General features: G+C 65.1%; 54 protein-coding genes and 1 other annotated feature. Of the genes, 36 read left to right on the plus strand and 18 right to left on the minus strand.

Annotation, left to right across the window (positions count from 1 at the left end):
* Positions 1 to 419 precede the first annotated feature (419 nt).
* From ON00_RS19205 to ON00_RS19225, 5 genes are all read left to right on the plus strand, one after another.
* Positions 420 to 686, plus strand: a complete 267-nt coding sequence (locus ON00_RS19205; protein ID WP_010409116.1) for a type II toxin-antitoxin system Phd/YefM family antitoxin — start codon at positions 420 to 422, stop codon at positions 684 to 686.
* Positions 687 to 822: 136 nt separating this feature from the next.
* Positions 823 to 1,080, plus strand: a complete 258-nt coding sequence (locus ON00_RS19210) for a hypothetical protein (protein WP_010409119.1) — start codon at positions 823 to 825, stop codon at positions 1,078 to 1,080.
* Positions 1,081 to 1,770: 690 nt separating this feature from the next.
* Positions 1,771 to 2,109, plus strand: a complete 339-nt coding sequence (locus ON00_RS19215; protein ID WP_010409121.1) for a single-stranded DNA-binding protein — start codon at positions 1,771 to 1,773, stop codon at positions 2,107 to 2,109.
* A gap of 138 nt (positions 2,110 to 2,247) precedes the next feature.
* Positions 2,248 to 2,670 (plus strand): hypothetical protein, encoded by a 423-nt coding sequence (locus ON00_RS19220; protein WP_010409122.1) that lies wholly within the window; start codon positions 2,248 to 2,250, stop codon positions 2,668 to 2,670.
* A 590-nt stretch (positions 2,671 to 3,260) separates the two neighbouring features.
* Positions 3,261 to 4,253, plus strand: a complete 993-nt coding sequence (locus tag ON00_RS19225) for an SLOG family protein (RefSeq protein ID WP_037494485.1) — start codon at positions 3,261 to 3,263, stop codon at positions 4,251 to 4,253.
* 368 nt (positions 4,254 to 4,621) lie between these two features.
* Here the strand turns inward: ON00_RS19225 and ON00_RS19230 are convergent, their stop codons facing one another.
* Positions 4,622 to 4,999, minus strand: coding sequence for a hypothetical protein (locus ON00_RS19230; protein WP_010409127.1), 378 nt, complete (start codon positions 4,997 to 4,999; stop codon positions 4,622 to 4,624).
* A gap of 371 nt (positions 5,000 to 5,370) precedes the next feature.
* Between ON00_RS19230 and ON00_RS19235 the strand changes: the two genes are divergently transcribed.
* The gene (locus tag ON00_RS19235) at positions 5,371 to 5,925 is read left to right on the plus strand and encodes a hypothetical protein (protein WP_010409130.1); all 555 of its coding nucleotides are present in this window, start codon (positions 5,371 to 5,373) and stop codon (positions 5,923 to 5,925) included.
* Between the two features lie 180 nt (positions 5,926 to 6,105).
* Here the strand turns inward: ON00_RS19235 and ON00_RS19240 are convergent, their stop codons facing one another.
* A complete protein-coding gene (locus ON00_RS19240) occupies positions 6,106 to 6,324 on the minus strand; it encodes a hypothetical protein (RefSeq protein ID WP_010409132.1) in 219 nt (72 codons plus the stop codon).
* A 635-nt stretch (positions 6,325 to 6,959) separates the two neighbouring features.
* Here ON00_RS19240 and ON00_RS20805 point away from each other — a divergent pair.
* The 13 genes from ON00_RS20805 to ON00_RS19300 all read left to right on the plus strand — a co-directional run bounded on the left by ON00_RS20805 (position 6,960) and on the right by ON00_RS19300 (position 18,895).
* Positions 6,960 to 7,133, plus strand: a complete 174-nt coding sequence (locus ON00_RS20805; protein ID WP_154651477.1) for a hypothetical protein — start codon at positions 6,960 to 6,962, stop codon at positions 7,131 to 7,133.
* On the plus strand, positions 7,126 to 9,645 hold the full coding sequence (locus ON00_RS19245) for a type IV secretion system DNA-binding domain-containing protein (RefSeq protein ID WP_010409134.1): 2,520 nt from the start codon (positions 7,126 to 7,128) through the stop codon (positions 9,643 to 9,645). The genes ON00_RS20805 and ON00_RS19245 overlap by 8 nt, the downstream gene beginning before the upstream one ends.
* A 3-nt stretch (positions 9,646 to 9,648) precedes the next feature.
* Complete coding sequence (gene mobF / locus ON00_RS19250; protein ID WP_010409137.1) at positions 9,649 to 12,723, plus strand: MobF family relaxase; 3,075 nt, start codon at positions 9,649 to 9,651, stop codon at positions 12,721 to 12,723.
* A 2-nt stretch (positions 12,724 to 12,725) separates the two neighbouring features.
* A complete protein-coding gene (locus ON00_RS19255) occupies positions 12,726 to 12,962 on the plus strand; it encodes a hypothetical protein (RefSeq protein ID WP_033967468.1) in 237 nt (78 codons plus the stop codon).
* A 312-nt stretch (positions 12,963 to 13,274) separates the two neighbouring features.
* Positions 13,275 to 14,006, plus strand: a complete 732-nt coding sequence (locus ON00_RS19260; RefSeq protein WP_010409143.1) for a hypothetical protein — start codon at positions 13,275 to 13,277, stop codon at positions 14,004 to 14,006.
* On the plus strand, positions 13,993 to 14,754 hold the full coding sequence (locus ON00_RS19265) for a hypothetical protein (RefSeq protein WP_010409145.1): 762 nt from the start codon (positions 13,993 to 13,995) through the stop codon (positions 14,752 to 14,754). The genes ON00_RS19260 and ON00_RS19265 overlap by 14 nt, the downstream gene beginning before the upstream one ends.
* Before the next feature lie 91 nt (positions 14,755 to 14,845).
* Positions 14,846 to 15,055, plus strand: a complete 210-nt coding sequence (locus tag ON00_RS19270; RefSeq protein ID WP_010409146.1) for a hypothetical protein — start codon at positions 14,846 to 14,848, stop codon at positions 15,053 to 15,055.
* 26 nt (positions 15,056 to 15,081) lie between these two features.
* Positions 15,082 to 15,411 carry a hypothetical protein gene (locus ON00_RS19275; protein ID WP_010409148.1) on the plus strand — a complete coding sequence of 110 codons (330 nt, stop codon included), beginning with the start codon at positions 15,082 to 15,084 and terminating at the stop codon, positions 15,409 to 15,411.
* Positions 15,404 to 16,261, plus strand: coding sequence for a CsgG/HfaB family protein (locus ON00_RS19280; protein WP_010409149.1), 858 nt, complete (start codon positions 15,404 to 15,406; stop codon positions 16,259 to 16,261). Before ON00_RS19275 ends, ON00_RS19280 begins: the two co-directional genes overlap by 8 nt.
* Positions 16,258 to 17,412 (plus strand): nuclease-related domain-containing protein, encoded by a 1,155-nt coding sequence (locus tag ON00_RS19285; protein ID WP_010409151.1) that lies wholly within the window; start codon positions 16,258 to 16,260, stop codon positions 17,410 to 17,412. The genes ON00_RS19280 and ON00_RS19285 overlap by 4 nt, the downstream gene beginning before the upstream one ends.
* Positions 17,409 to 17,906, plus strand: coding sequence for a hypothetical protein (locus ON00_RS19290; RefSeq protein ID WP_010409153.1), 498 nt, complete (start codon positions 17,409 to 17,411; stop codon positions 17,904 to 17,906). Before ON00_RS19285 ends, ON00_RS19290 begins: the two co-directional genes overlap by 4 nt.
* Positions 17,903 to 18,394 carry an SGNH/GDSL hydrolase family protein gene (locus tag ON00_RS19295; RefSeq protein ID WP_010409155.1) on the plus strand — a complete coding sequence of 164 codons (492 nt, stop codon included), beginning with the start codon at positions 17,903 to 17,905 and terminating at the stop codon, positions 18,392 to 18,394. The genes ON00_RS19290 and ON00_RS19295 overlap by 4 nt, the downstream gene beginning before the upstream one ends.
* Positions 18,395 to 18,490: 96 nt before the next feature.
* On the plus strand, positions 18,491 to 18,895 hold the full coding sequence (locus tag ON00_RS19300; RefSeq protein WP_010409157.1) for a hypothetical protein: 405 nt from the start codon (positions 18,491 to 18,493) through the stop codon (positions 18,893 to 18,895).
* Here ON00_RS19300 and ON00_RS19305 read toward each other — a convergent pair.
* The gene (locus ON00_RS19305; RefSeq protein ID WP_010409159.1) at positions 18,880 to 19,311 is read right to left on the minus strand and encodes a response regulator; all 432 of its coding nucleotides are present in this window, start codon (positions 19,309 to 19,311) and stop codon (positions 18,880 to 18,882) included. The two genes, ON00_RS19300 and ON00_RS19305, sit on opposite strands and share 16 nt — an antisense overlap.
* 270 nt (positions 19,312 to 19,581) lie before the next feature.
* On the opposite strand from ON00_RS19305, the gene ON00_RS19310 reads away from it, so the two are divergent.
* The gene (locus tag ON00_RS19310) at positions 19,582 to 19,836 is read left to right on the plus strand and encodes a type II toxin-antitoxin system TacA family antitoxin (protein WP_245535650.1); all 255 of its coding nucleotides are present in this window, start codon (positions 19,582 to 19,584) and stop codon (positions 19,834 to 19,836) included.
* Complete coding sequence (locus ON00_RS19315) at positions 19,833 to 20,387, plus strand: GNAT family N-acetyltransferase (RefSeq protein ID WP_010409162.1); 555 nt, start codon at positions 19,833 to 19,835, stop codon at positions 20,385 to 20,387. Before ON00_RS19310 ends, ON00_RS19315 begins: the two co-directional genes overlap by 4 nt.
* Before the next feature lie 55 nt (positions 20,388 to 20,442).
* Here ON00_RS19315 and ON00_RS19320 read toward each other — a convergent pair whose 3' ends face one another.
* From ON00_RS19320 to ON00_RS19330, 3 genes are all read right to left on the minus strand, one after another.
* Positions 20,443 to 21,204: an ImmA/IrrE family metallo-endopeptidase gene (locus tag ON00_RS19320; RefSeq protein WP_010409164.1), complete on the minus strand. Its 762-nt coding sequence runs from the start codon at positions 21,202 to 21,204 to the stop codon at positions 20,443 to 20,445.
* Positions 21,201 to 21,782: a hypothetical protein gene (locus ON00_RS19325; protein WP_154651478.1), complete on the minus strand. Its 582-nt coding sequence runs from the start codon at positions 21,780 to 21,782 to the stop codon at positions 21,201 to 21,203. Before ON00_RS19325 ends, ON00_RS19320 begins: the two co-directional genes overlap by 4 nt.
* Positions 21,748 to 22,979 (minus strand): IS3 family transposase gene (locus tag ON00_RS19330; RefSeq protein ID WP_086010598.1). Its coding sequence is split into 2 segments (ribosomal slippage): positions 21,748 to 22,688 and positions 22,688 to 22,979, totalling 1,233 coding nucleotides; the frame shifts between segments, so codons are not numbered across the junction. The genes ON00_RS19325 and ON00_RS19330 overlap by 35 nt, the downstream gene beginning before the upstream one ends.
* Positions 22,579 to 22,695, minus strand: a sequence feature (AL1L pseudoknot). It overlaps the preceding gene by 117 nt.
* Positions 22,980 to 23,063: 84 nt before the next feature.
* On the opposite strand from ON00_RS19330, the gene ON00_RS19340 reads away from it, so the two are divergent.
* Entirely contained in the window at positions 23,064 to 24,230 is a 1,167-nt protein-coding gene (locus tag ON00_RS19340; RefSeq protein WP_010409169.1) for an IS110 family RNA-guided transposase, read from the plus strand.
* 226 nt (positions 24,231 to 24,456) lie between these two features.
* Here ON00_RS19340 and ON00_RS19995 read toward each other — a convergent pair whose 3' ends face one another.
* The 8 genes from ON00_RS19995 to cydD all read right to left on the minus strand — a co-directional run bounded on the left by ON00_RS19995 (position 24,457) and on the right by cydD (position 32,419).
* Complete coding sequence (locus ON00_RS19995) at positions 24,457 to 24,852, minus strand: NAD(P)H-dependent oxidoreductase (protein WP_010409171.1); 396 nt, start codon at positions 24,850 to 24,852, stop codon at positions 24,457 to 24,459.
* Positions 24,853 to 24,952: 100 nt separating this feature from the next.
* Positions 24,953 to 25,363 carry a low affinity iron permease family protein gene (locus tag ON00_RS19350; protein WP_050811009.1) on the minus strand — a complete coding sequence of 137 codons (411 nt, stop codon included), beginning with the start codon at positions 25,361 to 25,363 and terminating at the stop codon, positions 24,953 to 24,955.
* Positions 25,364 to 25,461: 98 nt separating this feature from the next.
* A complete protein-coding gene (locus tag ON00_RS21100) occupies positions 25,462 to 25,620 on the minus strand; it encodes a hypothetical protein (RefSeq protein ID WP_211207185.1) in 159 nt (52 codons plus the stop codon).
* Positions 25,621 to 25,638: 18 nt separating this feature from the next.
* Positions 25,639 to 26,466 (minus strand): universal stress protein, encoded by an 828-nt coding sequence (locus ON00_RS19355; RefSeq protein WP_010409174.1) that lies wholly within the window; start codon positions 26,464 to 26,466, stop codon positions 25,639 to 25,641.
* Between the two features lie 11 nt (positions 26,467 to 26,477).
* Complete coding sequence (adhP, locus tag ON00_RS19360; RefSeq protein ID WP_010409176.1) at positions 26,478 to 27,551, minus strand: alcohol dehydrogenase AdhP; 1,074 nt, start codon at positions 27,549 to 27,551, stop codon at positions 26,478 to 26,480.
* 15 nt (positions 27,552 to 27,566) lie between these two features.
* Positions 27,567 to 29,087, minus strand: coding sequence for an aldehyde dehydrogenase family protein (locus ON00_RS19365; RefSeq protein ID WP_010409178.1), 1,521 nt, complete (start codon positions 29,085 to 29,087; stop codon positions 27,567 to 27,569).
* A 69-nt stretch (positions 29,088 to 29,156) separates the two neighbouring features.
* Entirely contained in the window at positions 29,157 to 30,770 is a 1,614-nt protein-coding gene (locus tag ON00_RS19370; RefSeq protein ID WP_010409180.1) for an ATP-binding cassette domain-containing protein, read from the minus strand.
* Entirely contained in the window at positions 30,767 to 32,419 is a 1,653-nt protein-coding gene (cydD, locus tag ON00_RS19375) for a thiol reductant ABC exporter subunit CydD (protein ID WP_010409182.1), read from the minus strand. Before cydD ends, ON00_RS19370 begins: the two co-directional genes overlap by 4 nt.
* A 116-nt stretch (positions 32,420 to 32,535) precedes the next feature.
* Here cydD and ON00_RS19380 point away from each other — a divergent pair, with 116 nt between their 5' ends.
* The 5 genes from ON00_RS19380 (at position 32,536) to hemN (ending at position 37,306) form a co-directional block, all read left to right on the plus strand.
* On the plus strand, positions 32,536 to 34,110 hold the full coding sequence (locus tag ON00_RS19380) for a cytochrome ubiquinol oxidase subunit I (RefSeq protein WP_010409184.1): 1,575 nt from the start codon (positions 32,536 to 32,538) through the stop codon (positions 34,108 to 34,110).
* 13 nt (positions 34,111 to 34,123) lie between these two features.
* The gene (gene cydB, locus ON00_RS19385; RefSeq protein ID WP_010409186.1) at positions 34,124 to 35,260 is read left to right on the plus strand and encodes a cytochrome d ubiquinol oxidase subunit II; all 1,137 of its coding nucleotides are present in this window, start codon (positions 34,124 to 34,126) and stop codon (positions 35,258 to 35,260) included.
* Positions 35,261 to 35,272: 12 nt separating this feature from the next.
* Positions 35,273 to 35,374 (plus strand): cytochrome bd-I oxidase subunit CydX, encoded by a 102-nt coding sequence (gene cydX / locus ON00_RS20385; RefSeq protein ID WP_010409189.1) that lies wholly within the window; start codon positions 35,273 to 35,275, stop codon positions 35,372 to 35,374.
* A 43-nt stretch (positions 35,375 to 35,417) separates the two neighbouring features.
* A complete protein-coding gene (locus ON00_RS19395) occupies positions 35,418 to 35,804 on the plus strand; it encodes a SpoIIAA family protein (RefSeq protein ID WP_010409191.1) in 387 nt (128 codons plus the stop codon).
* Positions 35,805 to 35,959: 155 nt separating this feature from the next.
* Positions 35,960 to 37,306, plus strand: coding sequence for an oxygen-independent coproporphyrinogen III oxidase (gene hemN, locus ON00_RS19400; protein WP_010409192.1), 1,347 nt, complete (start codon positions 35,960 to 35,962; stop codon positions 37,304 to 37,306).
* Between the two features lie 172 nt (positions 37,307 to 37,478).
* Here the strand turns inward: hemN and ON00_RS19405 are convergent, their stop codons facing one another.
* On the minus strand, positions 37,479 to 37,625 hold the full coding sequence (locus ON00_RS19405; RefSeq protein ID WP_211207186.1) for a hypothetical protein: 147 nt from the start codon (positions 37,623 to 37,625) through the stop codon (positions 37,479 to 37,481).
* Positions 37,626 to 37,735: 110 nt separating this feature from the next.
* Between ON00_RS19405 and ON00_RS20810 the strand changes: the two genes are divergently transcribed.
* Positions 37,736 to 37,984, plus strand: coding sequence for a hypothetical protein (locus ON00_RS20810; protein WP_154651480.1), 249 nt, complete (start codon positions 37,736 to 37,738; stop codon positions 37,982 to 37,984).
* Here the strand turns inward: ON00_RS20810 and ON00_RS19410 are convergent.
* On the minus strand, positions 37,957 to 39,138 hold the full coding sequence (locus tag ON00_RS19410; RefSeq protein WP_010409194.1) for an acyltransferase family protein: 1,182 nt from the start codon (positions 39,136 to 39,138) through the stop codon (positions 37,957 to 37,959). The two genes, ON00_RS20810 and ON00_RS19410, sit on opposite strands and share 28 nt — an antisense overlap.
* A gap of 209 nt (positions 39,139 to 39,347) precedes the next feature.
* On the opposite strand from ON00_RS19410, the gene ON00_RS19415 reads away from it, so the two are divergent.
* Both ON00_RS19415 and ON00_RS19420 read left to right on the plus strand, forming a co-directional pair.
* Positions 39,348 to 39,998: a BON domain-containing protein gene (locus ON00_RS19415; protein WP_010409195.1), complete on the plus strand. Its 651-nt coding sequence runs from the start codon at positions 39,348 to 39,350 to the stop codon at positions 39,996 to 39,998.
* A gap of 103 nt (positions 39,999 to 40,101) precedes the next feature.
* Positions 40,102 to 40,788: an NAD(P)H-dependent oxidoreductase gene (locus tag ON00_RS19420; protein ID WP_010409197.1), complete on the plus strand. Its 687-nt coding sequence runs from the start codon at positions 40,102 to 40,104 to the stop codon at positions 40,786 to 40,788.
* 18 nt (positions 40,789 to 40,806) lie between these two features.
* Here ON00_RS19420 and ON00_RS19425 read toward each other — a convergent pair whose 3' ends face one another.
* Positions 40,807 to 41,463 carry an OmpW/AlkL family protein gene (locus ON00_RS19425; RefSeq protein ID WP_010409199.1) on the minus strand — a complete coding sequence of 219 codons (657 nt, stop codon included), beginning with the start codon at positions 41,461 to 41,463 and terminating at the stop codon, positions 40,807 to 40,809.
* 92 nt (positions 41,464 to 41,555) lie between these two features.
* Here ON00_RS19425 and ON00_RS19430 point away from each other — a divergent pair, with 92 nt between their 5' ends.
* From ON00_RS19430 to ON00_RS19455, 6 genes are all read left to right on the plus strand, one after another.
* Positions 41,556 to 42,293, plus strand: coding sequence for a Crp/Fnr family transcriptional regulator (locus tag ON00_RS19430; protein WP_245535647.1), 738 nt, complete (start codon positions 41,556 to 41,558; stop codon positions 42,291 to 42,293).
* 74 nt (positions 42,294 to 42,367) lie between these two features.
* Positions 42,368 to 43,174 carry a universal stress protein gene (locus tag ON00_RS19435; RefSeq protein WP_010409203.1) on the plus strand — a complete coding sequence of 269 codons (807 nt, stop codon included), beginning with the start codon at positions 42,368 to 42,370 and terminating at the stop codon, positions 43,172 to 43,174.
* 61 nt (positions 43,175 to 43,235) lie between these two features.
* On the plus strand, positions 43,236 to 43,682 hold the full coding sequence (locus tag ON00_RS19440) for a potassium channel family protein (protein WP_010409206.1): 447 nt from the start codon (positions 43,236 to 43,238) through the stop codon (positions 43,680 to 43,682).
* Positions 43,679 to 45,172: a PAS domain-containing sensor histidine kinase gene (locus ON00_RS19445; protein WP_010409208.1), complete on the plus strand. Its 1,494-nt coding sequence runs from the start codon at positions 43,679 to 43,681 to the stop codon at positions 45,170 to 45,172. Before ON00_RS19440 ends, ON00_RS19445 begins: the two co-directional genes overlap by 4 nt.
* A complete protein-coding gene (locus ON00_RS19450) occupies positions 45,169 to 45,801 on the plus strand; it encodes a response regulator transcription factor (RefSeq protein ID WP_010409210.1) in 633 nt (210 codons plus the stop codon). The genes ON00_RS19445 and ON00_RS19450 overlap by 4 nt, the downstream gene beginning before the upstream one ends.
* A 34-nt stretch (positions 45,802 to 45,835) precedes the next feature.
* Entirely contained in the window at positions 45,836 to 46,201 is a 366-nt protein-coding gene (locus ON00_RS19455) for a response regulator (protein WP_010409212.1), read from the plus strand.
* 44 nt (positions 46,202 to 46,245) lie between these two features.
* Here ON00_RS19455 and ON00_RS19460 read toward each other — a convergent pair.
* A partial coding sequence (locus ON00_RS19460; RefSeq protein ID WP_010409213.1) for an Hsp20/alpha crystallin family protein occupies positions 46,246 to 46,502 on the minus strand: 257 nt, incomplete at its 5' end.

Raw genomic sequence — 46,502 nt, forward strand, 5'->3', positions numbered from 1 at the left:
CGTCGGTGCCGCGCTCGGGGTCAAGGCGGACGATGGCGAACCCGCGCTGCCTTTCACCGCCGATGGCCGTGACGTGGCGACCTCGGGCGCAGGCGATGACACCGGAGACGGGCTGGGTGCCAGCACCGCGCCGGTCGACGAGAGGGTCTGACCGGCATCGGGCGGCGCTGACGCGTCGCCCGTATCGCCACCTCGACGGGGATCGCTTCATCGCCGAAGCGGTCCCTGTTGCCGTTAGTGCCTGTTGCAGCCGCGCGGTCCGTGGTGTACGGATTGTCTTCCGTTTTACGGAAGATACGGATTCCCATGTAACAGAAAGATGGCCGTTACAACATTGGCAGGACCAGATGAGGGTCCCATCCTGGAGGGACGCAGGGCTTAATCGATCCCCGGCCGCGTAACGAAAGATGAGGGAAACCATGACCCCTACAATCGAAAAGGCCAGATCGACCGACGTGTCGAAGCGGTTCGGCTTCTATTACGACGAGGCGATGACGCATCCGATCGCGATCGAGCGCAACGGCGCTGCCCGCGTGGTCATGCTACCCGCCTCCGAGTTCGAACGCTTGTCCCGCCTCGATCACCTCGCGCTCTCGCCGCAGGAGTTGAGCGATGAAGCCATCCACGCCATCAGGACCGCGACGCCCAGCGCCGGGTCCGTCCAAAACGATCAGTACGTCGATTGAACCGCAAGCCGGTGACCTGATCTGGTATTTCTACCTCTGGCGGCATGAACATAACCGGGGCGACGAGGACGGCTCGAAACTCCGCCCCTGCATGGTGGTTGGCAGCTATCGCTCAGCCGGAAGGCTCCGTGTCCTGATGGTGCCACTGACGACGCGCGATTATTCACCGGCTGCATCCGTCCCTCTGCCGCCGCGATTCATTGAGGCCTTCGGCCTCGATGACCGATCACGCATCGTGTGGGACGACGTGAACGATTTCGCATGGGTCGGACCCGACGTTCGCGCCGGTAACGACGGTAGCACCATCATCGCCGAGGTGCCGAGCCGCATCGTACAACGTGTCGCGGCGCTGATCGTCGAGCATCGGATCACCCCCACCCGGCGAACCGAGTAGGCGATCGATCCTCGCCAACCCGAAGGACGACGCCCGCAGACGCCGCCCGATTCGCTGACCGCACGGATAGATCATCACAATCGGCGATGATCTCGCAGCCGGGCGGCGCGTAAAGCCGTCGCTGTCCTGCCAGCGGGTATCGGCAGGCGTTTAACCCCGATGGCGATGAGGACGCCCAGGTCCGATGCGGTTGCCGGCGATCGCCCTGGCGAGGGTCGGCCGTCGGGCGACCTTGCGGCATCCGGTCTCCTTGCCGGTGCGTCGTCGCCCGGGCGCGGCCGTCCTTGTCGAGCTTCGGAGCGGCACCACGTCGGTCAGCGAGCGACGCTGGCGGCACGCCTGCCTTCGCGCCGGGTCGTTCGGGGGTACGGGTCAGGCGACCGACATGAGCGGTTCACGAGGTTTGTCCATGGCAATGCCTGCGGGAACCTTGGGCTGATCGACGGCCCATCCGCCGTTTCGTGTCACCTGCGCCGCGCCCCGGGGCCTCGCAACCCCTTTGGCAGGGCCGTGTTGCCGCGCTTCGCGCGGCTGCCCGCACCACCCCTGCAAAAGGGGTTCCCCTCCGGTCGACCAGGCCCGCCGCCTGCGCGCCGGCCCAGCTCGCCCTCCGGTGCGACGCCCCGAACCGCGACGCCCTTCAGGTGACACCGGCGGACGGACCGCCGACCAACCCAAGGAGGCAATGCCATGAACAACGTGAACCTCGTCGGCCGCCTGACCCGCACCCCCGAACTGCGCGAAGTCAATCGCGCCACCAGCGTCGCGACCATCTTCGTGGCGACCGATCGCCCGAAGCTCAACAAGGACGGCCACACCTACAAAGGCGACGACGGCTTCACCGTCAAGGAGACCGAATACCACAAGGTCACCTGCTTCAACGGCCTCGCCAAGGCGATCGCCGGCAACCGCAAGAAGGGCGACCTCATCGCCATCGAGGGACGCCTGCACTACACCCGCTGGCAGGACAGCGACGGCAACGACCGCTACGGCTGCGAGATCATCGCCGATCGCGCCGAGTTCTACTGACCGGCCAGCGAACCGGGCGGCGCCTGCGGGCGTCGCCCTTCGCGCATGCTTCATCATCGCCCGCGCAGGACGCCTCGCCCACGGTGCTTCGCACCGCGGCCTTGCGCCAGCGCGCGCTCACCTGAAAGGTCCGGCACCATGACCGTCCAGCGCGACATGTTCGACGGCGACCCGTTCGCGCCCGAGCCGATACCTGCGGCACCGGACCCGGTCGCTCGGGTCGACGAGCCGGCACCCGCCGGCGGCGACCACGACGGCAATGCCGTCGCGCTCGCCCCGCTGGCGGTGCCGTGCGGCTTCCGCAACCGTCGCAATGAACCCTGCCGGCGTCTCGCCGAGCGACCCATCCTGATGAACGGCCAGCCCTTCGTCCATCGTGGTCACCAGCTGCTCCAGTGTCCGCGTTCCTGCTGGCTAGACGATGACAGCGCGGTCGAGCCGGAAATCACCGACCCGCACGGCGATGACGCCGATGCCAACCGCGACCCGGATGATCCGGGAATCCAGGAAATGCCGGATTATGATATCGGGGATGACGGCGGTCAGTATGATTGGGACTGATCCTGCTGTGCTGCTGTGCCTGCTGTGCCTGCTGTGATGGCTGCGAGAGCGTCGTAGGAGAGCAGGGCGGGGCGTCCCGCCTTGTGGGCGGGACCGGGCTCTATTCGGCCCTGGCGGGCCTCACGGAGCCCCCTGGCGGGGTCTCCGCCCTGCGGGTGACGATCCCTATGCCGGCGCCGGGCGTCCTGCGCGCGGGCGACGGCAGCTGGTTCGCCCTCTCGGGCTCACTGGCGCTGCCTCTACGGCGCTGCGCCGTGCCGGCGCATCACCGCCGCCCGTGCTCGGTCCGACCCGGCGTGCCCACCACAACATAATATTTTCTCTCTCTGTGATGAGGAAGTCTGGCATGCGGGGTTGGCGGGCCGTCAAGGACGCGCGGTCCCCCCAATTTTCACGCACCCTTCCGTCTCCGCTTCGCTCCGCCTCCAGGGCACGAGAAAATCGGCTCCCCCGCGCGCGAGCGTTAACCGGGGTCCGCGACCCTGCGGGCCGCGGCTTCCCGGTTAACGTCCCTGACCGCCCTGACCGCCGCATGCCGGATGAGATTCCTCACCGAGAGAAGGTGAGATTTTCAACTCATGGAGGCTATCATGACCAAGTACAGCAACTTCAACGACATGGGCCGCGCGATCAACGAGCGCCGCGCCGACGAGCACACCACCGAGACCTATCAGGGGGCGTTCATCGAGGCGAGCGAGATGGCGAAGCTTTCCATCGTCAGCGAAGCCGAGAAGCTGGACATGCCCGACCCGGAGCAGGCCGCACACGCCGTCGAGCAGATGCTGGCGACGATGTTCGACGTGTTCCGCGACACTCGCATGGAGGAGTTCGCCGCCGACCTCGCATGGGGCTTCGTCAACAGCTTCCACATGGTGGCCAAGCGCATCGAGGGCCGTGAGGATGACGCCGCCAAGAAACTTGGCGACCTGGTGCGCAGCTACGACCCCTCGGAGATCTACGCGGTGGAGCTCGAAGAGACCCAGCTGCTCTGCCAGACCCTCGAGAATTGCGCCGAGGCGATGCGCTGCATGCGGGACCACGCCGGGAACGTGTATCGCGTCGAGACCGGACGGCCCTTCTCGACCGTCCGCGGCAGCAGGGTGTCGTCCAAGCTGACCGCCTCGATGATCGACGGTGCCGACTATCTGGCGGCACGCGCGGCAAAGCGTCGGGACGAGCACAACCCGAGCGGCCCGATTGTCGCCTTCTCGGGCGGCATGGAATGGCACGACCACGAGCAGCTCTTCGAACGCCTCGACCAGATCAAGCGTCGCATCCCGTCGATGGTCCTGATGACCACCGCCATGAACAAGGGTGCCGACGCCATCGCAGCGTCGTGGGCGGCCTCGCGCGAGGTCAAGCTGGTGCGCATGTTCCTCGACAAGCGCCACGGCAACCGGGGCGGGTTCCTCCGCAACGACCGCATCGCCTCGCTGCGTCCCGTCGAAGCGATCGTCTGCGAAGGATCGGGCGTCCAGATCGACTTCGCTCGCAAGTTGCGTACCGCCGGCGTACCGCTCCACGTCTTCCGCAAGGACGGACAGGCACCGGTGCAGCCGAGCCAGCGCAGCCGCCGCGCTTGACGCACCCACGGAAGGGCTCCGGGCAACCGGAGTCCTTCCCCTTTTTTACGTCGCCCTGGGCGGCGCTCCGGGGCATCGAGCCCCATCGCGCCGCGTGGGACTGACCTATCGGTCGATCACGCCACGTTGCCCGCTCGGCACGGCTCGCTCGCGGCAGGGCAATGCCGTCGCATTGCCACTGCCAGCTACGCCTCGCCGGTGCCGGGGTCGATACCGACACCCGTCGCATCGCCTCGCTCGCTTTGCGGTCATCGCTGAATGCGATGACCAGCGCGCTACGCCTCGGCCGATACGACTGGCGATCGTCGTTGAACACCAATCGGCACGCCTCGCTTGCTTCACGGCGATCCCTTCGGATCGCCGGTTCGCTACGCATCGCCGTGCCGATCGCGTTGGCTTATCGACCGCGCCGTCTCGCTCGCATCGCGGCCACGCCTGCGCGTGTCACGCTCGCTACGCATCGACCGGCGCGGTTCAACCGGCGTCACGCTTGCGGCATCAGCACGGCTCGCTGGCGGGCGCGGCGATGCCGTCGCATCGCCTGCACTGCCGCTGCGCATCGCGCCGTGCCGATCGCACCCATTGATCGGCCACGCCGTCTCGCTCGCATCGCGGCCACGCCTGCGCATGTCGCGCTCGCTACGCATCGACCGGCGCGTCTCACCCGGCATGTCGCTTGCCGCATCGGCACGGCTCGCTGGCGGGCGCGGCGATGCCGTCGCATCGCCTGCGCTGCCGCTGCGCATCGCACCGTGCCGATGCCATCGCGCAGGAGCTGACCGGCACGGCTCGCTCGCTTCACGGCGATCCCTTCGGATCGCCGGTTCGCTACGCATCGCGGTGGCGATCGCGCTAGCTTATCGACCGCGCCCGTCTCGCTCGCATCGCGGCCACGCCTCCGCGTGTCGCGCTCGCTACGCATCGACCGGCGCGGTCCGACCGAAGCCCGGCTCGCTCGCGGTGCCGCAATGCCTGCGCATTGCGAGCACCAGCTACGCATCGCTCGGGCACCCGGTCCTGCGGACCGACCCCGTGGCAGGATGATCGACCATGCCGATCCTGACGGATCGGAAGGGGGAGGGGAACCGGAGATGATGGTTCCAATGGGAGACAGACCATGTCGATCACCTTCTTCCTCAGCGTCGATCGCAAAGCCGACGCCGCGCCCGCCGTCATCACCGCCCGCCAGCTTGCCGCGTTCCGCGCCTTCGCCCGCGAACGTGGCCAGCTGCTCGAAGACGAGGATGATGACCCGCTCGTGTCGTGCTCGTTCGAAGCTCGCGTCTGCCCCTGGTCGCTCGCGTCGATCTGCGCGATCTTCGATCACGATGTGGGTGTCATCGCCGTGGTCGAGGAAGCCCAGTTCCGTGGCCTCAACGTGCGCTTCTGGCACGATGACGCGACCCGCACGATCACGATGCGCGTCGCCAGCACCCCGGACGGCGCAGCGGAGATCAATCTCGCGAACGGCAACGCCTTCCACGTCCTCGACGCGCTACGACTTTCGGACGATAATTGCGGCAGCATGCCCATCGGGCAACTACGCGAAACACTCGGCCAGCCCTATGTTCGCCGCGACCTTGGTCGCCTCGATGGTCGTTACCTCGAACGCTTCGACACCCTCGCTGCTCAGGCCGACACCAGTGAAGGGATACGCATGGTCTGGGGATAGCCTCCCTCCAGTCGCCATCGCGTCGGGGAGCATCGGGCTTCGCCTCGATGCTCCCCATTCTTATGCCTGAATGGACCGAAGCTTCGCCAACTCGGCCCAAGCATTGAAAAGGGGAGCGCCTAACGGCAGCTCCCCTTCTATTTGCATGATGGGCTTGAGCCCGCTTTCGCGCTGACCCGCTTACGCGGTCAGGCGCTTCACGGTCTCGGCGATCCCGAGTTTCTTGATCGCTCCAATGATCGCGCTGAACTGGGCAGGATCGGCCTTCATCAACCCCGACCGTTCCACCTCCTTCAGCAGCTCCGAACGCTCACGATCGGCCAGTTGCTTGCGGCGTTCGTTGAGCCGCTGTTCGTCCGCCTCAAGCTGTGCCCGTTCCTGCTCGATACTCCGTGCCATATGACCTGCCTTTTCTGATCGTGGATCGGCCTCCATTTCCCACGATGCCAGCACCGCTCCACCGGCACAATAGCGACACTCATAATCGCTCGCTGGTCCGGCTTTACCGGACCAGCATGAGGCGACGGACACTGCCCTTCGGCCAGGTCCGTCGTGGGGCGGGATTGCTCCGCCCAATACCCTTCGGTCCAGTCCGGTGGTCGCCTGCCTGCGGCGCTTACTCTCCCGGAACCCAGTCCAATGATCGGACATCCAGCCATGATGCCACCACCACCGCGACAGTCCCTAAGGATTTGCACACCGTACGCGGCACGCCGCAGGTTAAGTGTCTGTAATTTCCGGTGTTTGCAGGGGCAAACATGTTTGCCCCTGCAAACGCCTTGGTGGTTCTCCCCTAAGCGCTTGAGAACGCGCGAAAATCCCTGTTTGCAGAGTGAATGCGTTTTCACTCTATACCTCGGGACCAGGCTGTAGTATTTTCCACTCTCCGAAAACCCCACCAGCCACTTTCAAGTGGGTGGTGAATGTCTAACTCGACGATAGCCTTCAGACTTTCGTCTGAAGAGATTGCGGCACTTGATCGTGTAGCCGCGAAACGGTCGTGCTCCCGGTCTGAGGCCGCGCGCACTGCGCTTATGTTCGGTATCCGTTTCGCTGAGGCCGAGCATACTTTCAACATCACCCGTGCGGTCCTCGTTCTCGAGTACATGCAGGCGGCGATCGACGTGATTATCACACGCGATCACGGCGACGTCGTACCCCAGCTTCGCGAAGCCGCGAAGGAGCGCCTGGCGACGTTCCATGCGTAGCGGCGACATCCGGTTCAACGGTCAGGCGGCGACCGTAAAGCACCATTCCGCGCGGGGGCGAATCACCCGCAACTCGGGCAATTTCACCCGCGGTTCGCAGCTTCTCGCCAGTCAGTACAAGATGACCTGGGCGGGCCTCCAGGTGCCCATCTGGATATGGCTGGGGACGTTCATCGTCCTGTTCAATATCTTCGTCTGGCTGGGCCTCGCCGAGCATGAGTTCCAGCTCGACCTGATGAAGCTCTATTCCGCCATCTGGACGTGGGTCGGCGGGGACAAATTCCACCTCATCAACCTGACCTTGCGAAACGGCATCGTGACCAAGGTTCCGATCGGCTACGTCCCCTACGAACCCCATGTCGTTCATGCCTGGGCGAAGACGGTCAAGATCTTCCTGACGACACTCGTCATGTCGGCCTTCATCGCAGCACCGATCATCATGTGGTTCATCATGTGGGCAAACAAGCGCGGCAGCGACATGCTCCAGGAACGCCACAACCGCGGCGCCCTGTTGGTCGAGCGTGACGTGCTCGTCAAAACTGTCAGCGGCCACAACCGGCGCAAGTTCCGCACCGAGTGCGCCGAACACGATCCGCCGTACGTCCCCGAACTCGTCGCCAAGGCTCCGATCCTCGATCGGATCGACCGGGGCATCCACGTTCCATACACGATCGCCGGCATCCCCTATCCGTGGCGGCTCGAACAGAGCCATACCATGCTCATCGGCACCACCGGCACCGGCAAGACGACCCAGCTGCGCAGCCACGTCTCGCAGCTTCGCGCGCGCGGTCATCGCGCGGTCATCTTTGACCTGACCGGCGTGTTCGTGGAGACGTTCTACAACCCAGAAACCGACGTCATTCTCAACCCTATGGACGAGCGTTGCGCGCCGTGGACGCTGTTCGACGAATGCCGCAACTATGCCGACTTCGTTTCGGCCGCATCGGCCCTCATTCCCTCGCATCACGACGACAAGGAACCGTTCTGGCAGAACGCCGCGCGGATGCTCTTCATCGAGATGTGCCTGAAGCTTCAAGAGATGGGTGAGGCGAACAACGCCGCGATCGCGCACCACCTGATGCAGGCCGATCTGAAGTCGATCAACGCCAAGCTCGATGACACCATCGCCGCCCCGCTGACGACCGAGAAAGCCGCCCGCATGGCGGAATCGATCCGCTCGGTTCTGAACGTCAACGGACAGGCGCTACGCTTCATGCCGGACCCTGTCCCGGGCGGCCCGCCCGCCTTCTCGATCCGCGACTGGATCGCGACCGACAATCGCGACGGCTCGATCATGTTCATCACCGGCTCGTACAACGACCTCGAGATGACCCGCGGTCTGTTCACGCTGTGGATCGATCTGGCCGTCAACAACCTCATGCGCCTGCCCAAGACCCGTGACCTGCGGACCTGGTATCTGTTTGACGAAGTCCATGCGCTTCACGCGCTTCCTGGTATCGAGCATGGCCTCCAGTCGGCCCGCAACTTCGGCGGTGCGTTCGTCCTTGGGATCCACTCGTTCGACAAGCTGGTCGCGACCTATGGCTTGCAGAACGCGACCGCGCTCACCGGACTTGCGCGCACCAAGCTGATCCTCGCCACCGCCGATCGAACCACAGCCGAAAAGTGCTCCGAGTTCATCGGCAGCCGCGAGGTCCGCCAGATGGATGAGGCCTACAGCTACGGCTACAACAACACCCGCGACGCCTCGACCCTCACGCCTCGCACGGCGATCGAGCCGCTGGTCATCCCCGACGACATCAACAACCTGCCGTCGCTCCACGGCTTCGTGAAGTTTCCCGATGGATTTCCTGCTGCGCGGATCGAACTCAAATACCGCTCCTATGCCGAGGTCGCGCCGGGGGCGGTGCCCCGCAAGAACTTCAAGCCTACCGAATACGTCTCGCCGGAAGACCGGCGTCGTCAGAACACCCGGAACAATGGCGCGGATGAGGGGGGTGAGGGTGGCCGCGAGCATACCCCCACACGGCCTGTGGGGGGCGTGGAGGCGAAGGAAAGGCAAGAGCCGGACCTGACCGCCTCGCAGCCCGAGAAGCCGCGTAGCGAGGCTGAAAAGGCGGCTGCGGCGATGGAGGTCACCGGGTCGCTGCCGGTGGTGATCGATCAGATAACCGGCAAGGGCGTCGCCAGCAGCCCGACCGGCGTCGATGCCGTCCGCGCGTCGGATGCCGCAACGAGGGTCGGGGGCGAACCTTCCAAGCCTGTGACGGGAGGTTCATCCAGTCTGGATGCCCAACTCGGCGGCATGGGCATGTCCCCGATCGAGAACCGTGCGGGTCCGCAGAGCGGGGTGGATCCGACGCGCGGCGAGGCGTCACGCCATGCCCCGGAAAGCCGGTCCGATCGCGGTGATGCCGATCGCCACGAGGACCAGGCGACCCGCGAATTGCGCGATGGGTTTGCGACGCAGCGCGACCCCGATCACCACCATCGTCATCACGGCCCGGATCATTCGCCGGAGATCGATGACGACATGGACATGGGGATGTAGCCGATGCTGTCGGTCGCTTCCGTCAAGTCCGCCTCCGGCGCGGCGCAGTATTTCGCCAAGGACGATTACTACACCGCCGAGCATTCGTCCGAGGCGACCGCCTGGGGCGGGGTGGGCGCGGCCGACCTTGGCCTCAAGGGCGAGGTGACCAAGGAAGACTTCGAGAAGATCCTCAACGGCGAGATGCCCGATGGCGAAAAGGTCGGGCAGGTCGAGGGTCGCAGGCTCGGTGTCGACCTGACCTTCTCGATGCCGAAGTCCGCCAGCGTAATGGCCTATGTCGCTTGCGACACCCGTGTCCTCACCGCGCATATGAACGCCGTAAAGGCGACGATGGGATGGGTCGAGAAGACCTTCGCCGAAGGCCGCACCTACGATCAGTCCAGGTCAGGGGATGCGGTGCGAACCGGCAACCTCGTCTATGCGCTGTTCCAGCACGACACGAGCCGCGCTCTCGATCCGCAGGGCCACATCCACGTCCTTATCGCCAACATGACCAAGATGGCGAACGGGGCATGGCAGGCGCTCCACAACCAGCAGCTCTGGAAGAACAACACCACGATCGGCGCGGCCTATCACGCCCAGTTTCGCGCCGAGCTGGCAAAGATCGGCTACGAAACAAGCGTCACCGGCAAGCACGGCCAGTTCGAGATCGCCGGCGTGCCTAAGGAGGTGATCGACACCTTCAGCCAGCGGCGCGCCGATATCCTGGCGAAAGCCGGCGAGCTCGGTGTCACCTCCGCCGAGGCGTTGCGCAAGGTGACCAACAATACCCGCGACGCCAAGCTGAACGTCGAGGATCGCGATGCCCTGCGCCAGGAATGGCGTGACCGGGCGGCCGCGCTCGGATTCGACGGCAAGGCACTGGTCGATGCCGCGCGCGAGCGTGCTGGCGCCAGCGGCCTCGATGCCCAGCCACGACCGATGGAGCGCCTCGGTGACGTCCTGGCCAATCTCCGCGAAAGCCTGGGCGAGTTATTCCGACCCGCCGATCCGCTCGTCGCCAGCGGCCTCGACCGGCTGCGCATCGCGCCGGTGGATCTGCGCGCCCAGCACGCCGTCGCCTCCGCGATCCGCATCCATGCCCAACGCGAAGCCGCGTTCGCGGTGCCGGACATCACCAGGACCGCGCTCGACCTCGGGCTGAAGGGTGTCACCGCCGCGCATGTCGACGCGCGCGTCTCCGAGCTCATCCGCAACGAGAAGCTGATTCCGGGCAAGGATGACCGGATCGACAGCGTCGTCACCCATGTCACGACGCCCGAGGCGCTCGCGACGGAGCGCGGCATCCTTGCAGAGATCGAGCGCGGCAAGGGGGAGGGGCGGGTGATCGTCTCCGCCGACACCGTTATCGAGCGGATCAACGCCGCATCGGGCGACAAGGAACTCAATGCAGGGCAGATGGCGGCCGCGACGATGGCGCTCACTTCCGCCGATCGCATCGTCGCGGTCCAGGGCGTCTCGGGCGCCGGCAAGTCGACCATGCTGGCGAGCGTCGCGCGCAATGTCGAGCAGGAAGGCGGCAAGGTGGTCGGTCTCGCGCTCATGAAGGCGACCGCCGATCGTCTCGGCGCCGAAGCCGGCATCGAGAGCCGCACCGTGTCCTCGTTCGTCCACAGCTATGCCCGCCACGCGCTCGCTGGGAAGGGCGCGGGCTATGACGGCGCGCGAGACGCGCTCGCCGGCACCACGCTCATCCTCGACGAAGCCTCGATGGTCGGCTCGGAGCAGATGAAGCACCTGGTCGGCATCGCCAATGCGCTCGGCGTCGATCGCTTCCTGATGATCGGCGATCGCCAGCAGATCACCGCGGTCGACGCCGGCAAGGCGTTCGCGCTCGCGCAGGCCGGCGGGATCACGCTGGCGCGGATGGACGAGAATCTGCGCCAGCGCACCGAGCAGCTGCGCACCGTCGCCGCGCTGACCAACCGCGGCGAGGTGCGCGAGGCGATGGCGATGCTCGGCGACAAGGTCACCGCCAACCCCGAGCATGTGAAGGCCGCGGCCGAACACTGGCTGGGCCTAACCCCCGAACAGCGCGAGACCACCGCGATGTTCTCGTCGGGCCGCGTCGCGCGCGCAGAGCTCAACGTGCGCATCCAGGACGGCCTCGCCGCGGAGGGCACGTTGAAAGGGGACGGCGTCGTCACCCCGGTCCTCGACAAGGTCAACGTCACGCGCGAGGAACTCCGCTACGCGCATACCTATAAGCCCGGCCAGGTGATCGACCTGCGCCATGCCATGCGCGAGCTCGGCCTCAGCCCCGGCACCTATGACGTGCTCGGCGTCGACGCGAAGGGGCGCGTTCAGGTCCAGATCGGCAACCGGGTACGGACCTTCGATCCGCAGAAGATATCGCCGGTCGACAAGACCGACGCGATGCAGCTCGCCCAGCGCGAGCAGATCAAGCTGCATGAGGGCGACAAGATCCGCTGGACCCAGAACGACAAGGACCGCGGCCTCAACAACAACGATATCGCCCGCGTCGTCTCGGCCGACCCGTCGGGGATCAAGGTGGAGGCGAGCGACGGCACCCTCCACGAGCTGAAGGCGGGCGATCCGATGATGGAGCGGATCAGCCTCGCCTACGCGCTCAACATGCACGCGGCGCAGGGCATCACCACCGACACCGCGATCGCGGTGATGAGCCACAGGGAATCGAACCTCTCCAACCAGCGGCTGTTCAACGTCACCGTCACGCGCGTCCGCGACGACATCCAGCTGTTCACCGACGACCGCGAGAAGCTGACCGCCGCGATCGAGCGCAACGAGGGCAACAAGACCTCGGCGCTCGAGACCACCGGCGCGCTGTCGATCGACCCCGATCGCGGCGCTGCCGGCGCAGCCACGAAAGCCGGCGCGGGCGAGACGTTCAACCCTTCGCTGCCGCCCGACCTCGATCGCGGACCGGAGAAAGTCGGAGGCGAGCCGAGCGCAGATACAGCCCGCCCCTCGACCGGCGGCAAGATCGACATCCGTACCGATCCCTCGCTCGACCTCTCCCGGTTCAGCGTCCCGGTCGAGCCCAAAGGGCCTGAACTTCCCTACCCCGAAAAGGACATCGGACTGGAGCTATGAGCATGACCACATCACCACCGACCTGGGACCAGGTGATCGCCACCAAGCACTGGCACGCCTGCGACCTCGACACTCATACGCTCACGCAATGCAGCCAGCTCGCGCGGCGCGACGATGCGCTCGACTGGGGCGGCGAAACGCTTGCGATGGCCGCGATTTTCGGCCTGACCTACGTCTTACTCCTGCCGCTCACCCGCGCGCTGCGTGCCCTCCGGGTCCGGTCCGAGCCAGCACGATGAGCCTCGCCGACCGCGACTATATGCACGGGCCTCCCCGCATCGGTCGGACCTCGCGGCTCGACACGCCGCCCTGCGACGCGATCGAGGGAACGGCCGAGTATGGCCATCAGGCCCGCAGGAAGCCCGTGGAGCCACGGTCAACCGCACCACGCATGATCGTCCCGCTGACGCGCCGGTTGCGTCAGGCGGGACTCCTGGCGGCCGCGGTGGCGGCTTTCACCTTCGCCTGGGCGGTCGGATGCGGAATCGTCAGCGCGTCGCTTCACACCGATGGTGGAATTTTCGTTCCGCCCGCAACCCAAGGTACGCCCGGTGGACGGTAGTTTCCCTTTTCGCTTCCGGCGCCAACCCGAGCCGACGCACGCGACCCTCACGATCGCCGAAACCGCGGATCTGACGGAAGCGGCGCTTGAAGCGGTCCGCGCCGGTGACGGGGGCCGGCTCGCGGTATTCGGCGATGGCGACGCGATCGCCGAACTCGCCGACCAGGTCCGCGACCAGCTGATCGACCCCGCGCGCGGCAACTGGGACTTCTTCGCAGACCATCCGAGCGACTATGCACGCTCGTCCGCGATCGAAGCGTTCCTTCCCGACGATCCTGACGTTTGCTCGGGCTACACCTGCGCTTCGCGCTATGTGCTGCTCCGCGCGATCCAGCATGCCGGCGATGAACCTGGTGCGACCCTTTCGGCCGTCCGCGATCTGATACGGGATCTCCCGCCGGAAGCCGTCGCAGAGGCGGCGGGACACGATTCTGGAAACGGTCACGCCCTGCGTTGGGGAATGACCGTGCTGGCCGGCGTGCGACGAGCGACCCACGCTTTCGCCGACCACGACCGGCTGATGCCCAGGATCTCCATCGCGCGCTGGCTGGCAGGATCGGCGTCGACCATCCTGTTCGTACGACGCGAACCTGGACTGACTTCGAGCGAGGTTGTCGCCGTCGAGGCCTCGCTGCGCGATCACGCGATGCTGTCCAGAATGGACGTGTTTCCCCTGGCTCTCCCCTCGCAGTCGATGGAGGTGGTCGATGGGCATCGATGATCGCGACTATATGCGCGATCGCTACCGCAAGCGGCAGGGGCTCGATCCCGGTGCGACGCAATGGAACGATCGCAAGGCACGGGTCGAGCTGAACCGCTTCGGGTTCAGGAAATCGGTGCCGCTGGGGAGCGCGAGCTGGATATCTGGCGGATCGAAAGGGTCGTGGTTCGAAGCCAGGAACAGGGGCCACGATTATCAGCGCGGTCGATGGCGGCCCCGCCCGCGCTTCACGCCGGCCCCTTACTGGCAGGCGCTGGGCGTCGGTGTTGCCATCGCACTGGTCCTTGCGGCCTGGGCCGGGCAGGGCCAGATCAAGCGCGCAACCTCCAGCCTGTTCGCGTCAATCGTGGGGACGAACACCGGTTTTCCGGAATCGGGAACGGTCGCCGTCTCCTCCAGCGTCGACCTGCGAACCGTCAGAAGCCACCTGACCATTCAGGGTGCGGCAGACAATAGCATCGTCCAGCTGCTCGATCCGGCGACGGCGAAGAACCGGCTGTCGGTCTATGTCCGCGCCTTCGAGCGTGTCACCGTGCCAGCCCCGCTCGGCCAATATCGCGTCCGCTTCATCCACGGCCGCGAATGGGCAGATTCTCGGACCTTCTTCGGCAAGGGCACGCTGCACGACGAGGTTGCCGGCGTGATGCTGTTCACGCGACGGGTCGGGCACACGCTCGATCTTCGTCTGGGGGCCGACAGCAATCTCGTGGTCCGGCGCATCGCCGCCAAACCGGCCTCGATCCAGTGACACTGTCCTTCATCCACGCGCGGGGATTTCGCATCGCACCGCCAGGACCGGCCCCCGCGCGCCGGCACGGCGATCAACCGGGACAGGAGACATGAGCAACTGGGATTTCGAGGAAATGGGCGAGTTCGGCTCGGATGCCGACGCAGACCGCTGGGCGAAGCGCAACAACATCGCCCCGCAGGATGTCCGCATTCGCCGCAAGGGGGACGGGGTTGAGCTGGAGGTCCGGCGCTCGGCGCTGGGCGACAGCAGCGCCCGCCACGATGACCGTCGCGACGGCCGACGCAACGGTTTCTTCTGAAAACGGCCAGGGAAGGAGTACACACGATGAAACTGAAGATGATCGCCGCGCTGGGGCTTGCCGCCCTCTCCGTGGCCTTGCCGTCGGCCGCCAGCGCGCAGTCGTCGGCGCCGGTCCTGCTCGCGATGGCGAGCTTCGCCGGAAGTCATGCCGGCACCGATGCCGCGCGCGAGGTCGAGGCGAAGAAGGCGCGCTATCGCGCGCACGCGCTTCACAACGGCAAATGCAAGGACTGCGCGGACTGTCCCGACTGCAAGGACTGTGACGAAGCCGCGAAGAAAGTTGCGGCGGACGAGGAGCGTGCCGGGATCTGCGATCCCGCAGCGCATGCGAAGAAGGCGGGCGCCGGTGCTTGATCGCACCCGCATGCTCGTCGTGACGGCCGCGCTCGCGGCCGTCACACCTTCAATGGCCCACGCCCAGAAGCTGGGGCAGGGCGGCACCGGCGTCGACGAGACGACCGCCGTGCCGCAATGCCAGGTGCCGCTCGGCGTTGCCGCGCTGGTTGAGGAGAAGGCCGCCAACCCGGCCGATGGCCTGTCGCCGCAACTGCAGGCGCTCATGCGCATGGCGGAGATGCAGAACGGCGGTTCGACCGCGCGCGTCGACGCGCTGCCACTGGTCAAGCTGATGATCGCGCGATCCAATTGCTTCCGCGTCGCCGATCGCGGCGAGGCGTTCAGCGCGCTCGAACGCGAACGCGCGATCAATGGCGGGACTGCCACAACCCGGCCTGTCACCAAGGCGGATTATCTGATCGAGGTGAAGGTGGTCTATTCCGACGCCAAGTCGCGTGAGAGCGGGGGCGGGGTCGGCGGTGTGTTCGGCGGGGCGGTCGGGCTCAAGTCGAAGACACTCGAAAGCCAGGTGCTGATGACGCTGGTCGACGTGAACACCGGCATCCAGGAAGCGGTCGCCAGCGGGTCGGCGCGCAAGAAGGATATCGGCGTCGTGGGCGGTGGGCTGTTGCTCGGCCTTGGCGTGGGTGCGCTCGGTGGAAGCTACGCCTCGACCGACATCGGCAAGATCACCACGCTGGCGACGCTCGATGCGTTCCGCAAGCTGATCGAGGATGCACGGCCACGGCTCGAGGCGAGGCTGGTGCCGGCCAAGCCGCCCGCAATGGTGCCTCCCGCCTCCGCGCCGCTACCGGCGCAGGCGGTTCAACCGCTGCCGCAGCCAAATCCGGGAACGCCGAAACGATGATCCGCAAGAAATCGACCCGCGCGGCCGAGATCGCATTTGCCGACGAAGTGATGGCGTCCGACGAGTTCGCGGCTCTCCCCGAGCGCGTGCGATCGACGGTGCGGAACCATCGCCAGGGGATGCGGGGCGAGCGCGAGACCGCCTATATGCTCGATCACCAATTCGGGCCTGACAACGACCGCAACCTGCTTATCCACGATCTGCGCCTGCCGGACGGGCAGGGCGGGTTCGCGCAGTTCGATCATATCCTGCTGTCGCGGGCGTCGCGCACCGCCTCGATCTTCGAATCCAAGAACTACTCTGGCCGGATCTCGAAGAACGAGCATGGCGAATGGATGGTCTGGTATCGCTCGCAACGTCAGCCGCAGAACATCCCCAATCCGGTCGAACAGGCCAAACGACAACGCAAGGTGCTGCAGGCGTGGCTGAAGCGAAAAGGGCATGACAGGGCGTTCGCGGAGGTCGGCGTATTCGTGTCCGTTCCGCCCACCGCGATGATCGACCGTTCCAAAATCGGCAGCGACGAGCCGATCTACAAATGCGACAACCTTTACAAAGCCTGGGTGCCGTTCGGCGGGTCATCGCCCCTGGGACGAATGTTTTCGACCGGCGTCACCGCCGCGCAGATGGTCGAGATCGCCGACCAGCTCATCGCCGACCATGTCCAGGAGGGCGATATCTATACCCGCCTCGGCATCGTTCCTGACAGCACGGACGCCGCCGATACGTCTCATACCGGCGACCCGTCTGGGCCGATCAACATGCCCATCGTCCAGGCCGCGTCTGTGCCGGAATTGCCGCCGTACGTCGAGGCAGAGCCTGTCACTGTTCATCCGGCGCAAAGTCCCTCCACATCGGTAGCGGTTGAATGCACCGTTTTGGAGGTATCGCCCCCTGCCAAGGCGGTTCCCGTCAAGGCGGGCGCACCTATCGAGGTATGCGCCGGGATCGTCGAGCGGACACTGCCAGATGGCCGCATCGCTTTCAGGGCCGCGCGCGACGATGAGATCGGCAGGGAGGTTCTTTCCGCGTTGTGCAAGGGCAAGGCGATCTGGAACCCGAGATTCTCCAACTGGATCTGCGTGCCCGACGTCGCCGACGTGATCCGGGCTGCACTTCCCGATGCGATCAGGGTCGGCCACGTCGCATGAATATGATCAGCCTGCCCCGGCCCGAATGCCCGTATTGCCATGAGGCGATGCGCCGCTGGCCGCTGGGGCAGCACATGCTGGTCTGCGACACCTGCCGCCGTCCGATCGTGCGCTACCTCGCTGCGCCCTCGCGTCGGATCTTTCGGCTGCGCCCGCTCTACAGCGTCATCAACGCCATCGCGCTGTTCATTCTGGTCGCGACCTTTCTCGCCATCGTGATCGCCCGCGCCGACATCCGGCATATCATGCTGGCCGTCGCGATCCCCATCGCGATGTTCGGCGCGAGCGATATCGGCGATGGCTGGCTGTCCTGGCGTACCTCGCTCGATCGAGGGTGGAACCACCTTCGCAAGGGTCGCAAGGCGCGGCTGATCGGGCTGGCACGCGCAGCGTTCGGCATCGCCGGCTGTGCTGTCGCCATCTTCGGGCTACTTGCCTACGGCGACATGACCACTCCACGAAAACCGCTTGCCCATCAGGCTGGTCGGCCATGATTCCCTTCTGCCTGATCCTGGGCGACAGCACCGCGGTCGGCACGGCGCAGGCATTGGCAGCACAGGGCATACGCTGCGAGGTTCATGCGCGCGTGGGTGCCGGTTCGGCCGAGATCGAGCGGCGGGTGAGGGGCGCTTCGGCCGCCACCGTCGCCCTCATCGCACTCGGGTCGAACGATGCCGCCAGTCCGGCGCTCCCAACCAACCTTCTTGCGCTCAGGCGGCGAACCACCGCCGTCAAGGTGGCCTGGCTTGCCCCCTACGACCTGCGCGCGTCATCCATTGTCACGTCGATCGCGGCACGTTTCGGCGACACCGTCATCCCGCTGCGGGCGCAACCGAGCCGGGATGGCATCCATCCGGTCAGCTATCGCCCCGTCGCCAAGTCGCTGCGGTGGGGGGCGGTCGCCCCCTTCAGAGCCGGCGTAGCGCCGGCGCCGATCGCGCGCGCGACCGTGCTGGTGATGAGCAGCCCACTCGGGTCGTGATCGCCATCTTCATGCCGCGAGCATCGGTCGCCGGAACCGAACGGCTCGACTCAATCCCGCTGGAACAAATCCGGCCCATATGACAGGCTGAACGTCATGGACCATCGCATCACCCACACCTGCGGCCATGAGCAAACCCATTTCATTGCCGGGTTCGCGTCGCAGCAGGAGCGCAAGGCCACCTGGCTGCGCACGACGGTCTGCGGCGCGTGCTACCGCAAGCAGCGCCAGGAAGAGAACGAGCGCGACGCCGCGGCCTCGCAACAAGCCGTTGCCCATCTGTCGCTGGCGCCGCTCAACGGCTCGGAACGACAGGTCAGCTGGGCAACGACCATTCGCGCGAAACGGATCGCCTTGCTGCGCAAGGATCAACCTCTCGATAGCGTCGAAACCGGCGCGGCGCTGCTCGGCATCGCGGACGCCAAATGGTGGATCGACAACCGCGACGCGACCGACGCGCAGTTGCTCGCCTCGGCAGGGGTGGCTCAGGCTCCCGGCTGAACCGGCGTCGTCACCGCATTCTTCAGCGGCGCGGGCTTCTTGCCGTCAGGCAGCGTCCTGCGGAGGTGCTCGTGGACGATCGCAGCCGAGAAGGGCTTCGGGATGAACGTCGCCTTCTCGGGCATGTCACCCGGATTGGGACGGATATTGCCGCTGGCGATCACGATCTCGATCCAGGGCCAGTGCTGTGCGACATGACGCGCCAGCGCAAAGCCGTTGATCGATCCCGGCATCTCGACATCGGAGAACAGCAGGATGGTGTTGTCGGCCTGCTCCTCCAGCAGCACGATCGCGGTATCGCCGTCCATCGCCTCATGACAGCGAAAGCCGGCGTCCTCCAGGATCAGCGTCATGTCCATCAGGATGATCGGGACGTCATCGACCGCGAGCGCGAAAGGTACGGTCGAAGTGTTCATCACCTCTACAACCGCCTGTATCTGTAGGCGCTTGCAATCGTAGCTACCAGCTCCCACACCCCTCATCGAAGTGCATGTTGGCTCATCCCGGCCAGACATTCTGACGCGGGTTTCTGACGCCTGCAGCAGGACAGACAAATTAAGCGACTCTCAATCTTTTGTTGAAATGTACGCCGCAAAGACGTACATGTGCGTGAAGGTTGGATGAGGTGTGCCATGCTTGGCTTTCAGGATCAGGTCGGCGCCGTTGAGGAGCGCAGCAGCGAGCGGATGAACTTCCGTACCAAGCCGCGCATCAAGCAGGCGATTCAGCAGGCTGCCGCTCTTTCCGGTGTGGACGATTCCGTCTTCACGATGAACGCGGCCTATCGCTCTGCGATGGAGACGATCGCGGCGCACGAACGCACCACCCTGCAGCCGGTCGATCATTCGCGCTTCTTTGCGGCGCTCGACACGCCGCCGGCACCCACCGAGCGACTTCGGGCAGCATTCGCGCGGCATCGTGAGACGATCGTCAGCAGGTGACGGCGACAGAGGACGCAAAGCTCTTCACCATCGAACCGCTCGATCCTGCCAAGCACGATCGAGCGGCCTTTTCCTGTGGCATCACGCAGGTCGACAACTTCTTCCGCCGGACCGCGAACAAGCTCGCCAAGGCGGATAACGTCCGCACCTTCGTGATGGTCGGTGCCGAGGGCGAGCTGATCGGCTTCTATGCCACCAACGCCCATGCGATCGACTATACCGAGTTACCCGATCGGTTCGCCCGCAACCGCCCTGCGCATGGCAGTATCCCGGCCGCCTACATTTCGATGATTGGCGTCGACAGCCGCTTTCAAGGGCAAGGCTATGGCGGCGATCTGTTGGTCGATTGTCTCAAGCGCCTGGCCTTGGCGGCCGAAGCGTTGGGGATCGCCGTCGTCATGCTGGACGTGTTCGACTGCGGCGATGCCGAGAAGGTGGCGAAACGCATCGCGCTCTATACCGGCTATGGCTTTGAGCCGCTGCCCTCCAACGGCTTGCGGTTGTTCCTGCCGATCGCGACGGTTCGGACTCTTACGCAAGCGGATGCGTAGGCTGAGAATTGCTGACGCGTAACTTGCCCAGTTCAAAGCCCCATGCTGCGCGGTCCTAATCAAGCATTTGATCTTTCAGCGTCAGAAGGGCGAGCACATCATTCCCAAAGCCTTTGACGCACTCCTCGGTCAGCTCAAACCTATCGGCGCCCCGGCGATCGAACCATGCGTCCGCCCCGATGATCGTCGGCCGCGACCGATCAATCTTTCCATACAGCACGTCCATCGCGTCTGACTCAGGATCGAGATCATCACGGGGAAACCAGTGATCCGGAATGCCGCCATTGCGTCGAAACCATCGGCGTCCGTTCTGACCGTGGCAAACGATCATACAGGGCCAAGGACTATGGTCGATAAACCTTTGCGCCGTCGCCAACCGGCTGGTGGAAAAGGCAGCCGCCAGAGCGTCGATTGCTTCGAATGACGGCCGCCGGTGAGCGGCAGCAAGCGGTCGAAACAGATAGGCCGGCATCAACAGGTCGGCGGCATAATTATCAGCTTGCCGCTCAATGCCGGCACCGCCCTGGCTGACACTTCCGATCTCACTCGCCCTGCAGACCGACGACCGGCCGCGATGATGCTGCCAGTGGCCCAACTCGTGCGCGATCGAGAAGCGACGGCGACGCGGATCGCCATCGCCTTTCACAGTGATGATCGCCTGATTGCGAAAGCCGATGATCCTGGCTTCACAGCTCTCCAGAATGCCGTTGCGCACCTTGGCACCCATCGTCCAAGCGATCGCCTCGATATCGATCTCATCCGGACTGGTGACGCCGAGGGACTGCAAAAGCTTTTCGGCTTGACCAAGCCCCTTCAAATCGGATTGCCGTCTTCGTCGATGGCACCAAGCTCTCGCAAATCGGCGAGTATATCATCCATCTCTTTCTCGGTAATGCCTTCGCCGTTGCGTGCGGCCATCGTCAGCCGGCTTTTCAGCTTGCTGTCATCGTTGGCGAACCAGGCAAGGACGGCCGCTCGATCCCTGAGAGGAAGCTGATGGACTTGCCCTCGGCCCGTTCCGGCTGCGCGATCGATCTCTGCTCGCGCAGCCTGAAGGCGCGACTTTCCAGATCGGGCGGTTGCGGTCGAGATTATCGCGCGGATACGGTCGGCTTCATCCTCGACATTCAGTCCTTCGGCCTCGACCTCCGCCAGTAATTCCGCGTCCGACATAGCCATGATGTCTGCGACCAGTTCATCCGCCAGCCGATCGATCGGAGGGGTAGGGCGCCCCGCGCCGCTCACGATGACCATCCATTGGGAAAAGCCGCATCTATCTTGCGGCGGACACGGCGTCGGATAGTGGCATACGCCGTCATATTGAACCGCGCCGGGTTTGCCGGAGGCCGTTGGATGTGAGTCACGCTGCCATATCGATGATGTCCGCGGCAGCATAGTATTGCTCCTCGGCTTCGGCAGGCGGGATGTTGCCGATGGGTTCGAGCAGCCGGCGATGGTTGAACCAGTCCACCCACTCAAGGGTAGCGTACTCGACTGCTTCGAAGTTGCGCCACGGCCCGCGCCGGTGGATCACCTCGGCCTTGTAGAGGCCGTTGATCGTCTCGGCCAAAGCGTTGTCATAGCTGTCGCCGACGCTGCCGACCGAGGGCTCGATCCCGGCCTCGGCCAGGCGCTCGGTGTACTTGATCGATACGTATTGCGACCCGCGGTCGCTATGATGGACCAGGCCACCGCGATGAACCGGTCGGCGGTCATGGAGCGCCTGCTCGAGCGCATCCAGGACGAAGCTGGCATGCGTCGTCCTGCTGGCTCGCCAGCCAACGATCCGGCGAGCGTAGGTGTCGATGACGAACGCCACGTAGACGAACCCCGCCCAGGTTGCGACGTAGGTGAAGTCCGATACCCAGAGCCTGTTCGGCGCCGGCGCACGGAACTGCCGGTTCACCCGGTCGAGCGGGCATGGCGCTGCTCTGTCGCTGATGGTGGTGCGGACCGGCTTGCCGCGGATCACGCCGGCCAGGCCCATCGCCCGCATCAGGCGGGCAACGGTGCAGCGGGCGACGTCGAGCCCTTCGCGCCGCAGCTGCCGCCAGACCTTGCGCACGCCGTAGACGCGGAAGTTCTCCTCGAATACGCGGCGCACCTCCGGCCCAAGCGCATCATCACGCCGAGCCCGAGCCGACCTCTTGGTCGGCTCAATCCTTCTGGCTGTGTGAGCATGATAGGTCGACGGGGCGATCGGCAGAACCCGGCAGATCGGCTCGACCCCGTACACCTTGCGATGCGCGTCGATGAACGACACCATCACCTCGCTCGGCGGTCGAGCTCCGCCATCGCAAAATATGCGGACGCCTTGCGCAGGATCTCGTTGGCCTGGCGCAGTTCGCGGTTCTCCCGCTCCAGCGCCTTCATCCGGTCGGCGACGTCGCTCGGCACCCCCGCGCGCGTGCCGCTGTCGACCTCGGCCTTCTTCACCCACTCGTGCAGCGTCTGGCCCGCGCACCCGATCTTCGCCGCGATCGACACCACAGCCGCCCAGCGCGACGGATGATCCTTCTCGTGGTCCAGCACCATCCGCACCGCCCGGGCGCGTACCTCAGGTGAGAACTTGTTCGTCGTCTTGCTCGTCATAGCCCCTTCCTCTCAGATCCCATGAGGAGTGGAGACCGGCCGCGCTGTGACAGAGTTGGCCACCAAAATTGCTGGAGACCAATCATGACTGCGATAGCTGACGGACTCGATGCGCCTGCCGCGTTCCGCGTAGATCTCGATACAATTTTTGTCTCGTTGGAGCTCAGTAAATCGACCTGGCTGGTCACCTCACTAGCACCGGGTAGCGACAAGATGTCGCGCCGGACGATCGCCGGCGGCGATATCGACGGCCTGTTTGCCTGCTTTGCCCAACTTCGGACGAAGGCGCAGGAACGACAGGGCAAGCTTTACCCCTTGGTGGTAATCCAGGAAGCGGGCCTTGACGGCTTTTGGATCGACCGCGTGCTGGGCCGCGAAAGCTGGATCGAGAGCCATGTTGTCGATGCGGCGTCAATCGCGGTGTCGCGCCGCCACCGTCGCGCAAAGACCGATCGCATCGATGGCGAGATGCTGATCCGCACGCTGATGGCTTACACGCGGGGAGAACCGCGTGTCTGCTCGATGGTCCGGATACCGACGCCTGAGGAAGAAGATCGCCGCCGGATCGGTCGGGAGCGAAAGGCGCTGGTCGCCGAGCGAATCCTTCACGTCAATCGCGTGAAGGGTTTACTCTTCAGCCAGGGCATCCGGGACTATGAACCGCTACATCGTGATCGTCGCAAGCGCCTGGATGAGCTGCGAACCGGCGATGGCCGCGAGCTCCCTGGCAATATCAGGGCGCAAATCTGCCGCGAGCTCGACCGCCTCGAGTTGTTGCTCGAACAGATTAAGGCCGTGGAAGGCGAGCGGGACGCTATGGCAATCCCAGGCGCCATGGGCACGTCCGCGCCCATGGCAATGCTGCTCGGCCTCAAAGGCATAGGCCCAGAGTTTGCGGCGACCCTCCATTCTGAAGGCCTATTCCGTCATTTTGACAATCGACGGCAGGTCGCCGCCTATGCTGGGCTGGCGCCGTCTCCATGGCAGAGCGGATCGATTGATCGTGAGCAGGGCGTCTCCAAGGCCGGAAATCCACGGCTGCGCACGACGATGGTCCAGCTTGCGTGGCTATGGCTGCGTCACCAACCGGACTCGATGTTAGCGCGTTGGTTCCAGGATCGCGTCACACGCAATGGTGGCCGCCTCAAGAAGGCGATGATCGTGGCGCTCGCCCGCAAACTTCTGGTCGCGCTTTGGAAATACGTGACCGCTGGCGTCGTCATCGAAGGTGCCGCCATGAAGGCTGCTTGACGATATTCGTGTCGCATTTTTGAATCCCCAGGACCTGATCAGTCCTGACGGATCCAGGTGGACGGACCGCCAACTCCTATGGCTTCAAAAGCCGCTTCTCAGAATGGTCCCGTCCTCCTGAGCCCTTGCCCGTCGAAAGCGGGATATTGGTGCAGCCGTCCATGAGCGGCGACCGGATGTGAGGTTGTACAGGCCCGGAGACCCGGCCGGTACTATGCGATCGGGCTCAGACCTTGGATGCCGAACGAGAAAGGATGAATGCACATGGCAAACCCTTGACCCTAAAACCCTCATGTGAGGAGTTGGGGCCTCCGACAAACCCGGCGCGGTTCAGGGGTCCGCCGAACCAGATCGGGTAGACGAGCACGAGTGCTCCGCTGGCCCGGACCCGCTCGAGCTCAGCTTCAATCCAGGGGTGGTGTCGGTCGCCGTGGGTGAAAGCCTCCTCGTTTTTCAACGCGGGGTTCAGCGCGATGCCGTAGAGGTCGAGAATGTCGGCAGTCTGCCCACCCCTTCGAACCTCATCGACATAGGCGTGCGCGACGGCGTGACAGAAGCTCTTCGGCGACGGGTTGGCGAGGACGACGTAATGGTGGCGGGAGCCCGCCGCGAAGCTCATCATGGCCTTCTCCTGACCTGCCCGGATTAGAGCCGGCGGCCGTCGGGCCGAAATCGGTAAACTTACTTAGCTCGGAGGCGGTTCTGAGCCGGCAACTGGGCGGCTAGCGTCGGCGACGCAGGTGCACGACAGAGGTGGCGGCATCCACCGGACCCGCTGCGACGTCGCACTCGCGCTCCAGCTCGGCGCGAATCCGTTCGATCTCTTGGTCGGTGCGGTGCTCAATCCCGACGAACTGATTGCGCGCGGTTCTCGAGGCGCGGATCACCTCGTCCAACTTGGCCTGCATCGCGGCGGCGTCCCGGTTTTGCGAGTTCTGGATCAGGAACACCATCAGGAACGTGACCACGGTGGTCGCGGTGTTCACGACCAGCTGCCAGGTGTCGGAGTAGTGGAAGACCGGTCCAGTCACCAGCCAGAGGATGATCAGGAGGCTGGCGGTGACGAAGGCGAGCGGCTTGCCCGCGAAGCCCGCCACACGTGCGGCCACGCTCGTGAACGCGCTGTTGAGCATGACGTGGAGCGGCTCCGACGCAGGCGGTATGGCTGCGATCGGAGGCTCTGCACGCCGAAACGCTTCGCTGGCAGTGCCGACGGGATCGAATGGCTGGGTCATGACCTGCTCGCCGCGACGCCGCCCGTTACGGTGGCGGGGCCGTAGCGCCGGTCATCCCCAAGCGCGGCGCACAGGCGCGCGGCCGTGGCGCGAGCCCGTCCCAGCCTCTGCCGCGAATAGGCAGGATCGACGCCCTGCATGATCGCGCGCATCATCGATGCTCTCTCTCGTGCTCAACCAACGATCAGGACCGGCAAGTCTTGGCGCTCGATGAGATCGCGGGTTGTCCCACCCAGGATGATGTCGCGGATGCGTGAGTGCGCGAAGCCCCCGATGACGAGCAGGTCAGCTTGAGTTTCCTGAGCGTAAAGCGTCAGCGTATCAGCCTCGATACGCTCGTCGTTGACGATCCAGTGGCCCTCTGCGGCGAAGCCATGCCTCGTCAGGTGACGCTTCACCTCGGCATGCGAGTCCTTCTCCTTCTCGCAGGAGCCGAGAGTCGTGCCGACGGTGATGACGTCGATCGTTGCTCCGGGCTGCGCCAAATGCGCCAGGACGTGCATCGCGCGAGTAGCTTCCGGCCCCGGCTTCCAGCCAAGGATTGCCTTTCGAACCGGCGCCAGGTTCTGCCCTTCGGGGAGAAGCAGGAGCGGCGTTCCGCTCGCGCGGATCAGCGTCTCTGCAACGCGGCGTCGAAGCCACGGTGTCGTCCAGGTCTCACGTGCGCCAAGCACGATCAGGTCGGCGACTTGTCGGCTGCGCTTCAGATCGCCGGCCAGCCAGCCCACCTCGTTGTGAAGCCCGAACACGTCGGCGGTGGAACCGGCCGCCGCGAGATGGCTGCGCGTGCGTTCGACATTGGCCGCGTCGTCGCCCATCAGCACCCACTCTGGCACGTAAAGCTCACCGAACGGCGCCATCGCTGGCATCGCCATCGGAGCCGGTGTCAGAGCGGCGACTTCGAGCACCGCGTCGTGACTCTGCGACAGCGTCACCACGCTGTTCAGAAAGGACTGGGCGCGGTCGGCGTCATCGATGACGGCGAGAAGATCCTTGATCATGCTTGCCCCCTTCAGGCCGCGGCCAGCGCAGGCGCAGCTTCGCGGTTCGACGCAGGCATTGCTGCCAGATCAAGCACGACGCGGCCCTCGATCTCCCCCCGGTGCATGCGGGAAAAGACCTGGTTGATGTCTTGAAGAGCGGCGGTCTCGACAGTCGCATGCACCTTGCCGAGCTTGGCGAAGTCGAGCGACTCCTGCAGGTCGAGGCGGGTGCCCACGATCGAGCCGCGAACCGTGATGCCGTTCAGGACGGTGTCGAAGATCGGCAGCGGGAAATCACCCGGCGGAAGGCCGTTCAACGAGACGGTTCCGCCGCGGCGTACCATGCCCAACGCCTGGGCGAACGCTGTCGTGGACACCGCCGTCACCAGGACGCCATGTGCTCCGCCGATAGCGCTGCGGACGAATGCCGCAGGATCGGCGTTCCGGGCATTGATGGTGAGCGCGGCCCCGAGCCGCTCCGCCAAGCGAAGTTTGACCTCGTCCACGTCCACCGCGACCACGTTCAGGCCCATCGCCACCGCATATTGGACGGCCATGTGCCCGAGCCCTCCGATGCCGGAGATCACGACCCAGTCGCCCGGCTTGGTATCGGTGACTTTCAGGCCCTTGTAGACGGTGACACCGGCGCAGAGCACGGGCGCGATTTCGACGAAGCCGATGCCGTCCGGGAGGTGACCGACATAGTTGGGGTCGGCGATGACATAGTCGGCGAAGCTGCCGTTGACCGAATAGCCGGTATTCTGCTGCGTCTCGCACAGCGTCTCCCAGCCGCCGAGGCAGTGCGAGCAGTGGCCGCACGCCGAATAGAGCCACGGCACGCCGACCCGGTCGCCCTCCTTGACGTGAGTGACTCCGGCACCCACTGCGGCGACGGTGCCGACGCCTTCGTGGCCTGGGATGAACGGCGGGTTCGGTTTGACCGGCCAGTCACCTTCCGCCGCGTGCAGATCGGTGTGGCAGACGCCACACGCGGCGACCTTGACCAGTATCTGGCCAGGTCCAGGACGCGGAACCGCGACCTCCTCGACCACGAGCGGCTCACCGAACGCCCGCACGACGGCGGCTTTCATCGTCTTGTCCATGCTGGAGATCTCCTCTCAGAACAGACCAAGCGGCTGCTCGTCGTAGCTGACGAGCAGGTTCTTGGTCTGCTGGTAGTGGGCGAGCATCGCCCGGTGGTTCTCGCGGCCGAAGCCCGATTCCTTGTAGCCGCCGAAAGCGGCATGCGCGGGGTATGCGTGATAGCAGTTGGTCCACACGCGACCGGCCTGGATGCTACGGCCGAGCCGGTAGGCATCGTTGCCATTGCGGCTCCAGACGCCGGCACCGAGCCCATATCGAGTGTCGTTGGCGATGCCGATTGCGTCGTCGATGTCGGTGAACGGGGTCACGGAGACGACGGGGCCGAAAATCTCGTCCTGGAAGATGCGCATCGAGTTGTCGCCGACGAACACGGTCGGGCGTACGAAATAGCCTTGGTCCAACTCACCGCCGGGCAGGAAGCGCTCTCCGCCGGTGCGGCAGCTTGCGCCCTCGCCTTTGCCGATTTCGATATAGTCTAGGATCTTGCTGAGCTGATCCTGCGACGCCTGCGGACCCATCTGGGTTTCGGGATCGAGCGGATCGCCGACGCGAATGCGTTCGACCCTGGCGATCGCCTTCTCAAGGAAGCGATCGAAGATGCTCTCGTGAATGAGCGCGCGGCTGGGACAGGTGCAGACCTCACCCTTGTTGAATGCGAACAGAGCGAAACCCTCTACTGCTTTGTCGAGGAATGCGTCGTCGCGCTCCATGACATCAGGCAGGAAGATGTTGGGCGATTTACCGCCGAGCTCCATCGTCTGCGGGATCAGGTTGCTCGCCGCATACCCCATGATGGCGCGACCGGTTGCGGTTGATCCGGTGAAGGCGACCTTCCCGATCCGCGGGCTTTCGGCGAGAGCGCGGCCCACCACCGAACCATGTCCGGTCACGATATTGATCACGCCCGTCGGCAGAATATCCGCGGTGAGCTCGGCGAACATCATGAGAGAGAGCGGGGTCTGCTCGGCCGGCTTGATGACGATGCAGTTGCCGGCGGCGAGGGCCGGCGCGAGCTTCCAGGCCGCCATCAGCAGGGGAAAGTTCCAGGGGATGATCTGACCGACGACGCCGATCGGCTCCTTGAAATGGTACGCGATCGTCTTCTCGTCGATGGTCGAGATCGAGCCCTCTTCTGCCCGGATACAGCCTGCAAAGTAGCGGAAGTGGTCGATGGCAAGCGGCAGGTCTGCGCCGCGCGTCTCGCGGATCGGCTTGCCGTTATCCATTGTCTCGGCCAGCGCCAGGATTTCGAGATTGTCTTCGAGCCGGTCAGCGATCCGGTTCAGAATGCGGGCGCGATCCGTCGGAGAAACAGCCGCCCACTTTGCCCTCGCTCGGTGCGCGGCATCGAGCGCCAGTTCGATGTCAGCTGGGGTCGACTCGGCAAACTCCGCAATCAGCCGACCGTTGATCGGACTGTGGTCGGCAAAGTACTTGCCTTCGATCGGCTCGATCCAGCGGCCGTCGATGAAGTTCCCGTATCGGGAAGAACCGAGCGCCTTTGCGCGTACAGTATCGATCGCCTGCTGAAACATGGATGTGTTCTCCTGTCTTCCAGCTCCATTTCGCGTAGGCTGCAGGTCCGGAGCTATGCGTAGAGCTACTTATGCGCGTGCAGTCTGGTGCATGTTCGGGACGTCGACTGCGCTCAGATCGATGCGCGAGAGCCGCGTCAGCCCGGGCAGCGGGCGGTGGCTGACGACCACGAGCCCTTGGCGGGTACGCGCGAGCCTGCGGTTCAATCGATCAATCATGAGGCGCGCGGTGGGTGGATCGAGACCCTCCAGCGGCTCGTCGAGCAGGAGCCATGGAGCGTCCGAGACGAAGGCGCGGGCGAGCGACAGACGTCGCCGCTCGCCGCCGGAGAACCTGGCGCCATCTTCGCCAATCCAGCTGTCGAGCCCTTCCGGCAGAGCGCGAATCACGTGGTCCAATGCCGCGTCGCGAAGCGCCTGCCAGAGCGCTCGGTCGCAGGCGCCGGGCCTTGCTACCAGCAGGTTGTCCCGCACCGTTCCGGAGAGCGCGGACGCATCCTGTGGTTGCCAGGCGAAGAGGGGGCGTAGCTGCTCCGGCGGAAGGAAGGCTATGTCGATCCCATCGATCCTGGCCTGACCTGCAATCGGCGGTCGCAGCGCCAGGAGTTGCTCGACGAGGCTTGTCTTGCCCGAGCCCGATCGTCCGGAGAGCCAGACACGCTCCCCCGCCGCAAGCCGCCGACCAAGCAGCTCCAGGGTCGCCATGATCGCGATGCCATCGATCGGCCGCGTTTCCGAACCGACTTGCAGGTGCGTGTCGAGGCGCGCTCCCGCACTCCTGGCGCGATTGCGCTCTGTAAGCTCCCGGAGAAGCGGACTCAGGCCGTCGAGGGTCATCGCAGCCGCAAGTGCCGCCAGCGCAGCAAGGGCGGGTGCCTCATGGGTCGAAAGACCGAACGCAAGACCAGCGGACACCGTCAGGGCGGCAGCTTGCACGAGCTGCAGCCGAGACCCGGCCCCGTGCAGCCGACGCTGGGCAGCCGCAAGGGTGCGGTCCGGCTCCTCGATCCAGCGTGTCACCTCGTCGGGCCGGTAGCAGCGGACCTCGGCTGCCGCCGCGAGGATCGCATCGGCCGCGATCCTCAGATCGGCGAGCGCGTCATCACGAGCTTCCTCAAGCGACCGGGCGGCCCGGGTGATCTGCTCGGTCGCGACGAGCAGAAGGAGCGCTACAGCACCGACACCGAGCATCGCCGCCCAGCCCGCCAGACTCAATAGGGCAGCGCCGCCGAGCAGCACGCCAGCGGCACTCCATCGCGCCGACCGCCGAACGAGTGCGGTCTCGACCGTGGCAACATCGTCGAGGACCATGCTGAGCGCTCGGCCACGTGACAGCGACAATGCTTGCCGGATCGGCGCCGCGGCGACTGCCGCAAACAGCGCAGGGCGAAGCTTGGCGCCGATGTGCAGTCCCGCGTCGTGGGAGAAGACGGCCTCGCCATAGCGCGCGCCAGTCCGTGCGATCGCGAGCAAGCGGATCGCGGCGCTGGGCAACATGTAATTGAAGCTCGTCGCGACGGCGGCGCCTGCCGCTCCGGCAAGAGCGGACGCCGTGATGAACCAGCCCGACAGGCCAAGTAGCAAGACAGACGCCGACCCCACGATCAACCCGAGAGCCGCCGCACGGATCGTTGGCCGACGCTGTTGATAGCTTCCGAGAGCGATCACATCGGCGAGCCTCATGCTCTGTCCTCCAGACGGATCACGCGGTCGGCGACGCAGGCGAGCGCGGCGCTGTGGGTCGCGATGAGGGCGGTTCTGCCACGACAGGCCCGCGCGATCACCGGGATCAGCTCGGCCTCGGCCAAGTGGTCGAGGTGCGCCGTCGGCTCGTCGAGAAGCAGCAGCGGCGCTCGCGAGAGCAGCGCACGCGCGAGGCCAATCCGGCGCCGCTCGCCTCCTGAGAGACCACCGCCGCGGGCATCGATCACCGCATCAAGACCGCCAGGTCGCGATGCTATGACTGCGCTGAGCCCGGCGGCAGAGGCGGCGTCGGCTATTTCGGCCCTGCTCGCGTCCGGGCGAGCGAGCCGAATGTTGTCAGCGAGCGTGCCGGGGACGATCAGCGGTGCCTGGGCAACCCAGGCTACCGCTCCCGCGAGGCTCGTTCCGTTGTCCAGCGCATGGCCGTCGATCGCGAGGGAACCCTCGCGGCTCGGCACCAGTCCGACCAGCGCACCGAGGATGCTCGACTTGCCGCTGCCAGAGGCACCCATCAGCGCGATCGCCTCTCCGGGGGCGACCGAGAAGCTGACGGCTGCGACCGCGTCGACGTCGCTCCCTTCGTAGCGGAGCGTTACCTCGTCGAAGCTTACCCGCGGCGGTTCAGCGAGTGGGCGAGGCGCGCTTGGACGCGCGTCGCGCTCCAGCGCGACGATACGGTCCGCCGCAGTCTCGGCTGCCTGCTTGTCGTGATAGGCCGCGGCCAGTCGGCGAAGCGGCAGATAGAATTCAGGTGCCAGCGCCAGCACGAAGAAGGCGCTGAACAGATCGAGCTGTTCAGGCGGGGTGAACGGCAGAAGCCGAAGCACATTAAACCCCGCATAGACCGCGACCAGCGCGACCGAGAGGGCGGCGAAGAACTCGAGCGCTCCGGTCGACAGAAACGCCACCTTCAGGACGCGCATGGTTCGGCTGGCGACATCATTGGCGGCCCGCGATAGGACCTCCTCTTCGCGACCGGTGGCCTGAAAGGCGAGGAGGAGGGGGAGGGCACGCAGCCGGTCGGCGAACAGCCCCGACAGGCGGGCCGTTGCGGCGAACTGCTGTCGGGAGCGGTCCGCTGCGGCTGTTCCTGCCAGGATCAGCGCGGCGACCAGCGGCACAAGCGTGCCGACGAGGATCAGCGCCGCGACGAGGCTCACAAGTGCCACGGCGCAGAGGACGATCATCGGGGATAGCGAGGCTGCCGTGCGAATGGGGGAGAAGCGGGCGACGTAGCCGTCGAGCGCCTCGACCTCGTCGACGATCGACGTGGCGATCTCGCCGCCCCAGCGGGCGCCTGCGAGCGGCTGCGACACCGCTGCTGCGGTTGCCCGGCGGCGAAGCCGTGTCTTGGCGTCAGCGGCGAGGGAAGCTCCAACGCGCTGTGCATGCATGGCGAACAAACCACGGGCGATCCCCGCGGTCAGGGCCAGAGCTGCCCACGCAAGCCATGCCTCATCTGCGGCAATGGCTGCGACAGCACCGGCAAGGCCGGCGGCGAACCCGACCCCCGCCACGGTATCGCCGATCAGCAGGGCGGTTGCGACGAGGCGACGGCGGTCGCTTCCCACGGTCTGCCGAAGCATCTGCTGGCGCGCGCGACGGTCGACGAGAGCGGTGCTGGACATGGCACGACAGGTGACGCCAGCCGGACGCTCGATCGTTGATCATCGTCAAGGAATCGAAGCGCGTGAACCGCCTAGCTGCCTCCTGATGGGCGCCGACGCCCCAAGGAGACTCTGCCATGGACCCGGGGGTCGTTGACCTATCACGCCTGCAGTTCGCGCTGACCGCGCTCTACCACTTCCTGTTCGTCCCGCTGACTCTCGGGTTGAGCTTTATGCTCGTCATCATGGAGTCGGTCTATGTCATGACGAACCGGCCGGTGTGGCGGCAGGTGACGCGGTTCTGGGGCAAGATCTTCGGCATCAACTTCGTGCTTGGGGTCGCGACCGGGCTCACCATGGAATTCCAGTTTGGCACCAACTGGTCTTATTTCTCGCACTATGTGGGCGACATCTTCGGCGCGCCGCTCGCGATCGAAGGGCTGATGGCCTTCTTCCTGGAGGCTACCTTTGTCGGACTCATGTTTTTCGGCTGGGATCGACTGTCGAAGCTGGGGCACCTGATCGTCACCTTCATGGTGGCGCTTGGGACCAACCTGTCGGCGTTGTGGATCCTGATAGCCAATGGCTGGATGCAGAACCCCGTCGGCGCGGCCTTCAATCCGGAGACGATGCGGATGGAGGTCAGCGACTTCTACGCCGTTTTGTTCAACCCCGTAGCGCAGGCCAAGTTCGTCCACACCGTGAGCGCAGGCTACGTCACGGCCTCCGTCGTGGTGCTCGGCATCAGCGCCTTCTGGCTTCTCAAAGGACGGTGGACGGGCATCGCAAAGCGATCGATGACAGTCGCCGCGGCATTCGGTCTCGCATCCTCGCTGTCGGTCGTCGTCCTCGGCGACGAGAGCGGCTACGCGCTGACGGACAACCAGCGGATGAAGCTCGCCGCGATCGAGGCCGCCTGGCACACCGAGGCGGCGCCGGCGGGGCTGACGCTGATCGGCATGCCCGACTCAGTCGCACAGACGACGCGCTACTCGGTACAGATCCCGTGGGTGCTCGGCCTGATCGCGACCCGCAGCTTGGACGGAACGGTGACAGGCATGTCCGAACTGGTCCTGAAGGCGCAGGAGCGCATCGCCTCGGGCCAGATCGCCTACCGCGCGGTCGAGCGGCTCAAGATCGATCCACGCGACCAGAGCGCCCGTGCCGCATTAGAGACGCACAAGCGCGATCTCGGCTACGCTTTGCTGCTCAAGCGCTACATCGCCGATCCGTCGCAGGCCACGCCTGAGCTCGTCGAGAAGGCGGCGTGGGACACAGTGCCCAGCGTGCCGCTGATGTTCTGGTCGTTCCGGATCATGGCAGCGATAGGCTTTCTGATGATCGCGCTATTTTCGGCGGCGTTCGTCATCGCAAGCCTGCGGCGCCATGACCAGTATCGCGGCTTCCTGAGGCTGGCGGTGCTCGCCATCCCGCTGCCGTGGATCGCGATCGAGCTCGGCTGGGTCGTGGCGGAACTCGGCCGGCAGCCTTGGGCGATTGAGGGCGTGCTGCCGACCTTCCTCGCTAGTTCATCGCTGACGCGCGGTGCGTTGTGGACGACGATCGCCGGGTTCACCGCGCTCTACGGCGCTCTCGCGGTCATCGAGGTGCGGCTGATCCTCGCCGCCATCGCGCACGGCCCGATCGAGGAAGAGCCGCAGGCACCCGCGCCGGTCGGTACGCCGATCCCGGCTGCTCCCCTGACCGCCTGAAGGAGGCGTTCCCATGCTCGACTATGAAATGCTTCGACTGATCTGGTGGGCGCTGCTGGGCGTCCTCCTGATCGGGTTCGCCGTGACCGACGGCTTCGACCTTGGCGTGGCAACGCTCCTCCCCTTCGTCGCGCGCAGCGACGCCGAGCGGCGGATGGTGATCAACACTGTGGGGCCGACTTGGGAGGGCAACCAGGTTTGGTTCATCCTGGGAGGCGGCGCGATCTTCGCCGCCTGGCCGTTCGTCTACGCGGTCAGCTTCTCGGGCTTCTACCTCGCCATGTTCGTGGTGCTGGCGGCGTTGATCCTGCGTCCGGTCGGCTTCAAGTATCGCTCCAAGAAGGCGGATCCGAAATGGCGCAGCCGGTGGGACTGGGCGCTGTTCGTCGGCGGTCTGGTGCCGGCCCTGGTGTTCGGCGTCGCTGTCGGCAACGCCCTGTCGGGCGCACCCTTCCGGCTCGATGGCGACCTGCGCGCCTTCTATGACGGCAGCTTCCTCGCACTGTTCACGCCGTTCACGCTGCTGGCAGGCCTGCTGTCGGTGTCGATGCTCGTGCTGCACGGTGCCGCCTGGCTGGCGATCAAGACCGAGCACGGCCCGGTGAACGAGCGCGCGCGCGCTTTTGGATTTGCGGCGGGAGCACTGGCGCTGCTCCTGTTCACGGTCGGCGGCCTGCTGATGTGGCAGATGCCTGGCTGGCGGTTGGTCGGTGCGGCCGACACGCTGGGCGCCTCCAATCCGCTGCGCACCACTGCGGAGGCGGTCGAGGGCGGATGGCTCCTCAACTACGGTCAGCACCCCTGGATGCTGGTTGCCCCCATGCTGGGGTTCGTCGGAACGGTGCTGGCTCTGGTGGGTATCTATCGCGAACAGGGTGCGCTGGCGTTCGGAGGATCGAGCCTCGCCGCCACGGGCATCATCGCTTCCGTCGGATGCTCGATGTTTCCGTTCATCCTGCCGTCGAGCATCGACGCGCACTCCAGCCTGACGGTCTGGAACGCCTCGTCGAGCGAGCGGACCTTGTTCATCATGCTGGTGGTCACAATCATCTTCCTGCCCATCGTGCTCGCCTACACCGCCTGGGCGTACCGCGTGATGTTCGGCCGGGTCACGACCGACGCCATCACGGCCAGCCCCGACTATTACTGAGGAGTGAGGACAATGTGGTATTTTGCTTGGGTGCTGGGGCTCGGCCTGGCGGGCGGTTTCGGCATCCTCAACGGCATCTGGCACGAATTCCATCTGCCAGTCGAAGACGAGTGAGTGACGCCAGAAAGCAAATTTTGAAGAAGATCGTGAACAACCCATGCATCAATTCATTGACAGCGCCAATGATGTCATCGCGCTCATCATTTCCGGTCGGATAACAGGCGATGACCTGACGCCGATCATGGACCGGATCGAGGGCGCAATGGCCGTGCATGACAGGATTCACATCTTTGTAGAAGCTGACGCCATCAGCGGCATCATGTTCGACGGGATCGGTGAGTATCTCGGCCGCGCGCTGCCGCTTCTCGGCAAGCTCAAGCATTTCGGCCGGGTCGCAATCGTCGCCGATCAAGCATGGGTCAGAGCCGGGTCACGCATCGAAAGCGCGGCATTGCCCTTCATCAGCTACCGGGTGTTCAAGCCCGGCGATCGCGGCGCGGCACTGGCCTGGGTAACCGGCTATGCTGTGGCTGCTGCGAGCTGAGGCAGCCTCGAAAAGGACCGCACAGCCTCACCTAGACGCGAAAATGGCGTTGCTTCGGAGCCGAAGGCACGTGAGGTTCGCCGAACACTCCAGCGACCGCTTGCTTTTTGACCGTCGTCAAGGAGCGCCGTCCCCGGCCAAAGCATCTTCGACCGATGCCGATATTCCATCCCGACCTCGCCGGACGTGCTGTTCCGCGCTACACCAGTTACCCGACTGCGGCCGAGTTCAGCGAACACGTCGACGCCGTGGACCAGCACGGGGCGCTGTCCAGTCTTCGCCACGGGAGTTCGCTGTCGCTCTACCTGCACGTCCCGTTCTGCGAGCGGATCTGCTGGTATTGCGGGTGCAATACCAGCGCGATTGGGCGACAGGAGCGCGTCACCGCCTATGTCGACGCACTCAAGGCCGAGATCGCGATGGTGGCAGCGCTGACCCGCAGTTGCGCGGTGACGCGGGTCCACTTCGGAGGCGGCAGTCCGAATGCCTTGCCTATGCGGACGTTCGCGGACCTCTGCGACATGATTCGTCGCTCTTTTCGCGTTGCGGCCGATGCCGAATGGGCGGCGGAGCTCGACCCGCGCTCGCTTGACGCCAACTATGCCGGCGCGCTGGCGCAAAACGGGATCGAGCGCGTCAGCCTCGGGGTGCAGACCTTTTCGCCTGCCGTCCAGGTGCGCATCAATCGGGAGCAGCCCTTCCGAGATGTCGCGCTCCGCGCATCCGAGCTGCGACGTGCGGGTATCGCCAAGCTCAACCTGGACCTGATGTATGGCCTGCCAGGGCAGACGCTGGACGACCTCGCTTCGACGATCGCCCGATCCCGGCTGCTCGCCCCCGATCGCGTGGCCATGTTCGGCTATGCGCACCTGCCGAGCCAGTTGCCGCGCCAGCGCGCGATCAACGGCGCGATGCTGCCCGGTGCCAAGGCGCGGTTCACGCAGAGCCTGCTGGCCCACGACCTCCTGATCGAGCAGGGCATGGTGGCGGTCGGCTTCGACCATTTTGCCAAGCCAGAGGACCGGTTGGCGGTCGCGAGCGCCGAAGGACGGTTGCGGCGCAACTTTCAGGGTTTCACTGACGACCCGTCCGACGCGCTGATCGGGTTGGGTGCCTCGGCAATCAGCCAGGTGGGCGATGTCATCGTCCAGAACGAAAAGCAGCAGGGGCGCTATCGAAAGGCAATCCTCGCCGGTTCGCTCGCCGGCATAAGAGGAGTTCGCCTGACCGACGAAGATCGCGTACGCGGCCGCGTCATCGAACGCCTTCTCTGCGACGGCACCGCCGATCTCGGCGAAGCGTGGGGGCAGGGCGACTGTTCGGCGGCGCTCGATCGCAACGCCCACGATCGTCTGTCCGAGCTGGTGCTAAGAGGCTTGGTAACCGTCCGAGGCACCCGCATCACCCTGACGGCAGATGGTGCGCCTTACGGGCGGATCGCCGCCAGTGCTTTCGATCGCTATCGAGCCGTAAAGCCGCAAGGCTTCAGCAAAGCGGTGTGAGCGGCAGTACCGGGCCGGCGACACGAGAGACGACGGCGCCGCTTGATCGGGAGATTGGGAGGCATCGCGCCAGCGAGCCGCTCGTGCGCAGCGGCTCGCGGAACCCCACCTGTGGGGCTGCAGGGCCACTGCAACGAGAGCCGACGCTCTTGGGACGGCGCAGCACTCAGAACTAATGCTTCTGCCTGTCGGTCATCGTCACGAACATCATCGTGATCATGAACAGGCCCATGGCGCCTGCAGCGAGATAGAGGAACCAGTCGTCGGGTAAGCTGATCATCATCGCCTCCTGTTGGTCGAGGCGTGGAGCGTCGTTCACCGGGCCGGACGTCTCTTTGATGCCCGTCAACCCAGGGCGTTCGGAAAGATACGTAGAGCCGCTGGAGGCGGCCCGACGTATCACTTCCTCACCAATTCGGGAGGATCACCGTGTCTGATGAACAGGAATACGCCCGTAAACGCGCGCGCACCGAGATCGACATGATCGGCGGTGCACGTTGTGTCGAGGCCCGGATCGCGCATGTTGCTCTTCTGCGGCACTACCTTGCAAATTGCCGCGCCGAGATCCGCTGCGACGCTGAGTGCACCGGCTGCGCCCTGCGTCCGTTCTGCGCTGTCGCATTGCCGCTGGCGGCAAAGGCGAGGGGACCCTACCGAGCCGCGATGGCGTCGGGCTGATCCGCTTGGGCCTCGCCTGATTTCCTGAAGCGCGACCTCGGGTCACGTTCCCGATGGCTCAGCCCGATCCACGGCCTCAGCCACCCGATCCGGCGTCCCACGAGATAGAATAGCCAGCTTCCTGCAGCTGTCGCTAGGACCAGCACAACGAACCGCAATCCCGGGTTGAGCCGGGACCCGAGAAGCCAATAGCCGGCTACCAGGATGATGGTCTGGTGTATCAGGTAGAGCGGAAAGACTGCCTCGGCCAGAGTTGCACGCCAAGGATGGTCGCTGTCCAGGTAGGTATCCGCCGCCCCCACCAGTGCGACGATGGTGGTCCAGCATTGCATCGCCCGGAGCAGCCCGAACACCGGTCGCCAAGCTTCCGGCACCGGCGTGTTTCCCGGCCAGGCCTGCTCCACGACGAGGACCCCTGTGTAGGCCGTCACTGCGAGAACAGCGCCCAATCGCCATTGCCGCCTGATCATCGACATCAGCTGCGACGACCGCCGCAACGCAAGTCCGAACGCAAACATTGCGAAGTACACGGCGTGGGCGCTCCAGTCGTTCACGAGCGCATGCGTGTCGATCCATCCTGGCGGCAACAGTCTGCGAACAAGATAGACGTAGATGACTGGCACTAGCAGGACCAGTGGGCCCTTGAGCGCCCGTTCGAGTAGCCTCGTGATCGCAGCCCCTCGCCCGGGAAACGCTACACAGCCCAACGACAGCAATGACGTGTAGGCAATCAGATACGCGACAAACCAGAGGTGCATCCACGTCGGCATCGCGACGTCGTCGATGAATTGGAACCGATAGTAATCGTGCAGAAGAAAGTAGGCGAAGCTTCGCGTGTACCCATGCTGGGTGACGAGCGCGACCCACGGTTGCGGCGTATTGAGAACGGCCATGCCGAAGATCAGCGGCAAGCCCAGCCTCAACATACGTCCGCGGAAGAAATTTCCGACGGGCTCTCGTGCCAGAAGCGCCGCACTCGCGTATCCCGATACCAGGAACAGCAGCGACAGACGCCAGGCGTTCGTCGCGAGCATCGGTATGGCTACCCAGTTCCGGGGCGCCGCAACCTTGATTTCAAAAGGCCACGGTACGAACGCCATGCCGATGTGGTAGAGGATCAGGAGACCGAACGCTGCGATGCGTAGCCAGTCCATGCCGAAATGACGTGTGCTTCTCGGCCCTTCACTCACCGCCAACACCGTGATCAGGATCGCAGCTGGTTCTGACACCGCCGTGCAGCACCTGCAAGCTCCGGTTCCCGTTAAGCTCTCCGATCGATGTTGTGGCCCTAACCTCCGGAACAATCCTGATGTGATCGCAAATCAAAGAAGAGCAGGGGGTCGTGGTCAAAAGGAGACCTCCGATGCGAACCGACCAGGAAATCCAGGGTGACGTTCAAGCTGAGCTTGCGTGGGAGCCGAGCGTCGCACACGAGCATATCGGGGTCAGCGTGCAGGCGGGCGTTGTCACCCTCTCGGGGCTGGTGTCGAGCTATGCGGAGAAGCTCGCAGCCGAGAAGGCAGTGCGTCGCGTTGCCGGAGTCAAGGCGATCGCAGAGGATGTCGAGGTCCGCCGACCGGGTGACGCAAGGACGACTGATACAGAGATCGCCGAGCGGATCTGCAGTCTCTTTGCGTGGGATGCGGTGATCCCGGAAGAGAAGATCACCGTGAAGGTCGAGAACGGCCGCGTGACGCTCGGCGGCACCGTCGACTGGCGCTATGAAGTAGACGCTGCGCGAAAGGCCGCCGGCCGAATCGGCGGCGTGACGAGCGTCGTCGACCTGATCTCCATCAGGCAGGTGCCGGTAACCCACGACGTCAAGGAGCGGATCGAGCAGGCGTTCAAGCGCAATGCCGTTCTCGACGCGTCCTCCATCTCGGTGATCGCAGACGGCGGTACGATCACCTTGGGCGGGAAGGTCCATGCGTGGCGAGAGCGCGAGATCGCGGAACGCGCTGCCTGGTCGGCGCCCGGTGTCACGGCCATTCACGACAACATCTTCGTGGCGTGATGGGATGAGCGCCTGCACGCCTGCCGCGGGCGGGCGCCTCCGTATCATTGCGGAGCGCTGAGCCTGCTTCGTCCCGGTACCTTTGCGGCGAAGGAGACCAGCGATGACCCAGCCGAGCGTGGCGAACAGAAGTGCGGGCACTCAGCCTGTGCGACACCATGTCGTCCTCGCCCACCCCGCCGCCGAAAGCTTCTGCAGGTCGATTGCTGACGCATACATCGCCGCGGCGGATGCGTGTGGACAGGCGACGCACTTGCACGATCTCTATTCCATCGGCTTCGACCCGGTTCTGACCGACCAGGAGCGTCCTGGCCCGCGGTATAGACCTCGGGACGATCTCGCCGCGGAGCTGGCGATGATCCGCGAAGCGGACGTCCTGGTGCTCGTTTATCCGATCTGGTTCGGCCTGCCACCGGCGATGATGAAGGGCTATGTCGACCGCGTCCTCGGCGCGGACTTCGCAGCCAGCAACCTTCGCGATCACCGCCCCAGTCCGCTGCTCGGCGGCAAGCGCCTGGTTGTGATCACCACCTCCGCCACGACCCGGCCCTGGCTGGAGGAGCAGGGGCAGTACAGTGCCCTGCGGCAGGCGTTCGATCTCTATCTGAACGACATCTTCGGACTGCACGGGCACGATCGCCTGCACTTCGACGCGATCGTTCCCGGCATTCCCGCTCATTATGCCGGGGAGTGCCTAGAGACGACCCGGCAGCGGACACGCATGATCTGCGCGGAAGAACTCAGCGCTCGGCACGCCGCTCAGAAGGCGACGCTTTCGATCCGGAGCTAAGCTCCGCAGGGTTGCGGTTCAGAACCGCATGCCGATCCCCACGCCCACCACGATCGGATCGATGCTGACGCGCACCCGGTTGGTCCCTGCGCCGGTGGTGAGGCGCGCAGTCGTATCGATGTCGAGGTATTTAACGTCGAGGTTGAGGAAGGTCCGCGGGCCGATGTCGACATCCAGTCCGGCCTGGAGAGCATAGCCGACGCTGTCGCTCATGCGAATCCTTGTCCGCCCGAGCGCGCTCTCCAGCTGATCGCTCGCGTCCTCCGAATAGAAGATGGTGTAGTTGACGCCGCCCCCCAGGTAGGGGCGTACCTTGCCTGCGGGGTTCAAGTGGTATTGCAGCGTCAGCGTCGGTGGCAGCACCCACGTGCTGGCGACGGTGTCGATCGTGGCAAGCGAGCCCCGTCCGGTGGCCTTGTGCTTGGTCGTCGCGAGGATCAGCTCGGCGCCGATATGGTTGGTCGCCATGTAGGTGAAGTCGACCTCCGGCATCACGCTGTCAGTGACTCCGACGCCGCTGCCCGGAAACCCGCTGACCTCGCCCGAGGTCTCGGTGGGCGAGACGAGGATGGCGCGAGCCCGGATCAGCCAGTCTCCCGCCTGTGTTTGTGCATGTACGGTGGTGGGTACGGCTGACGCCGCAGCGAGCAAGGCAGAAGCGAAGTAGCGACGCATCGGTGGTCCTCCTGGTGTCGGACCGGTCGCTAATTGGCGGTGTTCTCGACGGATTTGACCAAACGCAAGGTCATGCCTTCGTAGATTCCCTTATGCCGTCGCGCTTCTCGCCTTCCTATTGCAGCCGGGGAAGGGGACGAACCATGCCGTCAGTTTTGCCATTTCCACCGCGCTGCAGCGGCTGCGCCGCCCGGTCGCGCGCGGTCTGCAGCGCCTTCTCGCCCGAAGCATCGGCCGAGTTCGATCGCATCACGCGGCCGATCACGCTTGCACGCGGCGAGACGATGGTCTGGGAGGATGACGAGACGCTGCTCGTGGGCTCGATCGCATCCGGCCTGCTCAAATTGACCGCGTCGCTCGCCGACGGCCGTGAGCAGATCCTGGGCTTGGCGGGAGAGGGCGACTTTGTCGGTCGCCCGTTCGGCACGAGAAGCAGCTATTCGGTAACTGCTCTTGCCCCCGCCAGGCTCTGCGTGGTTGGGCGCTCCGCGTTCGAAAGCTTTGCCGCGGCCTTCCCGGAAGTCGAACACGCTCTGCTCCTGCGCGCCCTTGACGAGCTCGACCGCGCACGGCGCTGGATGCTGCTGCTCGGCCGCAAGTCAGCGGGCGAGCGGGTTGCCAGCCTCCTCATTGAATTCGCGGCACGATCGCCCGGTACCGAGATCGCATTTCCCCTGACGCGGCAGCAGATGGCCGATCTGCTTGGCTTGACCATCGAGACGGTGAGCCGTGAGTTGACCAAGTTGCGCCACGCGGAGGCGATTTCGCTCACCGACCTGCGCCACTTCCGCATCGAGGACGAGCCGGCGCTGCGCCAGCGCGCCGCCTGATCCTACGGGAATCTGCGCATACCAAGCGACGACGAGGCGACCCAAGCTGCGCCCAGCTTGAACGGAGACACGCCATGAAGAACATTCTGCTGCTGATCCACGACGACGAAGGCCAGGAAGCACGATATCAGGCCGCACTCGACGTCACCCGAGCGCTCGGTGGACACCTGACCTGTGTCGACCTGACGATCATCCCGGAGGTGATGGGCGACTATGTCGACATGGGCACGGGCGTGCTGCTCGCCGAGGAGCAGGCTGACGAGACCCGCAACGCGGTGCGGATGCGCGCTCGGCTCGAGCGCGAAGACGTGCCGTTCGACTGGAGCGAGACCACCGGCTTCCTGTCGCGCACGCTCGAGGAGCGGAGCCGGCTCGCCGATCTCATCGTGCTCAGCACCGACATGGACGGCGAAATCTTCCCGCGCATGACCGATGTCATCGGCGAACTGCTGGTGGGCACCGGCAAGCCCGTGCTCGCGATTCCGCCCAATGCCAAGCCGCTCGCTCTCGATGGTCGCGTGATGGTCGCTTGGGACGGGTCGGAGGATGCCGAAGCAGCGCTTGCTGCCGCCGTGCCGCTGCTCACGCGCGCGAAGACCGTGGTCCTCTACTACGCCGACGATCGCTCGATGGGCGCTCCGATCGAGGATGCTGCGCGCTATCTGTCGCGGCATGGCATCGAGCCGGTGATCAAGAAGGACCCGCTCGGGATCGATCGGGTCAGCAGCGCGCTGCTGTGTGAAGCGGAAATGGGCCATCATGACCTCGTCGTAATGGGTGGTTATGGCCATTCCCGCACGTTGGAGACGATCTTCGGAGGTGCGACCCGGTCCATGCTCCGGAAGAGCAAGGTGCCCCTCCTGCTCGTCCATCACCGCTGAAGCAGTCGGGGCGACTTGGCAGCCTCGCGGGCATCGCTCTCCCGCCGCTCGTGAGGCTGCAATGAATCTCGTGACCGAGCTTGGCGCTGCGACGGCTCTGGTCGCCGCCACCTGCGCAATCCACCTATTCGGCATCGCCGGGCTCATGCTGCTGCTGCGCCGTCACCGTGGCAGGCACGACGGCGAGGTCGCGCTCGTTCGACAAGCCCTGGCGATCATCGGCGCCGCAGCCGGTCTCTTCGTACTGCATGGTGCCGAGATCTGGCTCTACGCCTGCTTCTATCTTTGGACCGGCGCGCTCGATACGCTGGAGATGGCGCTGTATTTCTCGACCGCCTCCTACACCACGGTGGGCTATGGCGATGTCGTCCTGGGCCCGGGGTGGCGTGTTCTTGGCGCAATCGAGAGCGCAAACGGCTTGATCCTGCTAGGCTGGTCAACCGCCTTCTTTGTGGCCATCGTCGGTCGCATCCGCTGGCTGGAGTCCGAAATCGGGAACACGCAATGACCGACACGTTGGCCCAGTCTGTTTCGACGTCGGAGGATCTGGCGTTGTTCATCGCCAGCGTGACCGACCGTGCGCTTCTCCTGACAGCGCCGGATGGAACCATCACCTATTGGAACATTGGGGCAACCCGGCTTTTCGGGACCTCGGCTGAGGCGGCGCAGGGCAAGTCCATCGACGTTTTCTGGCCGGCCGCTGCTGTCCGCCGCACGTCACCGGTGATCCGCTCCACCGCCCGCCTGGATGACTGGTGCACGCGTGGGGACGGCTCGGAATTCATGGCCGACATCACGATCTCGCCGCTGGTGGACGGCGCCGGAGACCTGCGCGGCTATGGCCTGTCGATCTCCGACGTCACTGGACGGCGGGCAGCCGAGCAGATGCTCGCCGAGAGCGAGGCGCACATGCGCTCGGTGCTGGCCACAGTGCCCGACGCCATGGTCGTGATCGACGAGCGCGGCCTAATCCAATCATTCAGCGCCGCGGCGGAGCGCCTGTTCGGCTACACCGAAGCCGAGGTTCTCGGCCGTAACGTCAGCCTGCTCATGCCAGGCGATCACCGGGCACGGCATGATCGCTACATTGGCCACTATCTCGAGACAGGCGAACGGCGGATCATCGGGATAGGCCGGATCGTCGTTGGCGAGCGCAAGGACGGCACCGAATTTCCGATGGAGCTGTCTGTCGGGGAGGCCCACAGCGCCGCTGGGAGGGTTTTTACCGGCTTTGTCCGTGACCTGTCCGACCAGCAGCGCGCGGAGCTCCGTCTGAAAGAATTGCAGGGAGAGCTCATCCATGTCTCGCGACTGAGCGCGATGGGCACGATGGCGTCGACGCTGGCGCACGAACTGAACCAGCCGCTGACCGCGATCGCCAACTATCTGGAGGCCGCGCGCGACCTCCTGGCGGCTAACGATTCACCACGGGAATTGCTTGCGGAGGCGGTGAGCGAGTCGGCCAATGAGGCGCTGCGCGCGGGGCGGATTGTGCGCCGGCTGCGGGATTTCGTCTCGCGCGGTGAGACGGAACGACGGGTCGAGCCATTGCCGGCGCTCATCGAGGATGCAGTCCGTCTTGGGCTAACCGGTGCCCGCGAGCGGGGCGTGCGCAGCTTCGTCTCGCTCGACCCTTCCGCGACCCACGTCATCGCAGATCGTATCCAGATCCAGCAGGTGCTGGTCAATCTGCTGCGCAACGCCGTCGAAGCGCTGCGGAACGGTGAAGTGAGTGACATCACGACATCGACCTCGCGCGAAGGCGGGCAGGTCCGCGTCTCGGTTGCAGATACCGGACCGGGGCTCGACCCGGCAATCGCGCCACGGCTGTTCCAGGCGTTTGCGTCGAGTAAGCAGGACGGCATGGGCTTGGGCCTTTCTATCTGCCGGACCATCGTGGAGGCGCATGGGGGGCGGATCTGGGCCGAGCCGGGCGACGAGCGGGGGACGATCTTCCACTTCACCTTGCCGGCCGCACAAGCAGGAGACGCGGAATGACGGAGCGGCGGCTCGTCCACCTGGTCGATGACGAAGATGCAGTTCGTCGCTCGGCGGGGTTCCTGCTCCGAACGTCCGGCTTTGACGTGCGGACCTATGTATCTGGCGTCGCCTTCCTTAAGGAGCTCAAGGACGCGGAGCCCGGGTGCGTGCTCCTCGATGTCCGCATGCCCGAGATGGATGGGCTGGAAGTCCAGCAACGGTTGGCCGAGCGCGGCGTGCGGTGGCCGGTCATCATCCTGACCGGTCATGGCGACGTGCCGATCGCCGTACAGGCCATGAAGGCCGGTGCCGTCGATTTCCTGGAAAAGCCGTTCGACAAGGCGACGCTCCTGCGGGCGCTCACTGCAGGGTTCGGCATCTTCGACCAGCATGACGCTGCCGCAGCGTCGGCGCAGGAGGCGACCATCAGGATCGCGGTGCTGACGCCGCGCGAACAGGATGTGCTGCGCGGGCTGGCGGACGGTCTCCCCAACAAGACGATCGCCTATGATCTTGGCATCTCGCCCCGAACGGTCGAGGTGCATCGCGCCAATCTGATGACCAAGCTCGAGGTTCAAAGCCTGTCCGAGGCGCTGCGGCTGGCCTTCGCGGCCGGCTACGGGTCGCAGGAGCGGACATCTACGTAGAGCGCTGCCCGGCTTTCCAGAGCATTCCAGCGCGATGGAACAGGAAACCAAGGCAGGCCTCGCGGTTGTCGTCGAAGACGATGAAGCGGTACGGCGATCGCTGCAGCTGCTGCTGCATTGGCGCGGATATGAGGTGCGTGCCTTCGGTACGGCCCAGGCGAAAGTCGACGATGACGATCTCTCGTCGGTCAAGCTGCTCGTGGCGGATTACCTGCTGCCGGATGGCGACGGGATCGGCGTTCTCCGGGCGCTCCAGCGGCGGGGCTGGACGGGTCGCGCCGTCCTTGTGACCGGCCACCCCAGTGCCGGGCTCAAGGATGCGGCGCTTGCCAGCGGCTTCGATGCCGTGCTGGAAAAGCCGATCAGGCAATACGAGTTGTTGGGTGCACTCGGACGCTAGGCTGTCACCGCCCCTCCCCACTGGGGAGGGGCGAGCAAACGGGTTCAATCCTTCTTGACGTCGATCCGTCTGACCCGGCTGGCGGCGTTCTCGTCCTTGCGGACCTGGATGGTGAGCACACCCTTCTTGAAATGAGCCTCGATCTCCGCCGGGTCCGCATCCTCGGGCAGCTGGATGCTGCGGGCGAAGGCGCCGTAGCGACGCTCGCTCAGCAGCGTACCGCCTTCGTGCCGCTCCTCGTCATGGCGCTTCTCGCCCGAGATCGTCAGGGGGTCCGGTGAGAGGATGGTCAAAATCGTAC

The sequence above is a fragment of the Sphingomonas echinoides ATCC 14820 genome (assembly GCF_000241465.1).
Lineage (GTDB): Bacteria > Pseudomonadota > Alphaproteobacteria > Sphingomonadales > Sphingomonadaceae > Sphingomonas > Sphingomonas echinoides.

What these genes read in the sequence shown, in the direction of transcription:
- ON00_RS19440 (WP_010409206.1), top strand. Translation starts at nt 43,236, where the DNA reads ATGAATCTCGTGACCGAGCTTGGCGCTGCGACGGCTCTGGTCGCCGCC.
- ON00_RS19210 (WP_010409119.1), top strand. Translation starts at nt 823, where the DNA reads ATGGTGCCACTGACGACGCGCGATTATTCACCGGCTGCATCCGTCCCT.
- ON00_RS19215 (WP_010409121.1), top strand. Translation starts at nt 1,771, where the DNA reads ATGAACAACGTGAACCTCGTCGGCCGCCTGACCCGCACCCCCGAACTG.
- ON00_RS19430 (WP_245535647.1), top strand. Translation starts at nt 41,556, where the DNA reads ATGCCGTCGCGCTTCTCGCCTTCCTATTGCAGCCGGGGAAGGGGACGA.
- ON00_RS19325 (WP_154651478.1), bottom strand. Translation starts at nt 21,782, where the DNA reads ATGCTGCCGCGGACATCATCGATATGGCAGCGTGACTCACATCCAACG.
- ON00_RS19205 (WP_010409116.1), top strand. Translation starts at nt 420, where the DNA reads ATGACCCCTACAATCGAAAAGGCCAGATCGACCGACGTGTCGAAGCGG.
- ON00_RS19310 (WP_245535650.1), top strand. Translation starts at nt 19,582, where the DNA reads ATGAACTTCCGTACCAAGCCGCGCATCAAGCAGGCGATTCAGCAGGCT.
- ON00_RS19425 (WP_010409199.1), bottom strand. Translation starts at nt 41,463, where the DNA reads ATGCGTCGCTACTTCGCTTCTGCCTTGCTCGCTGCGGCGTCAGCCGTA.
- adhP (WP_010409176.1), bottom strand. Translation starts at nt 27,551, where the DNA reads ATGGACAAGACGATGAAAGCCGCCGTCGTGCGGGCGTTCGGTGAGCCG.
- ON00_RS19415 (WP_010409195.1), top strand. Translation starts at nt 39,348, where the DNA reads ATGCGAACCGACCAGGAAATCCAGGGTGACGTTCAAGCTGAGCTTGCG.
- cydD (WP_010409182.1), bottom strand. Translation starts at nt 32,419, where the DNA reads ATGTCCAGCACCGCTCTCGTCGACCGTCGCGCGCGCCAGCAGATGCTT.
- ON00_RS21100 (WP_211207185.1), bottom strand. Translation starts at nt 25,620, where the DNA reads ATGATGCGCGCGATCATGCAGGGCGTCGATCCTGCCTATTCGCGGCAG.
- ON00_RS19240 (WP_010409132.1), bottom strand. Translation starts at nt 6,324, where the DNA reads ATGGCACGGAGTATCGAGCAGGAACGGGCACAGCTTGAGGCGGACGAA.
- ON00_RS19285 (WP_010409151.1), top strand. Translation starts at nt 16,258, where the DNA reads ATGATCCGCAAGAAATCGACCCGCGCGGCCGAGATCGCATTTGCCGAC.
- ON00_RS19235 (WP_010409130.1), top strand. Translation starts at nt 5,371, where the DNA reads ATGTCGATCACCTTCTTCCTCAGCGTCGATCGCAAAGCCGACGCCGCG.
- ON00_RS19380 (WP_010409184.1), top strand. Translation starts at nt 32,536, where the DNA reads ATGGACCCGGGGGTCGTTGACCTATCACGCCTGCAGTTCGCGCTGACC.
- ON00_RS19275 (WP_010409148.1), top strand. Translation starts at nt 15,082, where the DNA reads ATGAAACTGAAGATGATCGCCGCGCTGGGGCTTGCCGCCCTCTCCGTG.
- ON00_RS19270 (WP_010409146.1), top strand. Translation starts at nt 14,846, where the DNA reads ATGAGCAACTGGGATTTCGAGGAAATGGGCGAGTTCGGCTCGGATGCC.
- ON00_RS19445 (WP_010409208.1), top strand. Translation starts at nt 43,679, where the DNA reads ATGACCGACACGTTGGCCCAGTCTGTTTCGACGTCGGAGGATCTGGCG.
- ON00_RS19255 (WP_033967468.1), top strand. Translation starts at nt 12,726, where the DNA reads ATGACCACATCACCACCGACCTGGGACCAGGTGATCGCCACCAAGCAC.
- ON00_RS19420 (WP_010409197.1), top strand. Translation starts at nt 40,102, where the DNA reads ATGACCCAGCCGAGCGTGGCGAACAGAAGTGCGGGCACTCAGCCTGTG.
- mobF (WP_010409137.1), top strand. Translation starts at nt 9,649, where the DNA reads ATGCTGTCGGTCGCTTCCGTCAAGTCCGCCTCCGGCGCGGCGCAGTAT.
- ON00_RS19300 (WP_010409157.1), top strand. Translation starts at nt 18,491, where the DNA reads ATGGACCATCGCATCACCCACACCTGCGGCCATGAGCAAACCCATTTC.
- ON00_RS19365 (WP_010409178.1), bottom strand. Translation starts at nt 29,087, where the DNA reads ATGTTTCAGCAGGCGATCGATACTGTACGCGCAAAGGCGCTCGGTTCT.
- ON00_RS19995 (WP_010409171.1), bottom strand. Translation starts at nt 24,852, where the DNA reads ATGATGAGCTTCGCGGCGGGCTCCCGCCACCATTACGTCGTCCTCGCC.
- ON00_RS19290 (WP_010409153.1), top strand. Translation starts at nt 17,409, where the DNA reads ATGAATATGATCAGCCTGCCCCGGCCCGAATGCCCGTATTGCCATGAG.
- ON00_RS19265 (WP_010409145.1), top strand. Translation starts at nt 13,993, where the DNA reads ATGGGCATCGATGATCGCGACTATATGCGCGATCGCTACCGCAAGCGG.
- ON00_RS19450 (WP_010409210.1), top strand. Translation starts at nt 45,169, where the DNA reads ATGACGGAGCGGCGGCTCGTCCACCTGGTCGATGACGAAGATGCAGTT.
- ON00_RS19355 (WP_010409174.1), bottom strand. Translation starts at nt 26,466, where the DNA reads ATGATCAAGGATCTTCTCGCCGTCATCGATGACGCCGACCGCGCCCAG.
- ON00_RS19350 (WP_050811009.1), bottom strand. Translation starts at nt 25,363, where the DNA reads ATGCTCAACAGCGCGTTCACGAGCGTGGCCGCACGTGTGGCGGGCTTC.
- hemN (WP_010409192.1), top strand. Translation starts at nt 35,960, where the DNA reads ATGCCGATATTCCATCCCGACCTCGCCGGACGTGCTGTTCCGCGCTAC.
- ON00_RS19340 (WP_010409169.1), top strand. Translation starts at nt 23,064, where the DNA reads ATGACTGCGATAGCTGACGGACTCGATGCGCCTGCCGCGTTCCGCGTA.
- ON00_RS19230 (WP_010409127.1), bottom strand. Translation starts at nt 4,999, where the DNA reads ATGCGCAGCGGCAGCGCAGGCGATGCGACGGCATCGCCGCGCCCGCCA.
- ON00_RS19410 (WP_010409194.1), bottom strand. Translation starts at nt 39,138, where the DNA reads ATGGACTGGCTACGCATCGCAGCGTTCGGTCTCCTGATCCTCTACCAC.
- ON00_RS19435 (WP_010409203.1), top strand. Translation starts at nt 42,368, where the DNA reads ATGAAGAACATTCTGCTGCTGATCCACGACGACGAAGGCCAGGAAGCA.
- cydX (WP_010409189.1), top strand. Translation starts at nt 35,273, where the DNA reads ATGTGGTATTTTGCTTGGGTGCTGGGGCTCGGCCTGGCGGGCGGTTTC.
- ON00_RS19295 (WP_010409155.1), top strand. Translation starts at nt 17,903, where the DNA reads ATGATTCCCTTCTGCCTGATCCTGGGCGACAGCACCGCGGTCGGCACG.
- cydB (WP_010409186.1), top strand. Translation starts at nt 34,124, where the DNA reads ATGCTCGACTATGAAATGCTTCGACTGATCTGGTGGGCGCTGCTGGGC.
- ON00_RS20805 (WP_154651477.1), top strand. Translation starts at nt 6,960, where the DNA reads ATGTTCGGTATCCGTTTCGCTGAGGCCGAGCATACTTTCAACATCACC.
- ON00_RS19455 (WP_010409212.1), top strand. Translation starts at nt 45,836, where the DNA reads ATGGAACAGGAAACCAAGGCAGGCCTCGCGGTTGTCGTCGAAGACGAT.
- ON00_RS19225 (WP_037494485.1), top strand. Translation starts at nt 3,261, where the DNA reads ATGACCAAGTACAGCAACTTCAACGACATGGGCCGCGCGATCAACGAG.
- ON00_RS19395 (WP_010409191.1), top strand. Translation starts at nt 35,418, where the DNA reads ATGCATCAATTCATTGACAGCGCCAATGATGTCATCGCGCTCATCATT.
- ON00_RS19220 (WP_010409122.1), top strand. Translation starts at nt 2,248, where the DNA reads ATGACCGTCCAGCGCGACATGTTCGACGGCGACCCGTTCGCGCCCGAG.
- ON00_RS19245 (WP_010409134.1), top strand. Translation starts at nt 7,126, where the DNA reads ATGCGTAGCGGCGACATCCGGTTCAACGGTCAGGCGGCGACCGTAAAG.
- ON00_RS19370 (WP_010409180.1), bottom strand. Translation starts at nt 30,770, where the DNA reads ATGAGGCTCGCCGATGTGATCGCTCTCGGAAGCTATCAACAGCGTCGG.
- ON00_RS19305 (WP_010409159.1), bottom strand. Translation starts at nt 19,311, where the DNA reads ATGAACACTTCGACCGTACCTTTCGCGCTCGCGGTCGATGACGTCCCG.